We start from the raw sequence: 57,671 nt of genomic DNA on the forward strand, positions 1-57,671 counted from the left end.
ATTCAAGTATAAAAGAATGAGGGGTTTGCGTGTTTTTTATGCATTCTAAATAGTGTCTATACCCCAACAAATATTATAGAGCCATTATTATTGGGGTAATTTACACGATAAAAAAACCCTCTGCATTCACAGAGGGTTTAGTGTATTTTAACGTTTTCCTTTTATATAAGGACTACCTAATGCTTTAGGAGCATCTGCACGTCCAATGAATCCTGTTAATGCAATAATTGTCAATAAATACGGAAGGATTAACAAGTAAACAGCTGGGATATCTTTAAAGAATGGTAAGCTTGCCCCAACGATACTTAAACTTTGAGCCAGTCCGAAGAATAATGCAGCACCCATCGCACCTAGTGGATGCCATTTACCAAAGATCATAGCTGCTAAAGCCATGAAACCTTGACCATTAATAGTTGAGTGGCTGAAATCTAATGTTACAGTTGAAGCAAGAACTGCTCCACCAAGTCCAGCAAAAGCACCTGAAATCATAACTCCCATATATCTGATTCTCGTTACGTTTACACCCATTGTATCTGCTGCCATTGGGTGCTCACCAACAGAGCGAATACGTAAACCGAATGGTGTTTTATAAATGACAAACCAAACAACAAATGCAAGAACGATTGCAAGATATGATACATAATAGCCATTTGAGAAGAAAATTTTCCCGAGTACTGGAATCTTGCTTAATACAGGTAAGTCAATTTTCTCAAACAATTCTTGGATAGAATCCGTTTGACCTTTGTCGTAAATCAATTTAACCAAGAATAAGCTCAAACCAACAGCTAAGAAGTTAATTGCCACTCCACTTACCACTTGATCTGCTCGGAAAGTAATCGATGCTACAGCATGCATCAATGAAAAAATCATTGCTGCGATCATTGCCACTACAATTGACACCCAAGGAGTAATTGCTCCAAGTGTATCAGCAAATGTTAAGTTAAATATGATAGCCACGAAAGCTCCAATGACCATTAACCCTTCAAGTCCAATGTTTACAACACCGGATCTCTCGGAAAATACACCACCTAAAGCTGTATAAATAAGGGGAGCCGCCAAGGCAATCATTGAAGGTACGATTATCGATAATATGTGTAAGAAATCCAATTATTTCGCCCCCTTACTGCTTTTACGTTCAAGAATCCATCTAATAAAGTAGCTAGAAGCTACAAAGAAAATGATTAATGCAATAACAATGTCTACGAGCTCGTTCGGTACACCAGCTTCGAAAGGCATGTTCAAGGCACCGATTTTTAATCCCCCAAATAAGGCAGCAGCCAAGATGACTCCAATAGCTGCATTTCCTCCTAATAAGGCAACAGCAATTCCATCAAAACCAGTTCCAGTGAAACCACCTTTAATAGCAGCATACTCGAAAGTACCTAATCCTTCCATAGCCCCTGCAAGACCTGCAAATGCTCCAGAAATAACCATGGACAATACGATATTTTTATTAACGTTCATTCCTGCATATTGAGATGCATGTTGGTTGAACCCTACTGAACGCAACTCATATCCAACCGTCGTTTTTTCTAAGATAAACCACATTAAGAATGCACCAATTAATGCAACAATGATTCCCCAGTGCAATCTAGAATAGTCAGTCATGCCTTCAATGAATGGTGAACGTAATGATGCAGAAGCAGCTACTTTCGGAGTCTTATCTGCATTTTCAGTAATGATGTTATAAATAATATAGTTCGTTACATGAAGAGCAATATAGTTCATCATGATTGACACAATTACTTCGTGAACACGGAATCTTGCTTTTAAAATTCCAGGAACAGCCGCCCATAGAGCACCTGCCACTGCAGCAGCTAAAATTGCTAATGGTAAATGAATCATTTTAGGAAGGTCATCGAAGGAAATACCAACCCAAACTGCCGCTAACCATCCAACGATAAGCTGTCCTTCTACACCAATGTTAAATAGTCCAGTTCTATAGGCAAAGGCTACTGCTAAACCAGCTAAAATATATGGAATCATTTGACGGACAGTTTCTCCAATTGAATAGACCTCTCCGAAAATCCCGTTAAATAGTGCCGTATATCCATTTATTGGATTGTATCCACTGACAATCATGATGATTGCACCAACTAGCAATCCAAGGAATACAGAAATGAGCGGCACTAAAACATTTGTCATTCTTTTAGACATTTTTCGTTACCCCCGCTTCCTGCTTGCTACCAGCCATCAATAGTCCTAGCTCTTGCTCTGTTGTTTCTTTAGGATCACGTATCGCTACGATTTTCCCTTCATAAATAACGGCAATTTTATCACTTACGTTCATAATTTCATCAAGTTCAAATGATATTAAAAGTACGGCTTTACCATTGTCACGTTGTTCAATCAAGCGTCTATGAATAAATTCAATCGCACCAACATCCAAACCACGTGTCGGTTGTGCAGCAATCAATAAATCTGGATCGCGATCGATTTCTCGACCTATAATAGCTTTCTGTTGATTTCCTCCAGAAAGAGCACGTGCAGGAGTAAACTCACTTGGAGTACGAACATCAAATTCGCTAATAAGCTTTTTAGCTTTTTCATAGATATTCTTAAAACTTAACACTCCATTTGAAGAAAACGGTTTTTGATAATAAGTTTGAAGTACCATATTTTCCCCAATTGGGAAATCCAATACAAGACCATGTTTATGTCTGTCTTGTGGAATATGGCCTACTCCTTTTTCAGTTACTTTCCTTGGTGTTAAGTTTTGAATCTCTTTATCATTTAATTTAATCGTTCCAGAGTTTGTTTTTCTTAGCCCAGTAATCGCTTCAATCAATTCACTTTGACCGTTTCCATCAACCCCAGCGATGCCAACGATTTCCCCTGCTTTGATTGTAAGGTCTAATCCCCTTACTGCTTCAACACCTCGTGAATCATTGACACTTAAGCCTTGAATTTCGAGAACGTTATGTTTAGGCTTAGAAGCTGTTTTTTCAGTTTTAAAGACTACTTCACGGCCTACCATAAGATTTGCAAGATCTGTAGGATTGGTATCGCTTACATTGACTGTACCTATGCCTACTCCTTTTCGAATAACTGTAACACGGTCACACACTTCCATGATTTCTTTCAACTTGTGAGTAATCAAAATGATCGATTTGCCTTCAGCAATCAGCTTCTTCATAATACTGATTAATTCTTTAATTTCTTGAGGGGTTAATACTGCTGTTGGTTCATCAAAAATTAAGATTTCTGCCCCACGATATAACGTTTTTAAAATTTCAACACGCTGTTGCATCCCAACAGAGATATCGGATATTTTTGCATCAGGGTCTACGCTTAATCCGTATTGTTCGGACAGACGTCTTACCTCTTGGCTTGCATCTTTAATGTTTATCTTTCCACTTTTAGATGGTTCTTTACCTAAGATAATGTTTTCAGTAACTGTGAAGGTATCAACAAGCATAAAGTGTTGATGCACCATTCCAATACCAAGCTCATTTGCGATGTTTGGGTTGGTAATGTTGACTTTCTTTCCATGAACTTTAATTTCACCTTGCTCGGGTTGATAAAGTCCGAATAAAACATTCATCAAAGTAGATTTTCCTGCGCCATTTTCACCAAGTAAAGCGTGAATTTCACCTTTTTTTACTTGGAGGGTAATATTATCGTTTGCTACGATGCCGGGAAATTCTTTGCGAATGTTTAACATCTCAATTACATATTCCACGAGTATCCACTCCCTTTGTTTATCTACTTTCATTTTCCTTATTTTTTGAATAAATCTTGGTTGAAAGCGGTATAAAAATTTTCTTTGAAAAATCAAAGGAAAGATTATAAAAGTATTTAACAGAAAAACTGTAGTTTATAATCTTTCATTTAGTTTTTCTCTATTTTGCATATATTTCCTATTTTCTATCTAAAGGAATAGAAGGAATAGCTACCATAAGGTAGAATATTCCTTCTGTTTGTTTAAAGAATTAGAATTTCATTTCCTTTAACTCATCACGAGTTGAAGGAACTTTGATTTCTCCACCTTTAATTTTAGCAGTCCATTCTTCAACAGCTTTTAAAGCTTCAGGAGAAACATTATCTTGAGTAGGAGCAATAGACACACCATTTTCTTCAAGACCGAATTCAGTTACTTCTCCACCAGGGAATTCACCATTTTTAGTCTTTTCAGCAAGCTCTGCTACTGCGATATCTACACGTTTAACCATTGAAGTAAGAGTGATGTTAGCATCAGTTCCTGGTACTTTACCTTCTTCAGCTTGGTCACGGTCAACACCGATTACCCATACGTTTGCATTAGGATCTTTTTTCTTTAATTCAATCGCAGATGTGAATACACCTTTACCAGTTCCTCCAGAAGCATGATAAATGATGTCTGCGCCTTGAGAGTACATAGAGTTAGCGAATTCTTTTCCTTTATCTGGAGCATTGAAGTCACCAGCATATTGGATTTGAACTTCTGCATCTGGGTTAACTGATTTAACACCAGCTACGAAACCAACTTCGAATTTGTTGATAAGACTTCCGTCGATCCCACCGATGAATCCTACTTTGTTTGTTTTAGTAGTAAGACCAGCAATTACACCTACAAGGAATGAACCTTCATGCTCTTTGAATGTGATGCTTGCTACGTTATCTTTTTCTACAACAGAATCAACGATTGCGAATTTAGAATCTTTACGTTGGTCAGCAACTTCAGCTACTGGCTCAGCAAGTAAGTAACCGATTCCATAAATAAGGTCGAACTTATTTCTTACTAAAGTATTTAAGTTTGGTGTGTAATCAGCTTCATCTTTAGATTGAAGATAATCGATACCTTTACCTTTTTCAAGACCATTATCAGTACCGAATTTTGTTAGACCTTCCCAAGCGGATTGGTTGAAAGATTTGTCATCTACTCCACCAACGTCAGTTACCATAGCAACTTTGAAATCGTTTTCTTTTTCTTCTGAACCGCCTTGTTTTTCTTCACCTTTTCCACAAGCACCAAGAATTGTACCCGCAGCAAGTGCCAAGGACAGCGCTAAACCTAATTTACGCTTTTTCAAAGGTAAAACCTCCTAAATATGTTGTAATTAGTAGAAGCAAGAATTCTTAGTTTATACTCTTTTTCTCAATACATGAAAGCTAAATTTGTCTGCTTTGAAGTAATTGACGGAATATAAAATGGGACGATCCATTTCATCGTAATGCATTTGTTTTAGAACTAGCAGTGCTGTCTCAGGATCACACTCTAATATTGGGGAAATCTTCTCATGGTAGCCAATTGGTTCAATATGTGCCACCGCATATGTAATGTTAATGGAAGATTGGATTTCCAACTTTTCAAAAATGGACCCGTCATGATGTGAGAAACTCTCGGGCAAATTGCTTTGTAGGATTTTATCCAAGCAATAAACGACTGGTTCATCATTAGCGGTTCTTACACGTTCTAAAACAACCATATCCTCATTTTCATCGCAATTAAACTTTCTAATATCCTCTTCTGACGGTTGTTGGGTCGAAGAGCTGAGAAAAATGGTACCCGGTTTCATTCCAGCCTGTTTAATCATGCTGGTTACACTATTCAGTTGTTCAATGCCAGAAGTGAATAGTGGTCTTGCATTTACAAACGTACCAACACCATGCCTCCGTATGATAGCGTTTTCTTCTTCGAGAATCCTTAAAGCTTCCCTCAAAGTAGCACGGCTTACCCCAAGTTGTTTGGCAAGCTCGAATTCAGAAGGAAGTTTTTCTTTTTCCTTATAGATTCCTTCCGCGATGTCTTGCTTGATTTTATCAATCACTTGTAGGTATAGGTGACGATTGTCCTGCTTGATAGACATGATGAAACCCCCAAAGAAATTACTTTTTCAGTCATCAGACCTCTGATGTTGAATCTTTTCTACTAATCGACTTTACTTTATCATTTTTTTTACTAGAAATAAATAGTCTAATTAGAAATTTGTCGAATCAATGAATTGAATATACTATCAGTAAACTATTTCAGCGCGAAAAAAAAGTGAAAGTCCCATTTTTAAGGCTTTCACAAATTTAACCATGTTATCCAGATTTCTTCTTTAGGAACTTTGAATATCTTGATCAATTGTTTCTTTTCCAATCAATACATTCCTAGGTTTACTACCTTCATATTGGCCAACTACACCCCTTGCTTCCATTTCGTCAATCAATCTTGCAGCACGGGAATAGCCAATTCTGAATCTTCGTTGAAGCATAGAAACCGAAGCAGTCTGCATTTCAATAACTAGCTGAACAGCTTCGTCATAGAGGTCATCGTCCACTTCACCAATCGTCTCAGGAGTGTCTGCTGGAATCATTTCTTCTTGATATTGAGCCTTTTGTTGTCCAATGACGAAGTTGACTACTTCTTCGACTTCTTCATCTGAGAGGAATGCTCCTTGGACTCGAACAGGCTTTGATGCACCTACTGGTAAGAAAAGCATATCCCCTCTACCTAATAGCTTCTCAGCCCCCCCCATATCCAAAATGGTTCTTGAGTCGGTCATGGACGAAACACTAAATGCAATTCTAGAAGGAATATTTGCTTTAATAACCCCAGTAATAACGTCAACAGATGGACGTTGTGTTGCGATGATTAAATGTATACCGGCTGCACGAGCCATTTGTGCAAGACGCGTAATAGAGTCCTCCACATCCGATGATGCTACCATCATCAAGTCAGCAAGCTCATCTACTATCACTACAATGTAAGGCAGGAATGGTTGTTTGGCATCTTCCTCCAAGTTGTGCCTTCTGACGTGTTCGTTATACCCTTCAATATTTCTAGTGCCAGTATGAGAAAAAAGCTCATATCTTCTTTCCATTTCACTGACTACTTTCTTTAACGCTTGAGATGCTTTTTTCGCATCCGTCACAACAGGTGCCAATAGATGCGGTACACCGTTATAAACATTCAATTCAACCATTTTAGGATCAATCATCATGAGCTTGACTTCATGAGGCTTTGCCCTCATCAGAATGCTAGTAATAATTCCATTAATACAGACAGACTTTCCGCTACCAGTGGCACCAGCAACGAGTAAATGGGGCATTTTATTCAATTCTGCTAACACAGCTTCACCTGAAATGTCTCTACCGAGGGCAATTTGCAGTTTTGAATCAGCTTTAAAATGATCCTTTGATTCAAGGACTTCGCGTAATGAGACCATCGCTATTTCTGAATTTGGAACCTCAATTCCTATTGCTGACTTCCCAGGAATAGGCGCTTCGATTCGTATATCCTTTGCAGCCAATGCAAGAGCAAGGTCATCTGAAAGACTGACGATTTTACTTACTTTCACTCCTACATCCGGGTGTACTTCATACTTTGTCACTGCAGGACCCAAATGGACTTGCGTTACCTTTGCTTTCACACCAAAGCTTTGGAAAGTCTTTTCTAATTTCGCTGCATTCGTATGTATAAGCTCATATTCACCGCTTTGGTCGGCTTTTTTAGGCATTTTTAATAATGATAGTGGCGGGAGTTCATAATCGACATTTTCTAGTTCTGGAATAACCATTTCAACTGCAATGACTTCGTCTTCCACTTCATCAATCATTGGATCAGTTCGATGCTGTTGCTTAATTTCATGCTGTTTTGTGACAGCAGGTGTTTCATTAAATGCAGAGATAATGGTTGGTTGTCTTTCCTGCAGGGGGTCATTCACTGGGATGATAACCTCTTGATATGCCTCTTTTTCTTTTTCTATTTGTTTCGCCTGACGCTCTAATTCTTTTTCCTGTTCTTTCTTTTCTTTCTTTTCTGTTCTTTGTTTTTTCCACTCATCAAAGTCTTCTAAAAAAGCAATCCATTGGTTCTTCAAGAATGATCCAAAACCAATAAGGAATTTTCCAATAACATCTCCTATGGTTTTTCCCGTTAGTAACACGAAACCTATAACAATAAATAGAATTGCTGCAATTTTTGAACCTGCTGCATCAAAAAGAAAATAAGACAATGCAAATAATGTAGCTCCTATCATTCCACCACCTAAATCAGATGTAGAAGAACCACCTTTTACTTCCATCCAAAACAACTCCCATGTATTCGAGAGTACACTAGGTTTTTCAAATGGCCCACCTTTTTGAAGGAGAGTGAAAAGGGTGACATGGCTAAGGAGTAACATACTACCAATAATGAGATAGCAACCAATCAGTTGCCTTTTTAATAGAAACGGAACTCTTCTCTTCCACATTAGAAAAATACTTAAAAGAAGAAGAGAAATTAATAAAACGGTATACCATTCCCCCATAAAAAATCTGGAGATTAACACTAGTGATTTTCCAACTGCCCCTAGTTTAGCTAAAGCTATTGCCGAAATGCCAAAGAGGATTAATCCAATTAATTCAAACTTAAGTGTATGTTTAAGTGTTTCCGTTCTTTTACTAGATCTTTTTTTTCGTTTTGCCAAGCTCATCACCTTTTTAATCAATTGATGGTCCTTCCATAATGAAAGAAAGCAGCCCTACAGAAGGCTGCTGTATGCTATGGAAAACCATAGAAGTTATAGTACATTATAACATAATTCAATATAACTTAGACGATGCTTTAGAAGTTTTTATTGATTTGTGTAAGAAATGATAGAACCAGGCAATAAGGTGGTGTCAAGATAATGTTTAGGATCTGTACTTATTATCCGATTCACTAAAAATGTTTGATCCGAGTTTCTCTCACCGAAAACTGTAATCCCATTGTATTGGATCGATACATACTTCTCATATTCACTTTGCTCAATCGGGTACACATTCTCTAACGGCATTATGGTATAAAGTATCATTGCAGAATCGGCCCCTCCCCTTCTACAGAAGTAGGTCCTTTTTTCGTCTCAATTAAACCATTTAACTTTCTCATAGCCTGACCAATACCACCGACCTCATCTATCAATCCATATTTTACAGCATCACTGCCAACTACATTTGTACCGATGTCTCTTGTTAAATTGCCTTTTTCAAACATTAATTCCTTAAACAAATCTTCTGAGATATTAGAATGCTTCGTCACAAAATTAATAACCCGCTCTTGCATTTTATCCAAGTATTCAAACGTTTGAGGAACACTAATGACTAAGCCTGTTAAACGTATTGGATGAATAGTCATAGTAGCTGTTTCGGCTATGAAGGAATAATCACAGCTTACTGCAATAGGAACTCCAATAGAATGTCCTCCACCTAAAACAATTGAAACGGTAGGTTTAGATAGGGAAGCCAGCATTTCAGAGATGGCTAGACCTGCCTCCACATCTCCACCAACTGTATTTAATATTACTAATAGACCTTCAATGTTTGGATTTTGCTCAATTGCAACAATCTGTGGAATGACATGCTCATACTTTGTTGTCTTATTCTGTGGAGGCAATTGCATATGCCCTTCTATCTGACCGACTATTGTTAAGCAATGTATTTTAGAATCTGAAGACATTTGAGGTACGTTCGTTTGACCTAATTGCTGAATTTTTTCTATTAGACTTGAACCTTTATTCTCTTGTTTATCAGAATCATTTTGCTGAGATTTATTTGGTCCTTCCATTCTTAATCCCCCTTTAATCATCAATATGATTAGTATGGACATATAGGCTGAGTTCAATCCCATAAGAATGATAAGAATAGGCTCTTTTCGCCGAATATACTATAAACTGAGCAAAACATTCGATAACAAACAAAGAGCAGCCGAATTGGCTGCTCTAAACAAATTCTATACTTCCATGATTATCGGTAAGATCATTGGTCTTCTTTTTGTTTTCTCATAAAGATATGAGTTTAGAGAATCTCTAATATCTTGTTTAATCGTTGACCAATCAAAATCTGCACCAGAATTCTTTTGTACTGCTTCTTTTACAATCGTCACAGAGTCTTCCATTAATCTTTCCGATTCACGTACATAAACAAAACCACGTGATATGATTTCCGGACCAGCAACAATCGATTTATCCGATTTATGAAGAGTAACTACCACAATCAATATACCATCTTGTGAAAGTAGACGTCGGTCACGTAATACGATATTGCCTACATCTCCTACCCCACTTCCGTCAATAAGTGTGTTCCCTGCAGGTACTTTACTTGTAGGACGAATCTTCGAGGCTTTGATTTCAACTACTTCCCCTTTATCAGCTATACAAATTTGATCATTGCTAAAGCCTTGTTGAACTGCAAGCTTTGCATGTGCCTTTAGCATTCTATATTCGCCATGAATAGGCATGAAGTACTTTGGCTTCATTAAGTTGATCATCATTTTTAACTCTTCTTGACTTCCATGGCCAGGAACGAATACTGTTCGGTTTGTGACGACATGTGCTCCCGCTCTAAACAACAGATCTACTGTTTTATAAAGTGTCAATTCTCCACCCCTTACTGGTGAAGCTGCAATTATGACAGTATCTCCTTTAACTATATTAATTTGTTTATGCCCTTTTTTCGCCATTTTTTGAAGAGCAGCTATTGGTTCGCCCTGCCCACCTGTTACAAGGATGGCCACTTCATCTGCATGGTACTTTTCAATTTCAGATGCTTGAATTAAGATTTCATCATGTATTCTTAAATAACCTAATTTCAAAGCAATATCATAAACGGTTTTCAATCTTTTTCCAACAACTGCTACTTTTCGATTATTCTCATAGGCAGCATTAAAGACATGCTGGATATGATTAATGTTCGATGCAAAACATGCAACAATAACACGACCCGATGCACCATGGAAAACGTTAGAAATTTCACGAGAAACAACTGCCTCTGATGTTGTATATCCAGGTTTTTCTGCCCCTGTACTCTCTGATAGTAAGCAAAGTACTCCTCTTTCCCCTATAGCTGCCATTTTCCCTATATCTGCTTGGTAGAGTTCAGTAGCAGCTTGGTCAAATTTGAAGTCACCCGTATATACGATGCTTCCTTGAGAAGTATGTAAACAAATACCTACTGATCCTGGAATACTGTGATTCGTTTTAAAGAAACTAACTTCCGCTGATTCAAATTGTAAAACTGTATGGGATTCAATCTTATAAAAATCAACCTTATCTGTGAACTCGTCTTCTCTTAACTTTGCTTTTACGAGCTCAATAGTAAGGTCCGTTCCGTAAACAGTTGTTTTAATATTTTTTAAGATATATGTAAGTGCACCAATATGATCTTCATGACCATGGCTAAGAAAAATGCCTTTAATTGACTGTTTATTGTCTTTCAAATAAGTAATGTCAGGAATAACAATATCAATCCCTAGCATTTCTTCTTCTGGGAACATCAATCCTGCATCTAAGACAAATAAATCCCCATCTACATCTACTACGTACATATTCTTTCCGAGCTCTCCCTGTCCTCCCAAGGAAATGATCTTGATGTTCTCATTTTTAGCAATACTCACTTTGTGTTTCCTCCTATGTTCTTATGACCGTGCCATACAAATTATGTTTATTATACAGTATCGAATTTTTAACTGACAACCATTTATCGAATGAAAAAATCCTCTGATAGTATTTAGGAAATGGAAACGCACTTTCCTAGCTACTAAAAGAGGATTTTAAATTATTTAATGGCTTTCACGTAGATTGTTGTTTTTAAACTATAAGTTTCCCCATTGAATGCAACGAGAGGCACTTTGTTTTCTCTACAATCACTTATAGTTAAAAATAATTTTCATTTGAAAACAACAAAATTTACGAAAACATTTTAATTCATTAATTGTTGTAGTTTGCTTCTATCCTGTTCTGATAGTGGAACTAAAGGAAGTCTTACAGAACCTACATCGATGCCTTTCATTTGTAAAGCAGTCTTTACAGGAGATGGACTTGGTGCCATAAATAAACCTAGCATAAGTGGAGCTAGTTTTTGATGCTTTTTAGAAGCTTCTTGAAGCTTTCCTTCAAGGAATAGAGAAATCATTTCCTGCATTTCGTTTCCTATCACATGGGAAGCGACTGAAACAATCCCAGATGCACCAATTGCCATCGTAGGTAAAGCTAAGCTGTCATCGCCACTATACAAGACAAAGTCATCAGGAGTATTGGCTAATATCTCAGTAGCAGCATTTAAATCACCACTCGCCTCTTTGATTGCCACAATATTAGGAATTGCAGAAAGCTTAATGATTGTAGAAGGAAGCATATTAGCAACTGTTCTTCCAGGTACATTGTATAGCATAACTGGAAGGGAGGTGGATTCTGCAACTGTTTTGAAGTGTAGATATAAACCATCTTGGCTCGGCTTGTTATAATAAGGAACAACCAACATGATTGCATCCACACCGATTTGTTCAGCTTTTTTTGTCAGTTCAATGCTTGCATACGTGTTATTGCTACCCGTACCGGCAATGACAGGGACTCTCTTATCCACTACTTTCACTACATGCTTAAATAGTGCTATTTTTTCTTCAGTAGATAAAGTAGGAGACTCACCAGTTGTACCTGCAATTACGAGTGAATCAGAACCATTGTCTATTAAATAATTGATTAACTGAGTCGTTTTATTAAAATCGATGTTGCCTTTTTTATCAAAAGGCGTAACCATAGCTGTTGAAATTCTACCAAAAATCGTCATAGATTCACTCTACTTTCAATTGAAAGATAATTTTAAAATATCCAAGCTTAATCTAATGATATTTATTCCTTTATACCATATTCAATCATATCTTCATGTAATTGAAAAGCATCATGTAATGCATTGACTGCATCGACTAAGTCTTTTTCCTTCACAAGAACCCAAATAGTGGTATGACTGTCTGCGGATTGAAGAATCGATATACCCTTTTCTGATAATGCAGTTACTATTTTAGACGTGACACCAGGAACTCCAGTAATACCGGCACCTACAACAGAAACTTTTGCGCAACCCTCATTAATGTCCGGTTCATGCCCAATTTCCTTGAGAACTTGGATAGCACGATCAGTCATATCCTTTGTAACCGTATAAACGACTCCATTCGGGTAGATATTGATAAAGTCAACAGAAATAGATGCATTTGCCATTGCTTTAAAAACTTCTGCCTGAAGATCGTACTGACCATCTTTTGCACTTACCTTTATCTGAGTAATATTTGACACATGTGCTATTCCTGTTACTAGACGTTCTCTTATATCGCTACCTTTATTTTCACGGTTTATTGTAGTTACAAGAGTACCTAAACCATCAGAGTAGGTAGAACGGATACGAATCGGCACTTTAGCCTGCATTGCGATTTCAACTGCACGAGGATGGATGACTTTTGCACCTTGATACGCCATGTTACATACCTCTGTGTACGTTACTACAGAAAGTGGCCTAGCATTTTCTGCTATACGAGGATCAGCCGTCATAATACCTTCCACATCAGTGAAAATATCGACCCATTCAGCATTTAAGGCGGCCCCTAATGCCGCAGCAGAAGTATCACTTCCACCACGGCCTATTGTAGTGATGTCCCCGTTCCGTGCTGCTCCCTGGAAGCCTGCGACTACAACCACATCATAGTTTTCTAATTCCCTGATTAAACGATCACATTTCATTTCGATAATTTTCGCATTGGTGTGATCATTATTTGTACGGAAACCTGCTTGCGCTCCAGTATAAGCTGTAGATTTAATACCATTCTCATTTAGCATATTCGAAAATAATACCGCTGAAATTGTTTCACCTACAGAAAGTAACAAATCTTGTTCCCGTTTTGACACTTTCGTTTCTGAGGCATTAATCAAAGACAATAAAGTATCTGTAGCGTATGGCTCACCTTTTCTACCCATTGCAGATACTACAACAACTACCTTATATCCTTCTTTTAATGCATTAGAAATATGTCGTCTTGCATGTGCTCTACTTTCTTCGTTGCGAACGGATGTGCCTCCGAACTTTTGAACGACTACATTCATATTAACACCCCAAACGAACTCAGCCCTTCTTATGAATAATAGGAAAGGCTGAGCTCTGAATAGTAAACTATTTTAATGTTACCAATTCAAGTTTCACAAGGCTTTCTGCGATTTGGACTGAGTTCCAAGCAGCACCTTTCAATAGATTATCTGAAACAATCCACATATGGAAACCTTTATCTTCATCTAGGTCTTTACGGATCCGTCCCACAAAGACATCATTTAACCCTACACAATGAGCAGGCATAGGGTATACTTGTTGTTCTGGTTGGTCTTGAAGGACAATACCAGGAGCCTGTTTCAATAATTCTCTAATTTCAGTAACAGAAACGCCTTCTTTTTCAACCTCAATGTATACAGATTCAGAGTGACCAGTTACGACTGGTAAGCGCACACATGTCGCTGCAACTTTTAACTCTGGCATGTGCATGATTTTTTTCGTTTCATTCATCATTTTCATTTCTTCATAAGTGAAACCATTTTCTTGAAACTTATCAATTTGAGGAATTGCGTTAAATGCAATTTGATAATGCTTTTTGTCTGCCTTGACTGGGAGCATAGCCGGTGTAAAATCTTGACCATTCAAAATTGCTCTCGCTTGATTTTGAAGCTCTTCTATTGCAGCTGCTCCTGCGCCTGACACTGCTTGGTATGTTGATACTAGAACTTTATTTAAGCCATATGCTTGACGTAAAGGCTCCAAAGCCACGACCATTTGAATGGTCGAACAATTTGGATTTGCAATAATCCCATTATGATTTTTTAAATCATCTTCATTTACTTCTGGTACCACAAGTGGGACATTGGGATCCATTCTGAATGCACTAGTGTTATCTACAACGATCGCCCCTCGTTTTACCGCTTCAGGAGCCAATAATTGTGACACGCTTCCTCCTGCACTGAATAGAGCTATATCTACGCCTTCAAAACTATCAGGAGTCGCCTCTTGTACAATGATTTCTTCATTTTTATACATTACCTTTGAACCTGCAGAACGTGCAGAAGATAAAAGAGTTAGTTTTTTAATTGGTAAATTACGTTGTTCTAAAGTTTTAATCATTTGCTGCCCAACTGCGCCAGTTGCACCTACTACTGCTACATGAAGACCTTTTAATTCTTGCATTATTCATATCCCCTTTTCCATAAGACAATGGCTGTAACCTAGTCTTCGTAAATATGATTCATTTTAACATATTGACGCACGAATGTAAGATAGTAATTAAAGAAAAAACATAGTTTATTCAGGATCTCTAAATCTTTCAACGATTACTGGTTGAATTTGTCTTCCTTGAATGGCTTCAAGGATTGTTTCACGAATCATAGACATCCTTGCAACCATCGAGTTCGGCTTTTTATCTGGTGCATCTTGGCCATAAGGAATAAAGTAAAAATCCTTTGTAGCCATTAGTCTCATTAAGTTTACCCCATTTAAACCAAGCGCGTCATTAGTAGATATTCCTAATACAACTGGCCTATGATTTCTGATAGTAGCCTTTGCTGCCATTAGGACAGGGGAATCTGTTAATGCATTAGCTAACTTGCTCATAGAATTACCTGTAAGCGGGGCAATAACCATACAGTCCAAAGGTAATTTCGGTCCAAGGGGCTCTGCTTTAACTATAGAATCGATTACTTGATGTCCTGTTAGCTGTACAATGCGTTCAACCCAATCTTCACCTTTACCAAAACGCGTGTTGGTATTTTGAACAGTAAATGTCACGATTGGAATCACTTCTGCTCCTTCATTAACAAGCTTTTCAATTTCTGGAAATACAACATCATACGTACAATGGGAACCCGTTAGGCCAAAACCAATTCTTTTACCTTTCAAACTCATATGGTTTTCCCCTTTCTCTGTTTTAAGTCTTCCTGCAATAATTGGGAAAGGACATTCGCAAGGATTTTCCCTGCTGTTTTTGGTGCAACAATTCCTGGTAAACCTGGGGCTAACAATGCTTTGATTCCTCTTTTTTCAGCATAACGGAAATCAGTTCCTCCTGGTTTTGATGCCAAATCAATGATAAGTGTATGGGCAGGCATCTTAGCAATAACTGCTGCTGTAACGATTTGATATGGAATCGTATTAATACAAATATCCGTATCTTTTATCGATTCTGATAGATCATCAAGATGAAATGGCTCTAAACCCATTTCGGTAATCCTTGCTAAATGTTCGCTCTTCCTTGCACCTACCGTCACCTTAGCGCCTAATGCATGAAAAGTCCTAGCAACACTCATTCCAACCCTGCCTAATCCCAGCACAGAAACCTTTGATCCATGTATAGTAAAATCAGTGTGCTGGATTGCCATCATTATGGTACCTTCAACAGTCGGTATGGAATTATATATAGCTACGTCATCACGTTCGAATAATTGAACTAGTTTTCTATTTGTATTGGTAGTGATGGAATCCAAATATTTATTACTGATGCCAGAATAAACAGTACAATGGGCAGGCGTTGACGCCAAAATTTCTTCTGTAAGATACACATTTTCACCCGAAAAAATAGTTTCAACTTTTCCCTCTGTGTTGGTTCCAGGTACTGGTAAAATAATCCCATCAATCTCAGAGAAATCCACGTCTTCAATCTTTTCTTTGACTGCTCCAGAAAATGCATGATCTAATTGCTCAAAACCAATTAGCCACAGTTTTGCATCAAGCTCTGTCAGCTTCTTGACAACTTCAAGCTGTCTAGCATCCCCGCCAATCACAGCAATTTGTATGCCTGTAAGCATCTCAAACTTCACCTTCTTCTATGAAAAATAACCCTCGTTATTTCATGGCTCCTAATTTACCTTCACATAGTATGAATAAAGAGCCTGTTAGGTGATAATCCAAAAGAAATAACTATATAAAATAAAAAACCTCGTCGTTATGACAAGGTTTTTTGTTTCACATTATTATTCTTGATTATATTGGCTCTCAGGTATATCAATAATAATCATATCTGTGCCAATTTTCTTAATGTGTTTCCATGGGACACGTATTTCATTTCCATTCCGTTTAAATCCAAACCATTTAACACTTGGAATAATCAATGCAACTATCTGCCCTGTCTCACTGATTTCTAAATCCGTTTGTCCTAGTATCCCAAGGCGTTCTGCTCTTTTAACATCCACAATTTCTTTACCGCTTAATTCACTAAGTCGCATTAGCACATCACCTCTTTACGATATCTTTATTAATATACATATCGATTTAGAGGACAGGTTAGAAGTTAATTTACACTAATAAAGCAAATTTGCTATAAAAATTGCCGCTTCTAAGAACAGAAGCGGCTAGCGCCTTGGTCAGCTTCGACACGCATAAAAGAGCTTGCTAGAAGGTTGTTTTTACCTTCTTGACGGATTAGTTTATGAACTCGAGGTAGCCACGGCCTGTTGCAACGTCTGCATTAACACGTCCTTTGTGTCGTAGCTAGGCGTGGACATTTCACAATTGCTAAATTACCCACAGTTCTAGATGAATTATTTTCCAAAACAATAAAAAAAACTGTCAGAATTCTAAGTAGAATTCTGACAGTTCGCTATTACTCACTTTAACCCTTTCCAACCCTCAATAGGGCTTATCAAGGCAGTCGAGAAATTGTCTGTAAAGATATTATTTGTTAGAGTAAAGACACTTTCTTCAGTCACTTGATCAATTTGTTCTACAATTTCATCTAGTGAACGATGCTTTCCTAACATTAACTCATTTTTTCCATTACGACTCATACGACTATTCGTGCTCTCAAGACTCAGCATTAAACTCCCTTTAAGCTGCTCTTTACTATTTTTCAATTCCTTTGCAGTGATTCCTTCTTTTTTGAACTGAAACAACGTATTTTGAATAGTCTCATAAAGGACGTCCAATTGATTTGCTCCAGTACCACTGTAGATGGTTACCATGCCTCCATCTTGGTACGCAGAGTGATAGGAATATACAGAATACGCTAAACCACGCTGTTCACGTACTTCTTGGAATAATCGACTACTCATGCTGCCACCTAATACGTTATTCATGACAATCAGACTATATACGTCTTTATGTCCAATATGTAATCCTTCGAATCCTAGGCATAAATGAGCTTGTTCTGTTTCCTTCTTACGTGATAATTTATTTTGGTGGAAACTTGGTCTTCCCGTAGTTTCTCGGGCTTTATCGCTTCTTTGGTAGCTTCCAAATAATTTCTCAACTTCTTTTATGAACGATTCATCAACATTTCCTGCAATGGAAACGACTAATTTATCCGGAGTGTACATATCATGTACATATTGTTTTAATGTCTCGCTCGTAAAGGTAGAAAGTGTTTCTTCAGTCCCTAAGATAGGATAACCTAGAGGATGGTTTTCATAAACTGCACGACTTAATAAATCGTGAACGATGTCATCCGGAGTATCCTCATACATCTTAATTTCTTCATAAACTACATTTTTCTCTTTTTGAAGTTCTTCCTCAACGAATGTTGAATTGAAGAACATATCCGATAATACATCAAGTGCCATACTAGCATGATTATCTAGGACTTTTGCATAATAGCAAGTATACTCTTTTGATGTGAAGGCATTTACTTGGCCTCCGATACTATCAAACGATTCTGCAATCTCCCTTGCACCTCTCGTTGTAGTCCCCTTAAAGAACATATGCTCAAGGAAATGCGAAATCCCATTATTATCTGGTGTTTCATTGATTGATCCGGTCTTAATCCATAAACCAATCGCTACTGAACGAACTGTAGGGATTTTTTCTAGTACAATTCTTACACCATTTTGACACGTATATTTCTTAATCAATAACTTTTCCTCCCTCGTTCCTGCTGCAAGCACAGAGTAAATCACTTACAATATAGGTTTACTCTTCACAATGTACCTTATTTTAGCATAAGTTGAAAACATTATTCATTTTTTTCCACTCTTTCATGTAAAATTCTTTCTTCCTTTAGAGATTCCGTTACTGTAACAATCCGAAGATTACGTTTTTTTATTTCCACTATTAGTGTTTCAAGTGATTTAGAAGAGGCCTCAGTAGGGTGCATCAATACAAAAGCTCCAGGATGAATTTTAGACATCACTCGTTGAATCAATACTGGAGGGGTTGGCTTTTGCCAGTCAATCGTATCCACACTCCACATGATCGTACCCATTTGAAGTTGATCAGCTATTTGTACGGTACTGTCAGAATAACTACCGCTTGGGGGAGCAAACCATCGAACTTTTTTCCCTGTAACAGCCTCTATAATTTCATTTGTCTTCTTAAGTTCATTGATCGTCGCCTCGGGTCCTAAATTCTTCATATTTGGATGAGAATATGAATGATTCCCTATTTCATGTCCACCCTCAACAATCATTTTCGCCATATCCTGGTTATTTTTTGTCCATTTTCCCTCAAGGAAAAAAGTTGCCTTGACTTCATGTTTCTTTAAAACGGATAACATTTGTTGTAGGTATTCATTTCCCCAAGCAACATTGACTAGAAAACTTACAACCGGTTTATCCTGATGAGCTTTGTAAATAGGAGCAGGATTTAAATCTTCTAAATGAATAGTAGGTTTTATTTGGGTATAGATTAATTTCTTTTCATCATACTGTCCTGTTTCTTTCATTTTTTCATATGAAGCTTCTACGTTAACTTTAATCCCATTATAACCCGGTATTGTTTTCCAAACCGGATCAATTTTGGCGTTCTGGGCTGGAGTATCTAATTCTTTTGCCCTCATTCTAATTTCTTCTAATAAAGGATCTACACTGTTCACAACCGGAACAGCATCACCTCTCATAGTTAGAACATAATCTGAAACTGCAGGTAGTTGGAAATATACAATGGATATACTCAATGAAAGGGAGGCCACTATTACACTCTTCCATTTATTATTCAATACCTTCTCCTCCTTACTATCATGTGTTATTTTCTTAAGTTCATTTATAGACTTCCTAATTTCTTCAAAGGTTTATACCACTAAATTATGAAATTACAGGACAAGGTAGAACAATGGCGGTCTTATAGTAAAGTCTTTCTAATTCAAGACCATAAATAAAAAAAAATTCGACCCAATACTGGGTCGAATTGTAAGTTTTTATTGATTTTGAGATGCTGCAGCTTCTTTTTGTTCTTTAAGGACGACCTTGCGAGATAGATTCACACGTCCTTGTTTATCAATTTCAGTTACTTTTACTAGGATTTCATCTCCGATGGATACTACATCTTCGACTTTAGCAATGCGCTCTTCAGCTAGTTCAGAGATATGAACTAAACCATCTTTACCAGAGAAAATCTCTACGAAAGCACCAAATTTTTCAATTCGCTTAACTTTACCAAGATACAGTTTTCCAACTTCCACTTCACGAACGATATCTTCAATAATTTTCTTCGCTTTTTGATTATTCTCTTCATTAATTGATGAGATAAAGATTGTTCCATCTTGTTCGATGTCAATTTTAACTCCAGTTTCTTCAATGATTTTGTTAATTTGTTTTCCGCTTGGTCCAATAACATCACGGATTTTATCAGGATTAATGCTCATAGTAAGTATTTTTGGAGCATATTTAGATAGCTCTTCACGTGGAACATTGATAGTTGCTAACATTGATTCAAGAATATGCATTCTACCAAGTTTCGCTTGTTGAAGAGCTTCTTCTAAAATCTCACGAGATAATCCTTCAATTTTAATATCCATTTGTAATGCTGTTACACCTTTAGCAGTTCCAGCTACTTTAAAGTCCATATCGCCTAAGTGATCTTCCATGCCTTGGATGTCTGTCAAAATCGTATAGTGTTCATCTTTTTTAATTAGTCCCATCGCAATTCCTGCAACTGGAGCTGTTAATGGAACACCTGCATCCATCATAGCTAATGTACTTGCACAAATACTTGCTTGTGAAGTTGATCCATTGGATTCAAGAACCTCAGCAACTAGGCGAATTGTATATGGGAAATCCTTTTCAGATGGTAATACCGGTTCAAGTGCTCTTTCTCCTAAAGCACCATGTCCAATTTCACGACGGCCTGGCCCTCTCATGAAACCTGTTTCCCCAACACTGAAATGTGGGAAGTTATAATGATGCATGAAGCGTTTTGATTCTTCCACACCTAAACCATCAAGGATTTGAACGTCACCAAGAGCACCAAGTGTACAGATGGATAGAGCCTGCGTTTGACCTCTAGTGAACAGACCTGAACCATGGGTACGAGGTAGTAACCCTACTTCAGAAGAAAGCGGACGAATTTCATCAGGATTACGACCATCTGGACGAACTTTTTCTTCTGTAATTAAGCGGCGTACTTCTTTTTTCACTAGCATGCTTAAGATTTCTTTTACTTGCTTTATTGTATCGTCTTCAGTTTCTTTTTCCTCAAATTGAGCGATAACACGGTCTTTAACCTCTTTAATAGCCGCTTCACGTGCATGCTTCTCTTGGACTTGGACAGCTTTATTCATATCCACTTCACATAAAGAAGAAACTTCAGCCATTAATTCGGCATTAACTTCATATAAAGTAACTTCTGTTTTCTCCTTGCCAACTTCAGCGACAATTTGTTCTTGGAATGCAACTAGACGTTTAATTTCTTCATGTCCGAACATAATTGCTTCAAGCATTGCTTCCTCAGGAACTTCATTGGCACCAGCTTCAACCATGTTAATGGCATCTTTAGTACCTGCAACTGTTAGATTGATATCACTGCTTTCCATTTGTTCCACTGTAGGATTGATGATGAATTCACCGTTGATTCTTCCTACTGTAACACCCGCAATTGGCCCTTCAAAAGGAATATCCGATACAGACAATGCCAGTGAAGAACCGAACATTGCAGCAATTTCAGAGGAACAGTCTTGATCAACACTCATAACAATACTAACAACTTGTACTTCATTACGGAAGCCATCTGCAAATAATGGTCGGATAGGTCTATCGATTAATCGACTAGCCAAAATAGCTTTCTCACTTGGTCTACCTTCACGCTTAATAAATCCACCTGGGATTTTACCTACAGCATATAATCTTTCTTCGTAATTAACCGTCAGAGGAAAGAAATCCACGTTTTTAGCCTCTTTAGAAGCTGTCGCTGTGCTTAATACAGCAGTATCTCCATAACGAATGAGCGCAGCTCCGTTTGCTTGCTTAGCAAGTTGACCAATTTCAACTGTCAATTTACGTCCGGCCCAATCTATGGAAAAGATTTTTTTATTTTGGTCCATATTTGAAACCCCTCTCTTTATTTCATAAACAGTTAGGAATTATATTCCCTAACCACATATTTTGTATGTAAAAAAATTTTATGTATAAAAACACACTATTCTTATTATGCACTAAAGATTAAGACATTAACAGCATAATGATAAAAGGTTTAAAAAATTTTTAAAAATACTTTAGCAAGGAAACAAAACAAAAAAGCGGGATAGGTTCCCGCTTTCCGGCTATGAGAAGAAAATCTTCCCGTATATTAACGACGTAAGCCTAATTTGTTGATAAGTTCACGGTAACGAGCAACATCCTTGTTACGAAGGTATGTTAGCAAATTACGACGTTTACCAACCATTTTAAGAAGACCGCGACGAGAGTGGTGGTCTTTCTTGTGTGTACGTAAGTGATCGTTCAAAGTGTTGATTTCCTCTGTAAGGACAGCGATTTGAACTTCTGGAGATCCAGTATCGTTCTCATGTGTTTTGTACTCGTTAATGATTGCGTTTTTGCGCTCTTGAGTTAAAGCCATTTTAGTCACCTCATAATAATAGTTTTATAAAAAAATCCCCGAAAGCTGAGCCAGCGTTGGTGAATCGTCTAGCCAAGCAAAGGTTCATTTCATACAATTAATAGAATACAGGTTTTCACCCTAAAAAGCAAGTATTTCACATGTAATCTAGTTAATCTTGTGATAAAGACTGAAAATATTCAATAGCAGAATCTTTATCCTTTTGGATTTGAGCAACAAGTTGGTCTAATCCATCAAATTTCTTCTCACTTCTCAATCGTCGATGCCACTCAATAATTACTTGTTCTTCATAAATAGTAGAACTAAAGTCAAGTATATGCACTTCTATAGTGGGGTTTTCTGGTTTTTGATTATGGAATGTTGGTTTGTATCCTATATTGCATACGCCATAATACCATTTACTACAAACATTCACCCTTACTGCATAGACTCCAGTGGATGGTATGATATAGTCTTGATCCACAGCTACATTCGCAGTTGGAAACCCTAATTGTCTTCCTCTTTTTTCACCATGGATCACTTTTCCTTTGGATTGATAGAATCTACCTGCCAAAGTAAGGAAATCTTCCATCTTACCTTCCAGAAGAGATTGTCTAATTCGAGTAGAACTCACTTTTTGATCATCTTTAGACATTTTTTCAACAATCGTGGATGAGAATAACTCTCGAGAATGAAAAGGAAGGGATTCCATATTCCCTTTTCCAAGATGCCCATAGCTATAATCAAATCCAGCCACAACATGATTTGCATTTAGATTAATTAAATATTGGTCGACAAACTCTTGAGGATGTAGATTCGCAAAAGCTTCTGTAAAATGTACGATAAAAATGTAATCAACACCCAGTTCACCGATTCTCTTTATTTTTTCTTCAACTGGGGTTATATAATGGACTTTATCTTGTTTACGTAATACCGACAATGGATGAGGATCAAAAGTAATGACCGCGGATTTATAATTTTTATCTTTAGCAATCTCCATAGCCGTTTTGATAACCTTTTGATGCCCTAAATGAACCCCATCAAAAAAACCCAACGCAATAACTAACGGTGGAAAATCTTCTCTATGAAAACTATGTGGGTGATTTATATGAATAACTTTCACTGCTTTTCTCCTCTTTCTAAACCCCTCAACCTTTACGGTTCATGTGTAAATTACAATTCAATTCGAAGCACTTTTACAGGTTTAATGAATGAAGGTTTGTCTGGATGCACCTGATAAATAGCCAATGCATTATCTCCATAGAAAACCGCAAATGGTTCATTTGGAATTGATACGCCGCATTCTTCTTTATCTAATACCGCACCATTTTTCACTTTCTCTGCTACTTTATCATTAATCTTAATTTTCGGCAAATGACTGATACCTATCTCAAGCGGCAGCAAAGCATTATTAATTGTACCTTCCTCAGACATTCTTTCTAAATCCTCAAAGGTATAACAGTTGTCTATATGAAATGAGGCGGATTGTGTCCTAACTAAATGTGACATGTGAGCAGGATACCCTAAGGATTCACCAATCATCACGGCCAATGTTCTGATATATGTACCCTTTGAGCATTTTACGCGAAAACGAAATGAAATAGATTCACCTTCAAAATGATCTCGGTCATCAAGTAATTCCATTTCATAAATGGTTACTGTCCGAATTGGCCTTTCAACTTCAATTCCGGCCCTAGCATATTCATACAATTTTTTCCCATTTACTTTAATGGCAGAGTACATAGGAGGAATTTGTGTGATTTCACCTATATACTGATTTAAAGTTGATAAAATTTGTTGTCTAGAGAACACTTGATCGACAACTTTACTAGAAACTACTTCACCGTGTGCGTCCTCAGTTGTAGTTGCAGTACCAATTGTGACCTCACCGACATACTCTTTACCTGCATCGGTAATATATTCTGCTATCTTAGTAGCTCGACCAACACAAATGGGTAAAACCCCGGTCACTTCAGGGTCCAGCGTACCTGTATGACCCACTTTTTTTGTTCTTAAAATCTTCCTTAATTTGAATACACAATCATGGGATGTCATCCCTCTTGGCTTAAGTAGAGGTAATATACCTTCCACAAAACCGCCTCCTGTTCTATAACGAATACTTGATTAGTATACGATTGATGATTAATTAGATATGTAATATAAGGGATTGAAATTCACTTTTAAAAAATAGGCTCTTTTAAACTTACCTGTTGATTTCCGTTCCAGACGCTTGCTTTCCGGGGGCGTTCGCCGAGCCTCCTCGTCGCTAGCGCTCCTGCGGGGTCTCGCCTGTAACGCTAATCCCCCAGGAGTCTAGCGACTTCCACTCCAATCAACAAACCTAAAAATCAACATTGGACTTTTACATAACAAAAAAATAAAAGCTGACTTTTAAGAATCGTTTAAACATGACTGTTTAAGCGACTGCTTTAAAGTCAGCCCTAATTATTATTCGTTTTCAGTTTCTATTTCATCTTGATCTGAATCATCGGATTTCTCTGCATTCAATTGATGAATAATGGTATTGATACGGTTTCCGTAGTTAATGGATTCATCAAACTCGAACGTGATTTCTGGAGTTTTACGCAAACGAATACGTTGTCCAATTTCAGAGCGGATAAATCCTTTAGCCTTTGACAGACCAATTAATGAATTTTGCTTCTGAGTTTCACTGCCTAACACTGAAATATAAACCGTCGCTTGTTGAAGATCTCCGGTAACCCTAACATCAGTAACGGTAACGAAACCAATTCTTGGATCCTTTATCTTACGACCAATAATTTCAGTAAGCTCTTTTTTCATTTGTTCTCCGACACGATTTGCACGAAGGCTCATATCATCACCTCGTTATCTATAGCCATTCTATTTCTGTTCTCGTGCGTTCAATTTCAGGAAAGGAATCAACAAATCCTAAGGCATTTTGTAATTCCCTTTCTGAAGATACTTTAGAGGAGGTTACAGTAACAATAGCAATTTTACTTCTTTGCCAAGTATCCTGAAAGTCCACTTCAGCAACCGAAACATTGTACTTTTGTTTGAGCCGTGTCATGACACGTTGTAACACGGCTCGTTTATCTTTTAAAGAGTGTGAATCGAAAATGATACATTCAAATTCGACATAACCGATCATTTACGCTCGATTTCCTCCATGATATACGCTTCAATAATGTCTCCTTCTTTTAGGTCATTGTAGTTTTTAACCGTAATACCACATTCATAACCTTGAGAAACTTCTTTAGCGTCATCTTTGAATCGTTTAAGGGCATCAACTTCACCTTCATAGACTACAACGCCTTGACGGATGACGCGAACACCACTGTCACGAGTGATTTTTCCATCTGTAACATAAGATCCAGCAATCGTACCAACTTTAGATACTTTGAATGTAGTACGCACTTCAGCTTGACCAATAACTTTCTCTTGGAATTCTGGATCTAGCATACCTTTCATTGCTGATTCTATCTCTTCAATAACTTTGTAGATGATGCTGTGTAGACGGACGTCAACATTTTCAGAATCAGCTGTACGTTTAGCATTTACATCTGGTCGTACGTTGAAACCAATAACAATTGCATTGGAAGCAGTTGCTAACATGATGTCATGCTCGTTGATTGCACCAACACCACTATGGATGATTTTAACTTTTACACCTTCAACTTCAATTTTTTGAAGAGATGCAGCAAGTGCCTCTGCAGAACCTTGAACATCTGCTTTAAGAACGATGTTGATTTCTTTAACTTCACCTTGCTTCATTTGCTCAAACAGATTTTCAAGCGTTACACGTGAAGATTCTCTACGTTGAGATTGAATTTGTTCTTGTGAACGAGCTTCCCCAACTTGACGAGCTGTTTTTTCATCTTCAAAAACAACGAAGCGATCTCCTGCTTGAGGGACCCCATTCAATCCTGTAATTTCAACAGGAGTGGATGGACCAGCTTCCTTAACACGTCTTCCAAGGTCATTTACCATTGCACGAACACGTCCATATGCACTTCCAACTACGATTGGATCTCCAACTTTTAATGTACCGTTTTGGACAAGCAAGGTAGCAACAGACCCACGGCCTTTATCTAACTCAGCTTCGATTACTGTTCCAACTGCTTTACGATCTGGGTTTGCTTTATATTCTTCTACTTCACCTACGAGAAGAATCATTTCTAACAATTCGTCGATTCCCTCGCCTTTTTTAGCGGAAATCGGTACGAAAATCGTTTCTCCGCCCCAAGCTTCAGGAACCAATCCACGGTCACTTAATTCTTGCATTACGCGATCAGGGTTGGCAGATGGTTTATCCATTTTATTCACTGCAACGATAATTGGCACTTCCGCAGCTTTAGCATGGGCAATTGCTTCAACTGTTTGAGGCATTACTCCATCATCAGCAGCAACAACAAGGATTGTGATATCTGTAACTTTAGCTCCACGTGCACGCATTGTAGTGAAGGCTGCGTGACCAGGAGTGTCAAGGAACGTGATTTTCTTATCATTTACTTGAACTTGGTAAGCACCGATATGCTGAGTGATTCCACCAGCTTCTCCTTCAGTAACCTTAGTATTACGAATGCTATCAAGTAGCGTTGTTTTACCATGGTCTACGTGCCCCATAATTGTAACAACAGAAGGACGTTCAACAAGTTTAGAAGGATCGTCTTCAGTAACGATATGTGCTTCTAAATCGTTGATATCGATTTTGATTTCTTCTTCAACTTCCACACCGTATTCAGCTGCGATCAATTCAATTGCATCTTTTTCAAGAGATTGATTGATGGTTGCCATTACACCGAGAAGGAATAACTTTTTGATGATTTCTGAAGGTTCACGGTGTAACTTCTTTGCTAATTCTGCAACAGTTAGTGATTCTGAGAATACAATTTTACTCGGTAATTCTTTCTTTTTTGCTACAGGTTGCTGTTGCTGAGGTTGATAAGTCTGTCTACCTTTAGACGATTTATTTTTATTATTATTATTGTTATTGTTGTTTTTGCCTTTAAATGCTTTAGATTCAGTAGCTTGTTTATCTTGTACAAACTTCTTGTTACTCACGCCTGGCTTAGGAACAGGTTTTTTCTTAAGCTTTTGAGTGCTGACGCTATTATCATCCAATGCATCATCATACTTGCCTGCTTTTACATCATTATTTTCTTCAGTTGCTTGTGGTTGTTCTGTAGTGGAGCTTTGTGGTTGTTGATTTTCCTTAACTTCACCACTGTCCTTTTTTGTTTGGAAAGATCCATCTAATTTCTGTACAGTTGTATCATCGATTGCTGTCATATGATTGCTTACCTCAATATCCATTTCTTTAAGCTTATTTATAATAACTTTACTTGAAACATTGTGTTTCTTTGCATATTCATACACACGTATCTTCGTCATACGTTCACCCCCGTAATATTTAATCGAGCAACGTGCGAAGTTTTTTCGCGAAACCTTCATCCAACACTGCGATTACTACCCGTGCGTCTTTACCAATCGCATGACCTAGTTGGTTCCGGTCCTCCACTTTGACAACTGGGACATTGTAGTAGCTGCATTTATCTGTAATCTTCTTTTCAGTATTATTGGAAGCGTCATTTGACAAAACTACTAGCTTTGCCTTTCCGTTCCTAACTTCTTTGATGACCAATTCTTCCCCTGATATCAGCTTACGCGCCCGATTTGCCAATCCTAATAGAGACATCCATTGTGTTTGATTCATTTTGCAGAATGGTTCTCCTTTTCAACAAGTTGAAGTAATTCTTCGTAAAGAGAAGCATCGATTTCTGCTTGTAAATGTTTAGACAGAACATCTTTCTTTCTGGCATTTATGATGACTTCTTTATTTAGCGTCAAGTAGGCTCCACGACCTGATTTTTTCCCCGTCTGGTCGATTGAGACTTCTCCTTCTTTTGAACGCACAATTCGAATCATTTCTTTTTTGGGCTTCATTTCACCAGTAGCCACACATTTACGAAGAGGTATTTTCTTTTGGCCTGCCAACTTGTTCACCTCAATTACTCTTGATCGTCATCTTCAAAATCGTCGTACTCATCATTTGCAATGCTAGTACTGCTCAATAAAGGATCTAAATCTCTTGGGTAGATTCCTGCTTCACGAGCTTCACTTTCGCTCTTGATGTCGATTTTCCAGCCTGTCAATTTAGCTGCTAGTCTTGCGTTTTGTCCACGTTTTCCAATCGCCAATGATAATTGATAATCTGGTACCACAACCGTTGTACCTTTTTCATCTTCATGAACGATTACATCCAACACCTTTGATGGGCTTAATGCATTTGCAACAAACACAACCGGATCTTCAGACCATTTAACGATGTCGATTTTTTCACCTTTTAATTCGTTCACAATAAACTGTACACGTTGTCCTTTTTGCCCTACGCATGAACCAACTGGATCTACTTCTGGGTTATCGGAGTGGACGGAAATCTTTGAACGATCCCCAGCTTCACGCGCGACAGATTTAATTTCAACTGTACCATCAAAGATTTCCGGCACTTCGTTTTCAAATAATCGTTTTAAAAGACCTGGATGTGTTCTTGATACAAAGATTTGAGGACCTTTTGAAGTTTTTTCAACCTTTGTGATATACACCTTAATTCTATCATGAGGTTGGTATGTTTCATTAGGCATTTGCTCACTAACAGGTAAAAGAGCTTCAATTTTACCTAAACTGACATAAATGTAACGTGAGTCAATTCTTTGAACGATTCCATTCATGATATCTTCTTCGCGGTCGATGAATTCTGAGTAAATAATTCCTCGCTCTGCTTCCCTAACACGCTGAGTTACTACTTGTTTGGCCGTTTGAGCGGCAATGCGACCGAAATCTTTAGGTGTAACTTCCATTTCTACCACATCTTCTACTTGGTAGTTCGGGTTAATTTGTCTTGCATCTGCTACAGATATTTCCAAACGAGAATCGAATACCTCATCTACCACATCTTTACGAGCAAATACTCTCATTGATCCTTTTTCAAGGTTTAAATCAATTCGAACGTTCTGTGCTTGGTTGAAGTTTCTCTTATATGCAGAGACAAGGGCAGCCTCTATCGCTTCAATCAACACATCGCGAGAAATCCCTTTTTCTTTTTCCAAATGGATAAGAGCATCTAATAATTCACTGCTCATTTGTTAAAATCCCCCTTCGATCTTTCATAGCCATTCTCTTGTTATGAAAAGACAACAGCAAGTCTTGCTTTTGCCACCTTTTCGAATGGAATGACAACTTCCTTTTTACGAGTTTTAATTTTCACTTCAATCGTTAGGGACTTACCGTCATATGCTTTAAGGACCCCTTCGAATTCCTTACTATCAAAGATTGGTTCATATGTTTTTACATAAACATTTTTACCAATTGCCTTAACATAATCCTTTTCCTTTTTAAGTGGTCTTTCAGCTCCAGGAGAGGAAACCTCTAGAAAATAGTTATGTTCAATTGGATCAAGTTCATCAAGTTTTTCACTAAGCTTTTCACTGACGATTCCACATTCTTCAATATCGATTCCATCAGCCTTATCGATATATACGCGAAGGAACCAGCTTTTTCCTTCTTTCACATATTCGACATCTACCAATTCCAGCTGAAGACCTTCCAAGATTGGTACTAGAAGTTCCTCAACAATCTCGGTGACTTTTTTGCTCATATGGTCCCTCCTTACCAACGGCCATTTTGTATTTACAAGAAGTATCACTATATAGGATGATTAAAATCTTCATATACAATACAAAAGAGCGGGTTTCCCCACTCTCGTCTTTGCCTTATCTTAGTAATTCTTATGAAAATATACCATACTTGCTCTTTTTATGCAAATTAGAATAACGATAGCTGGTTTTGATCAGGTAGTGCTTCTAAGCATCCTTGGCTATCCAGGTATTCGATAATAGTTTTTGAAACCTTCCCACGTTTTTGAAGGTCTTCTTTAGAAAGAAATTCTCCTTCTGCTCGAGCATTAACAATATTGAAGGCAGCATTCGTACCAAGACCAGGGATGGAATTGAATGGTGGCAGCAAGGAATTGCCCTCAATAATGAATTCAGATGCACTAGATTTGTACAAATCAACCTTCTTGAATGAAAACCCTCTTTCACACATTTCCAAGGCTAGCTCTAAAACAGTCAATGTATTCTTCTCTTTTGGAGAGGCATCTAAGCCCTTGGCATTTATCTCATCTATTTTTGCACGAATTGCCTGTGAACCACGAGCCATAGCCTCAATATCAAAATCTTCAGCACGGACTGTGAAGTATGCCGCATAGTACAGAAGTGGTAAATGAACTTTAAAATATGCAATTCTAACTGCCATTAAGACATACGCAGCAGCATGGGCCTTCGGGAACATATACTTGATTTTCTTACAAGAGTCTATATACCATTCGGGAACATCATTTTTTCTCATCTCAGCTTCAAATTCATCGGAAAGCCCCTTCCCTTTACGGACTGATTCCATGATTTTAAATGCAAGAGAAGGTTCAAGTCCCTGGTAGATTAAATAAACCATAATATCGTCACGGCAACCAATTACTTCACTTAATGTACAAATGGAATTGTGAATTAGCTCTTGGGCATTGCCTAACCAAACGTCCGTACCATGTGAAAGACCGGAAATTTGGACTAATTCAGAAAAAGTCGTTGGCTTCGTATCTTCCAACATTTGACGAACGAATCTTGTCCCAAATTCTGGAATACCTAATGTTCCCGTCTTACACATGATTTGCTCTTCTGATACACCTAAAGATTCAGTACCACTAAAAATCTTCATGACTTCAGGATCATCTGTTGGGATGGTTTTAGGGTCGATTCCACTTAAATCTTGAAGCATCCTAATGACTGTTGGATCATCATGACCTAAAATATCTAGCTTTAACAAATTGTCATGAATGGAATGGAAGTCGAAATGTGTTGTTTTCCATTCTGAAGTTTGTGAATCAGCTGGAAATTGAATCGGTGTGAAATCATAAACTTCCATATAGTCAGGAACTACGATAATGCCGCCTGGATGCTGCCCAGTCGTTCTTTTCACTCCTACACACCCCGAGGATAATCGATCTACCTCAGCACCTCGTAAATGTAGATTATTTTCTTGAGCATACCCTTTTACATACCCATACGCCGTTTTATCTGCCACAGTACCAATCGTTCCCGCTCTGTATACATTATCTTCTCCGAACAGGACCTTTGTATAATTATGTGCATGAGGTTGATATTCACCTGAGAAGTTCAAGTCGATATCAGGTACTTTATCGCCTTTAAAACCAAGGAACGTTTCGAAAGGAATATCATGACCATCCTTTTTAAATTGTTCCCCGCATAGCGGACATTCTTTATTCGGCAAGTCAAATCCAGAACCTACTGATCCATCATTAAAGAATTCAGAATGTTTACAGCTTGGACATACATAATGAGGAGGTAATGGGTTGACCTCTGTAATCTCTGTCATAGTCGCAACAAAGGATGAACCAACAGAACCACGCGAACCCACTAGATATCCATCGTTCAACGATTTTTTAACAAGTTTATGTGAAATGAGATAAATAACTGCGAAACCATGACCTATGATGCTTTTCAGCTCTTTTTCAAGCCTAGCTTCAACAATTTCTGGGAGCTGCTCGCCATATATACTTCGAGCCATGCTATAGCTCATTTCCCTCATTTCCTCGTCTGCCCCTTCGATTTTAGGGGTATACAGGTCATCCTTAATTGGTTTAATTACCTCAATCATATCGGCAATTTTATTCGTATTCGTCACTACAATTTCTTTCGCATCTTCTTCGTTTAGGAATGAGAATTCCTTCAGCATTTCATCAGTCGTACGGAAATGGACATCAGGGAGCTTATGTCTGTTAAGTGGATTTGCACCACCTTGAGAATTGATTAAAATTTTACGATAGATTTTGTCGTTCGGATTCAAGTAATGTACATTCCCTGTAGCAACAACAGGTTTATTTAATTTTTTTCCAAGTTTAACTATGTTTGAAATGATACCTTCCAAAGACTTTTCATCTCTAATATATTCCATTTCAATTAAATGTGAGTAAACTGGCTTAGGATGTACTTCAAAATAATCATAGAAATCCGCAATATCCTCTACTTCTTCAATTGCTTTTTGCATCATTCCTTCAAATACTTCACCCTTGTCACAAGCAGAACCAACTAAAATACCTTCTCGGTGCTGTTGGAGGACAGATCTAGGAATTCTTGGTACACGGAAGAAATAATGCAAATGAGAAATTGATACAAGTTTAAAAAGGTTTTTCAATCCAACTTCATTTTGTGCGAGAAGAATAGCATGGTATGGACGTGAACGTTTAAAAGCATTTCCTTCACCCATATGCTCATTAAATTGATCGTGATATACAATTCCTTTTTCCAACGCATCCTTTAACATTTTGATCATAAGGTAACCGGTAGCTTCTGCATCATAAATGGCGCGGTGATGCTGGGTTAATTCAATATCGAATTTCTTTGCAAGCGTGTTGAGCCTATGATTTTTCATGTCAGGATAAAGGAAACGACCCAACTCAAGTGTATCAATAACAGGATTTGTAGCTTTGCCAAAACCAAGCTTTCGATACCCTACGTTTAGGAAGCCCATATCAAAGCTAGCATTATGTGCTACTAAAACAGAATCCCCTGTCCATTCTTTGAATTTAGTCAGTACTTCTGAGACTTCAGGGGCGTCCCTAACCATATCATCCGTAATCCCAGTTAAATCTATTGTGGTAGCAGAGAGTGGGTGATGTGGATTTGCGAAGGATTCAAATCTATCCACGATTTCCCCGCCTTTTATCTTTACTGCCGCAAGCTCGATAATAGTATCGTAAACAGCAGACAAGCCTGTTGTTTCCACATCAAAAACTACAAATGTATCATCTTCTAATAGTCGATGAACTGGATTGTAAGCGATTGGTACGCCATCATCAACTAAGTTGACTTCAACACCATAAAGAATTTTAATATCATTTTTCTTCCCAGCTCCGAAAGCTTCTGGGAAAGATTGAACAACTGCATGATCTGTTATAGCTATTGCTTTATGTCCCCACTTTTTTGCTTGGGACACTAAGCTACTTACCGAACTCACAGCATCCATCTGGCTCATTGGACTATGAAGATGCAATTCTACACGCTTTTCTCCATCTGGGGCTAAATCTTTTCTTCCTGGAGCTTTAATCTCATTGATATCACTGGCAATCATGACAAGATCACGTACGAATGTATCATTCTGGATGCTACCTTGAACCCGAAGCCACATTCCCTTTTTGACACGTGCGAGACTTGAAGCATCCTCTTTGTCACGAGAAAACATCTTTACAAGCAATGAACTTGTATAGTCTGTAATTTTAAACGTTAATAGAGTTCTACCACTACGTAGTTCCTTCGTTTCAGCATCAAAAACATACCCCTCGATGGCAACACGACGTTCTTCGTCCATGATTTCTTCCATTCTTCTAAAATCCGCATCGTCTTTAATCGTATAACCAATTTTAAGCGGACCTGTATCTTCGGGCTCTTCCTTTGTTTCCGAATCTTTTTTCATCATATCTAATAAGGCTGCCATGCCTTTTTCTTTATCTTCCTTTTCTTTTTCAGCTAAGAATTGTTCATATCCATCTTGATTGACTGTAACCTCAGCTTCCAATACTAAAGGAGGAAAACCATAGTTTTGATAGATATTTGAAAGTAAAGCAGAGTATTTTTTCTTTAATTGTCCTACTTCAGCTTCATTCCTTGCTTGGACAATCATTTTATGCCCAATCACCTTGGGCTGCTGTTCATTCAATAGAGATATTAATGCGGGAGATCCGCCGTCTAGCTCGCTTAAGCAACTGCTCCAATAATCCTTGATTTGATCTTCTGTAATATGCTGATTTTTCACATTTATAGTATAGGAAATATTAGCAATGTGAGAGAAAGTTTTCATTAATTGACTAGAAAATCTAGTATGGACACTGCATGGCAGTATATTTTCGAAATTAAATTGAAAATGCCACTTTCTCGCTTGTCTTTCTATATAAAGTTTTTCAATTTCAGCGTTTTGAAAGTAAGTGACAATTGCATCTTCTGTCAATTGGAGCTGCTGAAGAAGCATAGTAAACCTCTCTCGACGTTTATTCGATAGTTCCTGCATCTTCTCCCTCCTTCATTTTTAACAGTTTCTATCTTTTATCAGACGTTATTATACCATACACTTTTAAAAGCTATGTCTGAAAAAAACTTTACACAAAGCAAATTATAGCTAGCAAAAGGGTACCGGTATGCACGGTACCCTTTTGCTATTAAACCGTTAATAGGCTTTTTATGTTTTGCAATAATTCATCTTTATGGACTTCGAACGATTCACCAGTTTCACGAAGTTTAACCTCAACAATACCTTCAGAAGCTTTTTTACCTACAGTGACACGGATTGGTAACCCAATTAGATCAGAATCTGCAAATTTGACACCTGCACGTTCAGGACGGTCGTCAATCAGCACTTCAAAACCATCTTGTTTTAGAGTGGAATATAATTCTTCACCAAGATTAACTTGAGCCTCGTCCTTCACATTGACAGGGATTAAGTGAATTTGGAATGGAGAAATCGCAGCTGGCCATTTCAGTCCATTTTCATCATTATACTGTTCTGCCACCGCAGCAAGTGTTCTTGAAACTCCAATTCCATAGCAGCCCATAATCATAGGCTGAGTTCTACCATTTTCATCAAGGAATGTTGCATTCATCGCTTCGCTGTAACGAGTACCTAATTTGAATACATGTCCAACTTCAATCCCTTTAGCGAATAAAATGGTCCCATGTCCATCAGGTGATGGGTCTCCTTCTTTAATGAAACGTAAATCTGAATATTGGGAAACAGAGAAGTCTCTTCCTGGGTTAACATTCTTATAATGGTATCCAGCTTCGTTCGCTCCGCAAACACCGTTAACTACAGCTTCAACAGCATGGTCTGCAATCACTTTTACTTTCCCAGCATTAATTGGACCTAAAAACCCTATTTCACAACCTAATACTTGTTTCGTCTCTTCAGCAGTTGCGAGTTCGACAACAGATGCTTCTAGTAAGTTCTTTACTTTAATATCATTAACTTCATGGTCTCCACGAACAAGAATCAGCACATACTCATCGTCTACCTTAAATAGCATTGATTTAATGCATTCTTCATCTTTTATAGATAAAAATGAAGAAACATCTTCAATAGATTTTTGATCAGGAGTATGGACTTTTTCCAGTTCCATAGGGTTTTCTTCTGATTTACTATATTTTACTTCCACCGGTGCCATTTCGATATTCGCAGCATAGCTAGAAGTATCAGAATATGCAATAGTATCTTCACCGATTTCAGATAGAACCATAAACTCATGTGTATCCTTTCCACCCATTGCTCCAGAATCCGCGATTACAGCGCGAAAATTCAACCCGCAACGACTGAAAACATTTGAATAAGCATTAAATAAGCTTTCATATACCTCATCAAGACTCTCAGACTTTGAATGGAACGAATAAGCATCTTTCATTACAAATTCTCTTCCTCTTAACAGTCCAAATCGAGGGCGTTTTTCATCACGGAATTTGGTCTGAATTTGATACAAAGTTAGTGGTAATTTCTTATAAGATTTTACTTCGTCTCTCACTAGGCTCGTGATAACCTCTTCATGTGTAGCACCTAGAGCAAATTCACGATTATGACGATCGTTTAATCTCATTAATTCAGGTCCATATGTATACCATCTCCCGGACTCCTGCCAAAGTTCTGCTTGTTGAAGGGCAGGCATAAACAGCTCAACAGCTCCAGCTGCATCCATCTCTTCACGAACAATACTTTCAATTTTATTCATAACTTTCTTACCTAAAGGTAAAAAGCTATATACACCACTGGAAGTCTGACGAATGAAACCAGCTCTTAATAAAAGCTGATGGCTTTTAACCTCTGCATCAGCAGGAACTTCTCTTAGTGTTGGGATAAACATCATTGACTGCTTCATTATGTAGCACCTCATCTAACTATTTAATTCAGGCTTAAAATCATATTTATTAGTTTATAGGAATTGAAACAAAAAAGGAAGGATAGAAAAGTGAATTATCGCACTTTCCTACCTTCCCTTTAATTTAAGTTGCCTTTCTATAAAAAGAAACGTTGGATATCATTCCAAGTTACTACAAGCATTAATAGCATTAGTAGGGCGAATCCAATAAAATGGACCATTCCTTCCTTTTGACGGTCTACCGGTTTGCCTCTTACTGCTTCAACCGCGAAGAACATCAATCTTCCACCATCAAGAGCGGGAATAGGAAGTAAATTCATTATTCCTAAATTGATACTAAGGACAGCAGCCCATTTCATTAAGTAGAAGAACCCAGACTTTGCAACTTCCTCTGTGGATACGTAAATCCCTACTGGCCCTGAAAGCATATCAATAGAAAATTGACCTGTAATCAATTGACCAAGCATAACAATGATCTGTTTTGTCCAGAAATAGGTTTCCGTAACACCGTGAGTCAATACTTTTACTGGGGATTTCTCTACAGGAGGATAAACTCCAATAACACCTATTTGTTTACCTTCACGCTCGATTTCTTTTGGAATCACAGGGATATCAAGTGTTTCTCCATCCCTTTCAACGACAAACGAAATTTCTTCACCAGGATGCTTTTGAATGGACTGTTGAACATCCATCCAGGAAGAAACTTCTTCACCTTCGATTGATTGTACAACATCCCCTTTTTTCAATCCTGAAGAAAGTGCGGCTCCATCTGTGGTCAATTCACCTAAACGCGGTTCATCTACCACAACACCTTGAAAAGCAGCAATGATCATAAATAGGACGATAGCCAATAAAAAGTTCATCATAGGACCGGCAAAAATCGCCATTGTTCTTTGTCCTAAGGTCTTTGAAGCAAACTGGCGATGGTAAGGTGCGATTTGAGTACTAACGCCATCTTCAATAGTAACGGCATGTTCATCAATTCTAAAGGTTTGAAGTACTTCATCGTTGCCATCTTCATATCCTTTAATGAATAATTCACGCTCCATATCCGCATTCTCTACTTCAATAACCTTGCAGTCAGGATAGCGATCTTTATTATTTAAAATAATTTTATCAACTAGCCCTGCACTATTAAATTGAAGACCGACTCTATACCCTGGTTTCAATTCAACAGTTTCCGGATCTTCTCCTGCCATTCTTACAAAACCGCCTATTGGCAATAAACGAATTGTATAGACTGTTTCATTTTTCTTAAATGCCAATACTTTAGGTCCAAAGCCTATGGCGAATTCTCTACATAAAATACCTGCTCGTTTGGCAAAAACCAAATGGCCTAACTCGTGGAAAAAGACCAATGCGCCAAAAATAATTACGAAAGAAATTACTGTTTGCAAAGTTTGCACTTATCCAACCACCTTTATTTTACAAAAGATTGGGTAATACTTCTTGCCTCTTTATCCACTTCAAGAATGGTTTCTAAATCAGGTTGAAAAATGGTCTGATGAGATTCCATTGTTCTTTCAATCAATTCTTCTATTTCCAAGAATAAGATTTTCCCATTCAAAAAGTGCTCAACAGCCACTTCATTAGCTGCATTTAGGACTGTTGGTAACGTACCACCCGTTTTCCCCGCTTCATAAGCATAACGTAAACATGGGTATCGTTCAAAGTTCATGCTATTAAAATGAAGTTTAGCAATTTCTGACAAATCCAAACGTTTTGCTTCATGCGGTATCCTGTCTGGATATGACAAAGCATACTGAATTGGTACTCTCATATCAGGTGTACCTAATTGAGCCATTACACTTGAATCATGGAATTGTACCATAGAATGAATGATGCTTTCTTTATGTAATAGTACCTGTATTTTTTCATAAGGAATATTAAATAACCAATGCGCTTCAATCACTTCTAAGCCTTTATTCATCATAGTCGCTGAATCAATCGTTATTTTTGCCCCCATTGACCAATTAGGATGATTTAATGCTTGCTCTACGGTTACATCCTTTAGTTCCTCTCTCGTACGATCGCGGAAACTTCCACCAGAAGCGGTAATAATTAATGATTCTATATTCTTAGAGTTTTCTCCTTGCAAAGCTTGAAAAATCGCAGAATGCTCACTATCAACTGGCAATAATTTCACACCATGCTTATTAGCAGCTTCCATTACTAAGTGGCCAGCTGTCACTAAAGTTTCTTTATTAGCAAGAGCAATATCTTTTTTTGCTTCAATTGCCTTCAATGTGGGGTATAATCCCACACTACCGATTACAGCATTTACAAGTATGTCGCTGTCAGCAAAAACAGCTACTTCTACCAATCCATCCATACCATGGACAAACTTAGTCGGCAGATGTCCAAACTCAGTTTTTAATAATTCACAGTCATCTTTTGTTTGCACTGAAACTAACTCTGGCTTTAGGTCAAGTACCCACTGCTTGGCCAAATCTAAATTACGTCCCACTGCAAAAGCGGTAATTTTAAAGTGCTGTGGATGCTGCTTCACGACATCAACAGTCTGTCTGCCAATAGAACCCGTTGCACCTAATAAACTAATTTTCTTCAAACTTTTCATCTCCTACACCAAAGACAACACAAGTGCTTATCTTACTTATATTCGAGATTCGTCCACCACATCACATGAATATCATAAATATTATAATAAATGTAAGACGTGTAAAATTGGTAACACGAAAATAAGGCTATCTAATCGATCTAAAATCCCACCATGACCTGGCAGGAGGTTTCCTGAATCCTTTACACCGTAGTGGCGTTTGAAAGCAGATTGTACCAAATCTCCCATTTGACCAAAGATAGAAATAAGAGTAGCCATTATTAATAATTGGAATAATGTTGTATCAATATGTGATAGGAAAGCGAATAAAATAGCTACAATCCAAGCACAAATGATACCACCAATGGAACCTTCGATGGTCTTATTCGGACTAATTTCAGGCCAGAGCTTTCTTTTTCCCATTGATCGCCCAACAAAATAGGCTCCAGAATCAGTAGCCCAAATCGTGAACAATGCAAAGAATATATATATTAATCCTGTTTCTCTAGTAGTAAAAAAGTAATAGAAGCCAAATCCTACGTACAATATTGATATAATCGAAAAACCAACGTCATCAAAAGTGAATGTATTTTTCGATAGAACTGAGTAGGACAATAGTAAAATAACACCAATTAATACAAAATCAGATTTAGAATATCCATAAGATGTAAACCATTCCATTGCTGACGGTGGTAATAAGATTGACCACAATACTAAAAATGATACAGTAGTAGGAAATGAAGCCATTTTAAGCTTTTTCATTTTTATTAGTTCATACAAACCAATCGATGCCAGTAATAACACTAACATCAGAAATGGCCAATTCCCATAAACTACAATCGGTAAGAATACAGCAGCAGCAAGGACTCCTGTAATAATTCTTTGTTTCATATTAAATTATTTCCTCGCCTTCAGTTTTTAGGCAGTTTGTGTGGATTATACATAGAAACTATTTGAGTCCACCATACCTTCTAGATCTTTGCTGATAAGTGCGAATTGCATCGAGTAAATGTTCTTCATTAAAGTCTGGCCATAAAACATCCGTAAACCAAAATTCTGTGTATGCTAACTGCCATAGCATGAAATTACTTAATCGAATTTCTCCACTTGTTCTAATTAATAAATCTGGATCGGAAAGATGCTTCGTCATTAAATAGTCAGAAAAGACTTCTTCAGTAATTTCTTCTTTATTCAGTATACCATTATTTACATCTGCCAAAACCTTATGCACAGCATGAATCATTTCGGCACGACTACCATAATTCAATGCAAAATTCAGTACTAAGCCAGTGTTATCTCTAGTATCTATTTGTGCCTTTTCAAGAGCACGTTTTGTATGACTTGGCAGAAGATCTTTATCTCCCATCATTTCAACCTTTACATTTTCTTTTACTAATTCAGGAAGGAAGGTTCCTAAAAATTCCTCAGGAAGCTTCATTAGATAATCAACTTCTGTTTTAGGGCGCTTCCAATTTTCCGTTGAAAAAGCGTAAAGAGTAAGTGTTTTAACACCTAACTCACTTGCCTTTTTCGTAATTTTTCTAACTACCTTCATTCCCTCATGATGACCAGCTATTCTTGGCAGAGACCTTTTGCTCGCCCATCGCCCATTACCATCCATAATAATGGCAATATGAGCAGGAATATGTTCCATCTGAATATCATCAATATTAGTCTCTGAAGAGTCTTTTTTATTCGATAAACTTCTCCAAAGTTTTTTCATATGTAAGTCCCCCATTACGTACCTGCTTATGTTCTTTAATAAAAATCTTATATAATAAAATTAACCTTTTTATTGCTTTATAGCAATATACTTACATCATTTGTGGGAACGAATGGGATATTTTATGTGATTTTATCTTTTGCATCAAATTAAAAGAAAAGGCCCCTTATTATGGGACCAATATAAAAGAATATGAAGTTTACAGTTATTTAGCCTGATTATACTTCCATAATTTCTTTTTCTTTATCTTTTGCAACACCATCAACTTTAACAATATAGCTGTCAGTTAATTTTTGGATTTCTTCAGAATAGCCACGTAAGTCATCTTCTGTGATTTCGCCATTTTTCTCCAGCTTTTTCAAATCGTCATTTCCATCGCGTCGAATGTTACGTATTGCAACTTTTGCTTCCTCAGCTTCTTTTTTCACTTGTTTTGCTAATTCCTTACGACGTTCTTCTGTTAATGCAGGGATGGCAATACGGATGATAGATCCATCATTTGAAGGATTTAAACCTAAATCTGATTTTAAGATTGCTTTTTCAATATCACCCAAAACAGATTTGTCATAAGGTTGAATCACTAATAGTCTAGCTTCTGGAACCGATATTCCAGCCATTTGATTAACAGGTGTAGGAGCACCATAATAATCAATTGTAATTTTATCTAATAATGCAGCGCTTGCTCTTCCAGCACGGATGCTTGCTAGTTCTCTCGTAAGTGCTTGAACCGATTTTTCCATTTTATCTTTTGTTGCAGCTACTACTTGCTTCGGCATTTTATTTCCCCCTTACAATTGTTCCAATTGTTTCGCCCATTACAGCACGCTTAATGTTGCCTTTTTCCATGATTGAGAAAACGATTAACGGAATGTCGTTATCCATACAAAGTGAAGATGCTGTAGAATCCATAACTTCTAATCCCTCTTTTAATACATCTAGATAAGAGAGTTGGTCATATTTTACGGCATTTTCATCTTTCTTAGGATCGGCATTATAAACTCCATCAACATTATTCTTTGCCATGAGGATAACTTCTGCTTCAATTTCAGCAGCACGTAATGCTGCAGTTGTATCAGTTGAAAAATATGGATTTCCTGTACCAGCAGCAAAAATGACAACACGTTTCTTTTCAAGATGTCTGATAGCACGTCTACGAATATACGGCTCAGCAACTTGTCTCATCTCGATAGAAGTTTGGACCCTTGTTTCAATACCTAAATGTTCTAAACTATCTTGCAGAGCTAAGGAGTTCATAATCGTTGCTAACATTCCCATGTAATCAGCAGTTGCACGATCCATACCCATTTCACTGCCAATTTTCCCACGCCAGATGTTACCGCCACCAACTACTACTGCAACTTCTACATCTAATTCCGCGATTTCCTTTACTTGTTCAGCAATGGATTTAATTACAGAAGGGTTGATGCCAAAACCTTCAGCCCCTGCTAATGCTTCTCCACTTAGCTTCAATACCACTCTTTTATATTTTGCACTGCTCATTAGAACCTCCAGATATGTAAGACATTGTATCATTTCAAATATTAAAGGAAAACCGTTCTAATTCTAAAAAATAGGGAACACAATGTGTCCCCTATAGTTTATTGTAGTGGTTTTACAATCAATTAGTCTTTCTTAACTTGGCTCATTACTTCTTCAGCAAAGTTATCTTGACGTTTTTCAATTCCTTCGCCTACTTCGTAACGAACGAACTCTCTGATTGTTCCGCCTTTAGATTGAATGAATTGACCAACTTTTTGATCTGGGTTCTTAACGAATGATTGATCAACAACACAAATATCTTCGAAGAATTTGTTGATGCGGCCTTCAACCATTTTTGATACGATTGCTTCTGGCTTACCTTCGTTTAATGCTTGTTGAGTCAATACTTCACGCTCTCTCTCGATCTCAGCTTGCGTTACTTGGTCACGAGAAACATAAAGAGGTTTTAATGCAGCGATATGCATTGAAACATCCTTAGCAGCAGCCTCGTCAGTAGAACCTTCAACAACTGTTAATACAGCGATACGGCCTCCCATGTGTAGGTAACCGCCGAATGAGTCAGCGTCCGTTTTAGTTTTAATTTCGAATCTACGAAGAGATAATTTTTCTCCGATTTTTGCAATTGCAGCGTTAATGTGATCTGCAACAGTAACCCCATTGCTCATAGTTTGAGTTAGAGCATCTTCAACGTTTGCAGGTTTGTTGCTTAGTAAGTGTTCAGCAAGTTCTTTAACAAGTACTTGGAAACCTTCGTTACGAGCAACGAAATCTGTTTCTGAGTTCACTTCAAGGATTACAGCTTCATTTCCTTCAGTTAGGATATAAGTTGTACCTTCAGCAGCAATACGATCGCCTTTTTTAGCAGCTTTAGCGATACCTTTTTCACGAAGGTAATCGATTGCTTTCTCCATATCACCGTTCGTTTCAGTAAGTGCTTTTTTACAATCCATCATTCCAGCACCAGTTTTTTCACGTAGTTCTTTAACCATTTGAGCAGAAATTGCCATTAGGGTTGTCCTCCTTTAGGTATATGTACACTTATTAAAGTCTACTAGTTCATTTTCTAAAAGTTCCTTTTTCATTTTGCCAAAAAAGGAAGATAATTATCAACTATTTTATTCTCAAAAAAAGGTGATAAAAGGCCTTATCCTCTTATCACCTTTTCATAATTAATAATTAATAAAAATGCACGACTCTGTCAACTTTGCTACAAAGCCTAATCTTTATTAAGCAGTAGTTGTTTCAGTCACTTCTTCGCCTTGCTTCACTTCAATAATAGCATCAGCCATTTTTGCAGTTAGAAGCTTAACAGCGCGGATTGCATCATCATTTGCAGGAATTACATAATCGATTTCATCTGGATCACAGTTAGTATCAACGATACCAACAAGAGGGATGTTCAATTTGTGTGCTTCTGCAACAGCGATACGCTCTTTGCGTGGGTCGATGATGAAGATTGCATCAGGAAGACCCTTCATGTCTTTAATTCCGCCTAAGAATTTCTCTAAGCGCTCATGCTCTTTTTTAAGTTGGATAACTTCTTTCTTAGGAAGTACTTCGAATGTACCGTTTTCTTCCATTTTCTCAATCTCTTTAAGACGTGAAATACGCTTTTGGATTGTTTCGAAGTTAGTTAAAGTTCCACCCAACCAACGTTGGTTTACATAGTATTGACCAGAACGGATTGCTTCTTCTTTAACTGAATCTTGAGCTTGCTTTTTAGTACCAACGAAAAGGATTGTTCCACCGTTAGCAGCTACTTCTTTAACGAAGTTGTAAGCTTCTTCAACCTTTTTAACAGTTTTTTGAAGGTCGATGATATAAATACCGTTACGCTCTGTGAAGATATACTTCTTCATTTTTGGGTTCCAACGGCGAGTTTGGTGTCCGAAATGTACACCAGCTTCAAGCAATTGTTTCATTGAAATTACTGACATGTTTTGTTCCTCCTAGGTTTTTAATTTCCTCCGTCCCGATCATCTCCGGTCAGAAACTGTAATCAGCACCTACTGACCAAATCCTTGGACGTGTGTAATAACACCATGTAGTAATATAGCATAACAAAAATGGATATACAAGAGTTTTTATGAATTAACTCTTAAATTTTAATAATAATTCAATTTCAGTTTTACCTTTGTTTAATTTTTTTGCAATTTGTTCAAGACTCAATCCTTTTTCTAAAAGCTCATCGATTTGTTCTTGGATCGTTGAGTCCTTTTTTACATTATGCTTAGATAACTGTTGTTTGAAGGTATCCTTGAACTGAGATTCTGGCTTTTGATTTGAAGAATGAGGGGGAATGGTTATTTCAACTTTATCTTTTTGCGTGAAAATCTTTTCAGAAAAATCCATTACATCATCATCAAGTTCTTGCAAGGTACTTTGCTTATAACTATTTAAGACTAAATTCGGATTCTGATTTAATGAAATTGAACTTTTTTCATCTAAATGTGAAACTTTAGAGACAATTCCATTAGATATCTCTAAGGATGGATGAAGTGGATTTGAAGAAACTGGAGCTACCTTCATTTCAGTTGCTTTTTGAACCTGTGACATAAATTTTTCGTTATCATCCTTCATTTCAAGTAAGAAAGATTGTAAAATATCCTCTAACTCTTCAATTATCTTTCCTTGCTTACTTTCAGCTTGAACTAATCGGTTCTGCCTTTGATACAAAATAATTATGGCAAATATAGAAACTAGATTCAGAAGTATACTAATTGTGACTAGAAAAATCATGTTCAAACCTCTATCCTAAAAAATCAATACTATTTCCTTTTGTCGGATGCTTTTCATTTGATGTTGTTTTCTTCTTTGTTTTTCTCTTATTTTGGTAAGAGTCATTGTTTCTTGACTCTCCATCTCTTTTTAAATGGGTATTATTTGTAGGTTCTTTTTTAACGACCGCATTTCCCTTCCATTCTGTTTGATTTTGAAATTCTAGTGCCGCTTCGTCGTTAGCTAATTGACCTCTCTGTTGCAATTGTTGTTGGATTTTCCCTGCATCAAACGTCCTTGGAAGAGCTATTTGCAATTCTATGGCTTTAAGGGTCAAGAAAAGCACTCCTTTATCTTATAGCTAATGGCAAAATAGCAATTCTTTTTCTAATTGTTCTTTAGTTCCTACGCTATTGCCCTTATAGCAATGGTCCCTTTGGATGAAAATCTACTTGAACTTCAAAAAATTATAAAGGAATTGTACTGATTTCACCTTGTAGAAACTTAACCTTACTATTTGAACACTTATAATTTGTTAACTTCGAATATTTCCCAAAATGTATTTCTGTATTAGGATACATGGTACCTAAAACGGTTAATGACGCATCCATTTCTACAGACATAATGGCACGAAGTTGTTGTTCTTCTTCAGTTAAAGTTGATAGATCACTTTCCAATTTTCTCTGAGTCAATTTCTGCTTTTCTAGTAGTAAGCTTTCTTTTTGAGATAGCATTCCTTGTTGTTTCTCTATTAAATGAAGTTTTGATTTTAGCAAATTTAATTTATCTAAAGAACTTTTTAGGGAGAGTATACTCTTTTCAATTTCATTTATCTTACTAACCACCTGGTGCGGTTGGCCAATCCACACTTCTGTTTTAATATAATGGATACTTCCAATATCACGCACTTCAACTCCAGCAACAGAAGAAATTCTCCCACCTATCACTTGTCCATGTAATGCGATAATTCTTTCACCAGCCTCAATATTACTATGTAAAATGGAACCATCAACTGTTACCGTTTTACCGGCTACACAATTTGCTTGATTCAAATATTGACTATGAATATCTATACCAGCTCTTACGTAACCTTTGTGACCAGCGGTAATCCCACCGGACACAAGGATAGATCCGCCCGCTTCTAGTTCAGCCCCTTCAACTAGGCCAAAAATCTTTATGTCTCCACCAGCTTTTATTCTGAATCCGTTGGGAACGTTCCCTTTTACCACTACATTGCCAATAAAATCAATGTTTCCTGTTTTCATGTCTAGATCACCTGGTACTTCATAAACTGGAAAGACATTGACAGAATTCGTCATAAAACTGATTTGTCCATCAATAGTGGAGTAAACATTCCCCATATTGAAGATGATATTCTTTCCGGGCTTTAAACTAAAAGGCTTGCCATCTTTTGCTTTAACAGGATTACCATTCACATCTTTTCCGACAATACCTGGGGTTGGTGGAATAACTGAGGCAATTAGCTGTCCGCTTTTTACTGAAGGTATATTTAGAATGTCTTTAAAATTTACTAGCTTTGAAGCTTGGTGTTTATTGTTTGAGTTTGCAGATAACCGATTTATCAAATAACCGTCGTGACCATTTAAAGGTGGATGACCTTTAGCAATAATGAACGGAAAATGTACAGTATCGATTTCATAACATAGCCTATTTACAGCATTTTGATCTATACCAAACACTACATTTTTATCTGAGAGCCATTGAACTAGTTGGTCCGGAGAAAAAGAAGAAGTTGGAAAAGATTCTTGTTTAATGTCAATAGATACTTCCATCCTGTCATTTTTTATTAACAGGGAAAATAGACTATCCATCATCTTCCTCAACCTTTCCACTTTTACAAATGTTTTTTCATGATGTTCTTAATTTTATAGAGAGCCTTTGAATGAATTTGAGAAATCCTAGAGGTTGACAAATTTAGAACTTGTCCGATTTCAGTTAAGGTTAGCTCTTCTTTATAAAATAATTGTAATACCATCTGTTCGTTATTATTCAAAGTTGAAATAACCTTAGCCAATTCATTGTACAATTCGTTCTTGACCATTGATTCTTCAGGCAATATAGCCTTTTCATCTTTAATATGAAAACTAGCTCCTTCTTTCTCATCCAAATCTTGTGGATTATCATCTATCGATAAAACACTGGAAAAGAAACTTTCATTCATAGTCGAAATTACATCTGACTCAGTTAAATCTGTCGCGTTAGCAATTTCCTCAACTGTCACATTTCTCATAAATTTATGTTCTAACAATTCAATGGCAGCTTCTATTTTCTTAGCTTTTTCTCTAGTACTTCTTGGTAACCAATCTTCCTTCCGCAACCCATCAATGATTGCTCCCCTAATTCTAAATGAGGCGTATGTATCAAATTTTAAATCTCTATTTGGATCAAATCGTTCTAAAGCATCAAACAAGCCCATCAAACCTAGGCTTCTCAGTTCGTCTCGACTCACATTTTTAGGTAGATTGACCGAAATCCTTTGAACATGATAAGAGACTAGTGGCATATATCTCTTGACTAAAATGTCTCCTGCTTGAGGATCTCTGCAGTCAATCCACTTATTCCATTGTAACTGCTCTTCTCCATTAACCAGTTGAGACATTATTTTTCCTCCTAACAATTCCAAAACCAAATATATTTCTACAAAATTATTATATCAAATCAGTATTCTGAATAATATAAATGGTTGGATAAGATGTTACAATTTTTCATATTACAACGAAAATAAGTATTAAGCCCTAAGTACAAAATACCTAGATAAATTCAGGATAAAAAATAGTCAGCTTAGTAGAATACTAGGCTGACTTTACTCATTATTTATTAAATCTTTTATGTATTTAGAAACTTGCTCGATATCATCTTCAGAGAGAGGTTGATCATTTTCTTGAATAATTTCATCTTTAGCAGAAGTAAATTTCCTATCTGAAGGCACATTTCGAGTCTCTTCAGAAAAGGATTGCAATGATTTCCCAAATAAATAGCGTACCACATATCCACTAATCCAGAATAAAAGAGCAACTATCAATGAATGAATGAACGTTTCAAATGGATAGTATTTGCTATAAGAGAGTGAAAAATATAAGAGAAAACCGAAAATAGAAAACAAAAAATTCACTAAAAATGTGCCGGCCATTATATTTCGGCTACCCCTTTATTTACAGTCCTTATATTTAATAAAGTAGTATGAGGATTAAACTCTATAGTTCTACCATTATTTCCCCCTACATCTTCTGAGATAAGGGGAATGCGTAGTGTTTTTAGAGTATCTTTGACTGCTTCGACATTTCTTGGTCCAATACGCATCAAATCATTACCAGTGGAAAACTGAAACATTTGCGCACCGCCAGCAATTTTTGCCTTTAATGAAGTAGACCTAGCACCTTCTAGCATAAGTCTATTCACTAATTCTTTAACCCCTGTATCAGCATATTTTGCAACATTAATTTGGCCTTCCTTGCCCATTGTGGAATCAGGAAGCATGACATGTACCATTCCAGCAAGCTCTTTTGCGGTGTCATAAATTACAACACCTACACAAGACCCAAGACCAGCTGTACGTATTAGGTGTGGTGATTTCACAATATTCATATCTGCAATCCCCACCTTTACAACGTTAATTGTTGTATTCATCGATTGGTACTCCCAAAGAAGCAAAAATGGTTTCAAATGAAGCAGGATCAGGGATTAAGAAGAAATGACCGTCAAATGATTCATTTTTATCTTCTTCTTCAAAAATGGCAGTGTCAATTACTATTGCAAAATCGCTGACTTGTGATAGTTCTAATAATCCAAAACTGATGACGGCTCCCACCATGTCAATGGATAATTGAGGTACAGATGGATAAAGGTTTAGTTGTGTAAAATCAGACAGAGAGGATAGATAAGACCCTGATAGGATATTACCTAACTCCTGCAGAGCAGAAACAGCTAGTTCTGGATAGGTAGAATAATTATTGTATTTACAATCTAATCCCGTCATTAGTTTTATGAAATGCTCTGCCTGATTTAGAGATAAAACAAAGAACATACTCCCAGGCGCTTCGCCTTCAATTCTTAAAAAAACAGACGCAACTATATTTTCAGGACCACCGGCAAGATCCATCATTTCATCAAATGAAACAATTCTTACATCCGGAACCTTCATATCTACTTTCCTATCTAATAGGGTAGAAAGGGCCGTTGCTGCATGTCCAGCCCCAATATTACCAACCTCTTTTAATATATCTAAATGAATTGAATTGATTCTTTCAATGAAAGAAGGCATTACTTATTCATCTCCCCAAGCATTACTTTGCTCTAAGGGATGTAAAACTTTCTCTAGGTTAATCAAAATTAATAACCTTTTTTCTATTTTTGCAACACCGTTAATAAAATCGGCTTCAATGGTTCCAACGACTTCAGGTTGAGGCTCTATATTACTAAGGGGTATGTCAATTACATCGTTAGCTGCATCAACAATCAATCCAACATCCATATCCGTCAAGGATACTATAATAATCCTAGTGGATTCTGAATATGGTGCTTCCTCCATATCAAATCTTGACCGTAAATCGATGATTGGAGTTACTAAGCCTCGTAGATTAATAACTCCTTTAACGAAGTTCACTGTGCGTGGGACCCTAGTAATATGCTGTACTTTTTCAATTGAACGAACTTGACTAACAGGAATCGCATATTCCTTCCCATTGAGCTGAAAGACAATAACTTTACTCTCAGCTGTAACTGTTTGAGTCATAATTTAGCCTCCCATTTCCCCACATATTTAATTGCGCTTTATTTTATTAATGCATTACAATCTATAATTAGAGCGACCTGCCCATCACCCAATATGGTAGCACCTGAAATTGCAAATACAGAATTTAAATAGTTTCCAAGAGATTTTAATACGATTTCTTGTTGACCAATAAATGAATCTACTATTAATCCAGCCATCTTATCTCCTTTTCTTACAATTACAACTGAGTAGAATTCATCACCATCATCAAATAATGGAACCTCAAAAGTATCTTTCAAGTCAATTAATGGTACTACCCTTCCACGGAAATCAATGACTTGTTGATTATGGGCATTCATCACTTCACTTTTACGAACAATGGCCGTTTCAATAATAGAAGAAAGTGGAATAGCAAATTTTTCTTTTTGAATTTCAACAAGCATGACTGAAATGATTGATAGTGTTAATGGAAGCTGGATAGAAAATACAGACCCCTCACCCAACTTAGAGTCTATTGACACAGAACCTCCCAGCGACTCAATCGTACTTTTTACGACATCTAGTCCAACACCACGTCCAGAAACATCAGAAATCTTTTCCGCAGTTGAAAATCCAGATGCAAAGATTAATTCATAAACTTGACGATCAGTCATAGAAGTAGCACCTTGTTCTGAAACAATACCTTTTGAAATTGCTTTCTTAAGAACACGCTCTCTACTAATTCCGGCTCCATCATCTTCGATTTCAATGAACACGTGATTTCCACTATGATATGCTTTTAAAACAACTGTGCCTTCTTCATTCTTTCCGGCTTTAGTTCTCTCTTCTGGCATTTCGACACCGTGATCGATTGCGTTTCTAAGTAAATGTACTAAAGGATCACCAATTTCATCGATGACTGTTCTATCAAGCTCTGTTTCAGCACCAATAATTTCCAGGTTAATTTTTTTGTTTAAATCCCTAGCAAGCTGACGAACCATTCTCGGGAATCGGTTGAATACAGTTTCCACTTGAACCATCCTCATATTGAGAATAATATTCTGAAGATCACCCGTAACACGAGACATTCTCTCTACTGTTTCATGTAGTTCGGAATTATCTAAATCCCTTGAGATTTGTTCAAGTCGCCCACGATCGATGACTAGCTCTTCAAATAAATTCATCAATATATCTAATCGTTCAATATTTACACGAATGGTTTTATTAGAAATTTGATTATTTTTTTTATTATTCGACTTCTCAGAATGGACTTCCGCTTGCTTTTCAGGAACTTCTGTAACCTGTGTTTCTAGTTTTGTCTCTTCAATTACCTCTTGCTCTGTATGTATTATATTTTTCAGTTCTTCCAGGTGTAATAACCTAATATTTACTTGTTGAACTTCAGAAACTTTCATAACCTTTTTCTGAATATCCACTGCTGCTTCTTTCGAAACAATCGTCACAGTAAACTCGGAATCAAACTGCTCTTCTTCTAATTGGTCCGTAGACGGATTAGATTTTATAACTTCCCCTATTTTTTCAAGGACTTCAAAAACCATAAATACTCTTGCTGCTTTTAGTAAACAATCTTCTCGAAGATTTACTGTTATTTCAAAAGTATCAAAACCTTGCTCTTTAGATTGTTCAATCACAGTTAACTCAAATTCATCATAAAGACTTTTCACTGTCACTTGATGGTCAGCTGTCACTGCTGTAGCTGACACTTGAGCTTGTGAAGAGACCGCTTTTAAAGGAGATTCTCCATTCTCTATCATTTTAAGCTTTTCAACTGTTTCTGAAACATCTCGCTTTCCATCACCACCTGTTGCAATGGACATGACCATTTCCTCAAGGTGGTCTGTAGCTTCAAATACAACGTCTAATATTTGTGAATTCACTAGAATTTTTTGATTCCTAATACCATCCAGCACGTTCTCCATCATGTGTGTCAAACGTGCCAAATCTTCATATCCCATAGTTGCAGACATTCCCTTAAGAGTGTGTGCTGATCGAAAAATCTCATTTACAATTGTTAGGTTTTCAGGGTTTTTTTCAAGTTCTAAAAGCTGCTCATTACATGTTTGAAGGTGTTCTTTACTTTCTTCAATAAAGACTTCTAAGTACTGATTCATATCCATAATTTTCACACCTCTCGAGATTTAACAATATTTCACAATACAATCTGCAATGCTCTCAACATGTTCTATCTCATCAACAAGATTAGTAGCAATCGCTGCTTTTGGCATCCCAAATACAATTGAACTTTCTTGCGACTCTGCAATAGATTTAACATTCAAGTTTTTCTTTAATTCTATTAATCCCTGTGAACCATCGGAACCCATTCCCGTCATGACGACCGAAATAGCGGAATAATCAGATAATAGACTGATAGATTCGAACATAACATCAACTGAGGGACGATGACCGTTTCTTTGTGCTGAATTGTCTAGCTGGACAGCAAGGCTATTCCCTATTTTTCTAACTTTCAAATGAAACCCTCCAGGGGCGATATAGGCAGTGCCATTTTGAACGATTTCACCATCTTCCGCTTCTTTAACCTTAATTTGTGAAAGCGAATCTAATCGTGTTGCAAGAGACTTGGTAAAACCTGGTGGCATATGCTGGACAATAAAAATGGGTGCATTTAATTCTTTTGGCAGATTAGTAAGGACATGCTGAAGTGCCCTTGGGCCCCCAGTAGAGGTGCCTATGCACACTACTTTTTTCCCAGTAGGTATCCATGAATTTTTATAAGTAGTAAATTTCTTTAGTTCTATTCTACTATAATCTTTTGTTTCTGACAGTGATGTTTTTGGAGAAAATGCGTTTTTTTGTAATCTTGATAGGTTCGCTTCACTAGCTTGTAACACTTTTTGGATAAGTTCTTCCTTTATTTTGTGTAAGTCTAATGAAATTGCGCCAGATGGTTTTGTAATAAAGTCAAATGCACCATACTGCATAGCTATCAACGTGTTTTCAGCACCTTTTGCTGTGGTGCTGGATAACATAATTACTGGAGTTGGACATTCTTCCATAATTCTTTTTAATGCCTCAATACCGTTCATAATTGGCATTTCAACGTCCATTGTAACAACATCGGGGTTTAGTTTTTTAATCTTTGTTATTGCATCTTCCCCGTTTCTCGCAGTTCCTAATACTTCGATTCTATTATCCTCAGATAAAAAATCTGTAATTAGTTTTCTCATGAAAGCAGAATCTTCCACTATTAAAATTTTTATTTTTTTCATAGTCAAATCCCTACTTCCCACTGAAAAAATGTGTTAATCTTCCTATAAAATTATTCTTCCTAATATTGATGGATTCGTTTAATGCCTGCCTAGAATAGCGATCTGCCATTTGCTTAATCCCGATGGATATATCTGAATTAGGATACATCATCAGGAATGGGACTTGCCTTGAAACCGCTTTTGATACAGTCCTATCGTCTGGAAGGTACCCAAGAGGGATAATCTCAGTATTTAAGAATTTCTTGACTGCATTCTGTAATCTAGAAATCGTTTCTTTTCCTTCTTTTTGATTATGTACCCTATTGCATACGAGATAAATAGGGGTCTCGCTAATGTGAGAATGAAGATATTTTAATATAGAATAACCATCCATCACAGAGGTAGGCTCTGGTGTAGTTATGGTAATAAGCTCATCTACACATTGGACAAATTGAGAGGATTCCTTCGATATTCCCGCTCCCATGTCAAAGATAATATAATCATATTGCTCTAGGACTGACTGTAATTGTTGACTAAATCGATTAAACTGAGATTCATCCATCGAAAATACATACGAGAGTCCAGTTCCTCCACTAATAAACGAAATGTTCTCTGGACCTTTTGTAATAACTTCTTGAAGAGAAAGATTCCTACTAAAAAAATCAGTAATGTTTTTCTCTGAGGAAATTCCTAAAAGAATATCTATGTTACCCATTCCTATATCCATATCGAAAAGGAGAACGCGATAACCCAATTGTGACAATGATATTGAAAAATTTAACGAGAAATTGGATTTACCAACTCCACCCTTCCCACTAATCACTGCAATTGCTTTCGCTATTTTCACTTCGGTATTTCCATTTCTAAAGCGATTTCGTAATCCCTCAGCTTGATCTCTCATGTTTGTCTGCTCCAAAAATGTTGTTCAAAATAAATTCGGGATCCGCCTTTATTATATCTTCTGGAACATTTTGTCCATTTGTAATATAGGCTGTCGTAAAATGATAATTCAAAATCATATTGTACATTGCCCCAAAAGATTGCGTTTCATCCATTTTAGTGAAGATGACTTGATGAATTGGAATCAATGAAAACTGATGATAAATGTCCTCCATATCCTTTTGTTTGGAAGTTAGCGAAAGAACTAGATATGTTTCCATATCGTTTTCAAAATCAATAAGCTTTTTTAAATCCTTTACATATTCTTGATTCCTAAAATTCCTACCTGCAGTATCTATGAATACTAAGTCATAATGGTTAAAACGCTCTGTGGCCTTCTTAAAATCCTCAAGATTATAGGCGACTTCTACAGGCACGTTTAATATTTTTGCGTATGTTTGCAGTTGATCTATGGCTGCAATTCTATAAGTATCAGTAGTTATAAATGCAACCTTCTTTTGATGTTTTATTACTTGCTCTGCAGCCAATTTGGCTAGTGTAGTCGTTTTGCCTACTCCTGTAGGACCTACAACATTAATAAATTTTTTAATAAATAACGGTTTTTCTGTCATAACTGATTGTAAGTTCACTAACATTCTGGTCTTAGCTTTTTCTTTAGCAATATCATTTGTCCACTCTTCCTTCGATGATGACCAATCCGTCAATAGTTCTTCCATCAAATCTGTTCTAATTTGATTCGATATTTCTTGTTCAATTAACATCGTATTGATTTGTTCAAGGATTTCTGGATATATTGCTTGATTAGCTTTTTGATTAAGCTGCTTTACAATCTGTTTTAATTCATTAATTTCCTTTAATATTTCACCTTGAGGCTCTTGGAAATTATTTTTGACGTCCGAAGTATCTATTAATGGCTTGCTGCTAGTATTTATTTCAAGATTAATTTTCTTGTTTTTTTCTTTTACTTTTGGTATTTGGTGTTCTTGTTGGTTGGAGTCAACACCAGCAATAACCTCAATGTTTCTTTTCTTAAACAATCCTAAGAAACCACCTGAATATACTACTTTTGAATTGAGTATAACTGCATCGTTACCCAATTCATACCGGACAAGCTTCATTGCTTCACCCATTGAAGGAGCAACGTATTTTTTTACCTTCATTCCACATTCACCACCCCAACACTTTGTACTTCAACAGCTGATTCTAATTCATTGTAAGATAGTATAGGCAATTGTGGAAAATACCTTTCTGTAAGTTGCCTTACATACATTCTTACAGCAGGAGAGCAAAGAATAATTGGAGTTTGATCAATTATTGTTAAATCTTCCAATTTATTAGCAATAGATTGGAGAATCGCCTGTGAATCTGCAGGATCTATTGAAAGATAATTTCCGTGCTCTGTTTGTTGGACTCCATCGGCAATCAATTTTTCCACTCTGCCTGAAACCGTAATGACCTTAAGTTGGTCTTGGTTTCCTAAATATTGATTCGTGATTTGTCTCGCTAAATTTTGGCGTACATATTCAGTGAGTAAATCTGTATCAGAAGAGAGCTTACCATAATCTGCTAATGTTTCAAAAATGATGGGCAGATTGCGAATGGAAACTTTCTCTTTTAAAAGCTTCGCTAACACCTTCTGGATTTCACCAATTGAAAGTGGGTTTGGCGTTACTTCTTCTACTAATATTGGTGAACTCTCTGCTAAATGATCAATCAACTGCTTAGTTTCTTGTCTTCCAATTAATATATGTGCATTTGCTTTAATGACTTCAGTAATATGGGTGGATACAACACTAGGAGGATCCACTACGGTATAACCCATGATTTCAGCCTGTTCTTTCATGTCTTCCCCTATCCATTTCGCAGGCAGACCAAAAGATGGTTCGATAGTGTCTATCCCATCAATTGAATCATCCTCCATACCAGGGCTCATAGCTAAGTAATGATCTAACAGCAGCTCTCCCCTAGCCATTTCATTTCCTTTAATTTTCAATCTATATTCATTTGGATTCAATTGTATATTATCACGAATTCTTACCACTGGAATTACAAGTCCAAGTTCAATTGCTAGTTGTCTCCTAATCATGACCACTCGATCCAATAAATCGCCACCTTGATTGGCATCTGCAAGTGGAATCAGTCCATAACCAAATTCAAATTCAATCGGATCCACACTAAGGAGATTTACAACACTTTCAGGACTCTTCATCTCATCTGTTTCAATCTCTTGCTCAAGCTCATGAATTTCATCCTGGTCAGGTACTGGAGTTCTACTAATCAAATATCCTCCTCCAATTAAAAGACCAGCTAGTGGAATCGTGTATAAATCACTTATCGGAGTAAATAGACCTAGTAAAAAGATAGTTCCTCCTGTAACATACAGCATTTTAGGATAAGCAAATAATTGCCTTGTAATATCTTCACCAAGGTTCCCATTTGAAGCCGCTCTTGTAACGATAATACCCGTGGCAGTTGAAATCAACAATGCAGGTACTTGACTGACTATACCATCTCCTACCGTCAAGAGAGTAAATCTTACAGCAGCTTCTGGAAAACTTAATTCGAGCTGCATTACACCGATGACCATACCTACAATTAAATTGATTAATACAATTATGATACCGGCAATTGCGTCACCTTTTACGAACTTACTCGCACCATCCATTGATCCGTAGAAATCGGCTTCACGTCCGATTTTTTCACGACGTTCACGTGCTTCTTTTTCAGATATCATGCCTGCATTTAAATCTGCATCAATACTCATTTGCTTTCCAGGCATTGCGTCTAAGGTAAATCTTGCTGCAACCTCTGAAACACGCTCCGCACCTTTTGTAATAACTATAAATTGAATGATTACTAGAATGATGAAGATTACTAACCCTACAATTACTTTACCACCAACAACGAATGTCCCGAACACTTCAACAACCCCACCCGCTTCACCGTGGCTAAGGATAGAACGTGTAGTGGAAACGTTTAGACCAAGTCTGAATAATGTAAGTAAGAGTAAAAGTGAAGGGAAAATGGAAAGTTCCAAAGGTTCTTTCATATTCATTGCTGTTAATAACACTAACAAAGCAAGAGAAATATTTAATAATATTAATATACTAAGCAACCAAGTAGGTAATGGAATAATCAACATGGCAACGATCATTATTACACTTATTAAAACTGTTAAATCTCTTGCTGACATACATTTCCTCTCCCTACCAACAAACTATTAGAAAACTTGGCTAGCGCCAAGCTTAAGCGCTGGCGATTGCCTAGTTGCACTTATACTTTAATCCCAAAATTGGCACTAAGTCGACGTACTTCTTTGCTGCCAATTTATATTTCCTTAAAGTATAAAACTTACACTTTTCCTTTTGTTTTATAGACAAAAGCAAGTATCTCTGCGATTGCTTTAAAGAATTCCTCAGGAATAGCTTGACCAATATCTGTCTGATCATATAAGGCCCTAGCTAAAGGCCTATTTTCAACCATAACCACATCATTCTCTTTTGCAACGAATTTGATTTTTTGAGCAACGTAGTCTAGACCTTTTGCAACGACTATAGGTGCATCAGCTTGTTTTTCATCATATTTTATAGCGATTGCATAGTGAGTGGGATTGGTAATGACAACATCCGCTTTCGGGACTTCTTGCATCATCCTTTGCATCGCCATCTCTCTTTGCTTTTGCTTAATTTTCGATTTTATTAGAGGATCACCCTCGATATTTTTATACTCATCTTTTATATCTTGTTTAGACATCCTGATACTTTTTTCAAAATCATATTTTTGGTAAAGATAATCCAACAAAGATAAAAATAATAATGCAACAGAAGCAAACAATCCTACTTTTATTGTAATATCGGCCAAGGTGATCAATGAAGCACCCACTGATTTTTGAGATAAGAGTAAAATTT

Annotated in this window: 52 protein-coding genes (1 of these 52 running past the window's edge); all 52 read right to left on the minus strand. The window is 37.1% G+C overall.

The window, feature by feature from the left end; genetic code table 11:
- Positions 1-147 precede the first annotated feature (147 nt).
- Positions 148-1,068, minus strand: a complete 921-nt coding sequence (locus DBX25_RS04700) for an ABC transporter permease (RefSeq protein ID WP_108669880.1) — start codon at positions 1,066-1,068, stop codon at positions 148-150.
- A gap of 39 nt (positions 1,069-1,107) precedes the next feature.
- Positions 1,108-2,157: an ABC transporter permease gene (locus tag DBX25_RS04705; RefSeq protein ID WP_108669632.1), complete on the minus strand. Its 1,050-nt coding sequence runs from the start codon at positions 2,155-2,157 to the stop codon at positions 1,108-1,110.
- Positions 2,150-3,682, minus strand: coding sequence for an ABC transporter ATP-binding protein (locus DBX25_RS04710; RefSeq protein WP_108669633.1), 1,533 nt, complete (start codon positions 3,680-3,682; stop codon positions 2,150-2,152). Before DBX25_RS04710 ends, DBX25_RS04705 begins: the two co-directional genes overlap by 8 nt.
- Before the next feature lie 250 nt (positions 3,683-3,932).
- Positions 3,933-5,012 carry a BMP family lipoprotein gene (locus tag DBX25_RS04715; RefSeq protein ID WP_108669634.1) on the minus strand — a complete coding sequence of 360 codons (1,080 nt, stop codon included), beginning with the start codon at positions 5,010-5,012 and terminating at the stop codon, positions 3,933-3,935.
- Between the two features lie 51 nt (positions 5,013-5,063).
- On the minus strand, positions 5,064-5,789 hold the full coding sequence (locus DBX25_RS04720; protein ID WP_108669635.1) for a GntR family transcriptional regulator: 726 nt from the start codon (positions 5,787-5,789) through the stop codon (positions 5,064-5,066).
- Between the two features lie 234 nt (positions 5,790-6,023).
- Entirely contained in the window at positions 6,024-8,375 is a 2,352-nt protein-coding gene (locus DBX25_RS04725; protein WP_108669881.1) for a DNA translocase FtsK, read from the minus strand.
- Between the two features lie 147 nt (positions 8,376-8,522).
- Positions 8,523-8,741, minus strand: a complete 219-nt coding sequence (locus tag DBX25_RS04730; RefSeq protein ID WP_108669636.1) for a YlzJ-like family protein — start codon at positions 8,739-8,741, stop codon at positions 8,523-8,525.
- Complete coding sequence (locus tag DBX25_RS04735; protein ID WP_108669637.1) at positions 8,738-9,490, minus strand: ClpP family protease; 753 nt, start codon at positions 9,488-9,490, stop codon at positions 8,738-8,740. Before DBX25_RS04735 ends, DBX25_RS04730 begins: the two co-directional genes overlap by 4 nt.
- Positions 9,491-9,655: 165 nt before the next feature.
- Complete coding sequence (locus tag DBX25_RS04740) at positions 9,656-11,317, minus strand: ribonuclease J (protein WP_108669638.1); 1,662 nt, start codon at positions 11,315-11,317, stop codon at positions 9,656-9,658.
- A gap of 305 nt (positions 11,318-11,622) precedes the next feature.
- A complete protein-coding gene (dapA, locus tag DBX25_RS04745; protein WP_108669639.1) occupies positions 11,623-12,489 on the minus strand; it encodes a 4-hydroxy-tetrahydrodipicolinate synthase in 867 nt (288 codons plus the stop codon).
- 62 nt (positions 12,490-12,551) lie between these two features.
- A complete protein-coding gene (gene dapG, locus DBX25_RS04750) occupies positions 12,552-13,793 on the minus strand; it encodes an aspartate kinase (protein WP_108669640.1) in 1,242 nt (413 codons plus the stop codon).
- 67 nt (positions 13,794-13,860) lie between these two features.
- Positions 13,861-14,916 carry an aspartate-semialdehyde dehydrogenase gene (asd, locus tag DBX25_RS04755; protein WP_108669641.1) on the minus strand — a complete coding sequence of 352 codons (1,056 nt, stop codon included), beginning with the start codon at positions 14,914-14,916 and terminating at the stop codon, positions 13,861-13,863.
- 114 nt (positions 14,917-15,030) lie between these two features.
- Complete coding sequence (locus tag DBX25_RS04760) at positions 15,031-15,630, minus strand: dipicolinate synthase subunit B (protein WP_108669642.1); 600 nt, start codon at positions 15,628-15,630, stop codon at positions 15,031-15,033.
- Entirely contained in the window at positions 15,627-16,529 is a 903-nt protein-coding gene (gene dpaA, locus DBX25_RS04765; protein WP_108669643.1) for a dipicolinic acid synthetase subunit A, read from the minus strand. Before dpaA ends, DBX25_RS04760 begins: the two co-directional genes overlap by 4 nt.
- A gap of 165 nt (positions 16,530-16,694) precedes the next feature.
- Complete coding sequence (locus DBX25_RS04770) at positions 16,695-16,946, minus strand: YlmC/YmxH family sporulation protein (protein ID WP_108669644.1); 252 nt, start codon at positions 16,944-16,946, stop codon at positions 16,695-16,697.
- Positions 16,947-17,327: 381 nt separating this feature from the next.
- A complete protein-coding gene (locus DBX25_RS04775) occupies positions 17,328-18,566 on the minus strand; it encodes a M16 family metallopeptidase (RefSeq protein ID WP_108669645.1) in 1,239 nt (412 codons plus the stop codon).
- Between the two features lie 101 nt (positions 18,567-18,667).
- A complete protein-coding gene (locus tag DBX25_RS04780; protein WP_420812914.1) occupies positions 18,668-19,648 on the minus strand; it encodes a polysaccharide deacetylase family protein in 981 nt (326 codons plus the stop codon).
- A 198-nt stretch (positions 19,649-19,846) separates the two neighbouring features.
- On the minus strand, positions 19,847-21,967 hold the full coding sequence (pnp, locus tag DBX25_RS04785; protein ID WP_108669646.1) for a polyribonucleotide nucleotidyltransferase: 2,121 nt from the start codon (positions 21,965-21,967) through the stop codon (positions 19,847-19,849).
- Between the two features lie 245 nt (positions 21,968-22,212).
- Positions 22,213-22,482: a 30S ribosomal protein S15 gene (gene rpsO / locus DBX25_RS04790; protein WP_108669647.1), complete on the minus strand. Its 270-nt coding sequence runs from the start codon at positions 22,480-22,482 to the stop codon at positions 22,213-22,215.
- A gap of 151 nt (positions 22,483-22,633) precedes the next feature.
- Positions 22,634-23,584 (minus strand): bifunctional riboflavin kinase/FAD synthetase, encoded by a 951-nt coding sequence (gene ribF / locus DBX25_RS04795; RefSeq protein WP_108669648.1) that lies wholly within the window; start codon positions 23,582-23,584, stop codon positions 22,634-22,636.
- 50 nt (positions 23,585-23,634) lie between these two features.
- Positions 23,635-24,552, minus strand: a complete 918-nt coding sequence (gene truB, locus DBX25_RS04800; RefSeq protein ID WP_108669649.1) for a tRNA pseudouridine(55) synthase TruB — start codon at positions 24,550-24,552, stop codon at positions 23,635-23,637.
- Positions 24,553-24,909: 357 nt separating this feature from the next.
- Positions 24,910-25,296: a 30S ribosome-binding factor RbfA gene (gene rbfA / locus DBX25_RS04805; protein ID WP_108669650.1), complete on the minus strand. Its 387-nt coding sequence runs from the start codon at positions 25,294-25,296 to the stop codon at positions 24,910-24,912.
- A gap of 16 nt (positions 25,297-25,312) precedes the next feature.
- On the minus strand, positions 25,313-25,591 hold the full coding sequence (locus DBX25_RS04810; RefSeq protein WP_108669651.1) for a DUF503 domain-containing protein: 279 nt from the start codon (positions 25,589-25,591) through the stop codon (positions 25,313-25,315).
- The gene (gene infB / locus DBX25_RS04815; RefSeq protein ID WP_108669652.1) at positions 25,588-27,834 is read right to left on the minus strand and encodes a translation initiation factor IF-2; all 2,247 of its coding nucleotides are present in this window, start codon (positions 27,832-27,834) and stop codon (positions 25,588-25,590) included. The genes DBX25_RS04810 and infB overlap by 4 nt, the downstream gene beginning before the upstream one ends.
- Before the next feature lie 19 nt (positions 27,835-27,853).
- Positions 27,854-28,156: a YlxQ family RNA-binding protein gene (locus DBX25_RS04820; protein ID WP_108669653.1), complete on the minus strand. Its 303-nt coding sequence runs from the start codon at positions 28,154-28,156 to the stop codon at positions 27,854-27,856.
- Positions 28,153-28,437, minus strand: a complete 285-nt coding sequence (gene rnpM / locus DBX25_RS04825) for an RNase P modulator RnpM (RefSeq protein WP_108669654.1) — start codon at positions 28,435-28,437, stop codon at positions 28,153-28,155. Before rnpM ends, DBX25_RS04820 begins: the two co-directional genes overlap by 4 nt.
- Positions 28,438-28,451: 14 nt before the next feature.
- On the minus strand, positions 28,452-29,582 hold the full coding sequence (gene nusA, locus DBX25_RS04830) for a transcription termination factor NusA (protein ID WP_108669655.1): 1,131 nt from the start codon (positions 29,580-29,582) through the stop codon (positions 28,452-28,454).
- 41 nt (positions 29,583-29,623) lie between these two features.
- Positions 29,624-30,097, minus strand: coding sequence for a ribosome maturation factor RimP (rimP, locus tag DBX25_RS04835; RefSeq protein ID WP_108669656.1), 474 nt, complete (start codon positions 30,095-30,097; stop codon positions 29,624-29,626).
- A 167-nt stretch (positions 30,098-30,264) separates the two neighbouring features.
- Complete coding sequence (locus DBX25_RS04840) at positions 30,265-34,578, minus strand: PolC-type DNA polymerase III (protein WP_108669657.1); 4,314 nt, start codon at positions 34,576-34,578, stop codon at positions 30,265-30,267.
- Positions 34,579-34,726: 148 nt separating this feature from the next.
- Complete coding sequence (locus DBX25_RS04845; RefSeq protein WP_108669658.1) at positions 34,727-36,427, minus strand: proline--tRNA ligase; 1,701 nt, start codon at positions 36,425-36,427, stop codon at positions 34,727-34,729.
- 137 nt (positions 36,428-36,564) lie between these two features.
- Positions 36,565-37,824, minus strand: a complete 1,260-nt coding sequence (rseP, locus tag DBX25_RS04850) for an RIP metalloprotease RseP (RefSeq protein WP_108669883.1) — start codon at positions 37,822-37,824, stop codon at positions 36,565-36,567.
- 23 nt (positions 37,825-37,847) lie between these two features.
- On the minus strand, positions 37,848-38,996 hold the full coding sequence (locus tag DBX25_RS04855; RefSeq protein WP_108669659.1) for a 1-deoxy-D-xylulose-5-phosphate reductoisomerase: 1,149 nt from the start codon (positions 38,994-38,996) through the stop codon (positions 37,848-37,850).
- A gap of 90 nt (positions 38,997-39,086) precedes the next feature.
- Positions 39,087-39,875 carry a phosphatidate cytidylyltransferase gene (locus DBX25_RS04860; RefSeq protein WP_108669660.1) on the minus strand — a complete coding sequence of 263 codons (789 nt, stop codon included), beginning with the start codon at positions 39,873-39,875 and terminating at the stop codon, positions 39,087-39,089.
- 58 nt (positions 39,876-39,933) lie between these two features.
- On the minus strand, positions 39,934-40,707 hold the full coding sequence (locus tag DBX25_RS04865) for an isoprenyl transferase (RefSeq protein WP_108669661.1): 774 nt from the start codon (positions 40,705-40,707) through the stop codon (positions 39,934-39,936).
- Between the two features lie 218 nt (positions 40,708-40,925).
- Positions 40,926-41,483: a ribosome recycling factor gene (gene frr, locus DBX25_RS04870; RefSeq protein ID WP_108669662.1), complete on the minus strand. Its 558-nt coding sequence runs from the start codon at positions 41,481-41,483 to the stop codon at positions 40,926-40,928.
- Between the two features lies 1 nt (position 41,484).
- The gene (gene pyrH / locus DBX25_RS04875) at positions 41,485-42,207 is read right to left on the minus strand and encodes a UMP kinase (RefSeq protein WP_108669663.1); all 723 of its coding nucleotides are present in this window, start codon (positions 42,205-42,207) and stop codon (positions 41,485-41,487) included.
- Positions 42,208-42,329: 122 nt separating this feature from the next.
- On the minus strand, positions 42,330-43,214 hold the full coding sequence (gene tsf, locus DBX25_RS04880; RefSeq protein WP_108669664.1) for a translation elongation factor Ts: 885 nt from the start codon (positions 43,212-43,214) through the stop codon (positions 42,330-42,332).
- Positions 43,215-43,433: 219 nt separating this feature from the next.
- Positions 43,434-44,144 (minus strand): 30S ribosomal protein S2, encoded by a 711-nt coding sequence (rpsB, locus tag DBX25_RS04885; protein WP_108669665.1) that lies wholly within the window; start codon positions 44,142-44,144, stop codon positions 43,434-43,436.
- A 154-nt stretch (positions 44,145-44,298) separates the two neighbouring features.
- Complete coding sequence (locus DBX25_RS04890; protein WP_108669666.1) at positions 44,299-44,946, minus strand: hypothetical protein; 648 nt, start codon at positions 44,944-44,946, stop codon at positions 44,299-44,301.
- Positions 44,947-44,956: 10 nt separating this feature from the next.
- Positions 44,957-45,262, minus strand: coding sequence for a hypothetical protein (locus DBX25_RS04895; RefSeq protein WP_108669667.1), 306 nt, complete (start codon positions 45,260-45,262; stop codon positions 44,957-44,959).
- A gap of 130 nt (positions 45,263-45,392) precedes the next feature.
- Positions 45,393-46,760 carry a DUF342 domain-containing protein gene (locus DBX25_RS04900; RefSeq protein ID WP_108669668.1) on the minus strand — a complete coding sequence of 456 codons (1,368 nt, stop codon included), beginning with the start codon at positions 46,758-46,760 and terminating at the stop codon, positions 45,393-45,395.
- A 20-nt stretch (positions 46,761-46,780) separates the two neighbouring features.
- On the minus strand, positions 46,781-47,545 hold the full coding sequence (locus tag DBX25_RS04905; protein ID WP_108669669.1) for a FliA/WhiG family RNA polymerase sigma factor: 765 nt from the start codon (positions 47,543-47,545) through the stop codon (positions 46,781-46,783).
- Positions 47,546-47,749: 204 nt separating this feature from the next.
- Complete coding sequence (locus DBX25_RS04910; RefSeq protein WP_108669670.1) at positions 47,750-48,076, minus strand: hypothetical protein; 327 nt, start codon at positions 48,074-48,076, stop codon at positions 47,750-47,752.
- On the minus strand, positions 48,076-48,573 hold the full coding sequence (locus DBX25_RS04915; protein ID WP_108669671.1) for a chemotaxis protein CheD: 498 nt from the start codon (positions 48,571-48,573) through the stop codon (positions 48,076-48,078). The genes DBX25_RS04910 and DBX25_RS04915 overlap by 1 nt, the downstream gene beginning before the upstream one ends.
- Positions 48,557-49,207 (minus strand): chemotaxis protein CheC, encoded by a 651-nt coding sequence (locus DBX25_RS04920; protein WP_108669672.1) that lies wholly within the window; start codon positions 49,205-49,207, stop codon positions 48,557-48,559. Before DBX25_RS04920 ends, DBX25_RS04915 begins: the two co-directional genes overlap by 17 nt.
- 3 nt (positions 49,208-49,210) lie before the next feature.
- Positions 49,211-49,678 (minus strand): chemotaxis protein CheW, encoded by a 468-nt coding sequence (locus DBX25_RS04925; RefSeq protein WP_108669673.1) that lies wholly within the window; start codon positions 49,676-49,678, stop codon positions 49,211-49,213.
- 38 nt (positions 49,679-49,716) lie between these two features.
- The gene (locus DBX25_RS04930; RefSeq protein WP_108669674.1) at positions 49,717-51,774 is read right to left on the minus strand and encodes a chemotaxis protein CheA; all 2,058 of its coding nucleotides are present in this window, start codon (positions 51,772-51,774) and stop codon (positions 49,717-49,719) included.
- A 21-nt stretch (positions 51,775-51,795) separates the two neighbouring features.
- A complete protein-coding gene (locus DBX25_RS04935) occupies positions 51,796-52,884 on the minus strand; it encodes a protein-glutamate methylesterase/protein-glutamine glutaminase (RefSeq protein ID WP_108669884.1) in 1,089 nt (362 codons plus the stop codon).
- Between the two features lie 10 nt (positions 52,885-52,894).
- Positions 52,895-53,764: a MinD/ParA family protein gene (locus DBX25_RS04940; protein WP_108669675.1), complete on the minus strand. Its 870-nt coding sequence runs from the start codon at positions 53,762-53,764 to the stop codon at positions 52,895-52,897.
- The gene (flhF, locus tag DBX25_RS04945) at positions 53,748-54,923 is read right to left on the minus strand and encodes a flagellar biosynthesis GTPase FlhF (RefSeq protein ID WP_108669676.1); all 1,176 of its coding nucleotides are present in this window, start codon (positions 54,921-54,923) and stop codon (positions 53,748-53,750) included. Before flhF ends, DBX25_RS04940 begins: the two co-directional genes overlap by 17 nt.
- Positions 54,920-56,956, minus strand: a complete 2,037-nt coding sequence (gene flhA, locus DBX25_RS04950) for a flagellar biosynthesis protein FlhA (protein ID WP_108669677.1) — start codon at positions 56,954-56,956, stop codon at positions 54,920-54,922. The genes flhF and flhA overlap by 4 nt, the downstream gene beginning before the upstream one ends.
- Before the next feature lie 158 nt (positions 56,957-57,114).
- Positions 57,115-57,671: the 3' portion of a flagellar biosynthesis protein FlhB gene (gene flhB, locus DBX25_RS04955; protein WP_108669678.1), read on the minus strand. It continues 523 nt past the right edge of the window; the window shows 557 of its 1,080 coding nt (coding positions 524-1,080); its start codon lies beyond the right edge, outside the window; the stop codon is at positions 57,115-57,117.

Origin of the sequence: Peribacillus acanthi (assembly GCF_003073175.1) — a bacterium.
GTDB classification, from domain to species: Bacteria; Bacillota; Bacilli; order Bacillales; family DSM-1321; genus Bacillus_BN; species Bacillus_BN acanthi.

What these genes read in the sequence shown, in the direction of transcription:
- rimP (WP_108669656.1), bottom strand. Translation starts at nt 30,097, where the DNA reads ATGAGCAAAAAAGTCACCGAGATTGTTGAGGAACTTCTAGTACCAATC.
- nusA (WP_108669655.1), bottom strand. Translation starts at nt 29,582, where the DNA reads ATGAGCAGTGAATTATTAGATGCTCTTATCCATTTGGAAAAAGAAAAA.
- DBX25_RS04735 (WP_108669637.1), bottom strand. Translation starts at nt 9,490, where the DNA reads ATGGAAGGACCAAATAAATCTCAGCAAAATGATTCTGATAAACAAGAG.
- DBX25_RS04940 (WP_108669675.1), bottom strand. Translation starts at nt 53,764, where the DNA reads ATGAGAGATCAAGCTGAGGGATTACGAAATCGCTTTAGAAATGGAAAT.
- DBX25_RS04720 (WP_108669635.1), bottom strand. Translation starts at nt 5,789, where the DNA reads ATGTCTATCAAGCAGGACAATCGTCACCTATACCTACAAGTGATTGAT.
- rbfA (WP_108669650.1), bottom strand. Translation starts at nt 25,296, where the DNA reads ATGAGCCTTCGTGCAAATCGTGTCGGAGAACAAATGAAAAAAGAGCTT.
- infB (WP_108669652.1), bottom strand. Translation starts at nt 27,834, where the DNA reads ATGACGAAGATACGTGTGTATGAATATGCAAAGAAACACAATGTTTCA.
- frr (WP_108669662.1), bottom strand. Translation starts at nt 41,483, where the DNA reads ATGCCGAAGCAAGTAGTAGCTGCAACAAAAGATAAAATGGAAAAATCG.
- rpsO (WP_108669647.1), bottom strand. Translation starts at nt 22,482, where the DNA reads ATGGCTTTAACTCAAGAGCGCAAAAACGCAATCATTAACGAGTACAAA.
- pnp (WP_108669646.1), bottom strand. Translation starts at nt 21,967, where the DNA reads ATGGACCAAAATAAAAAAATCTTTTCCATAGATTGGGCCGGACGTAAA.
- DBX25_RS04930 (WP_108669674.1), bottom strand. Translation starts at nt 51,774, where the DNA reads ATGGATATGAATCAGTACTTAGAAGTCTTTATTGAAGAAAGTAAAGAA.
- dpaA (WP_108669643.1), bottom strand. Translation starts at nt 16,529, where the DNA reads ATGCTTACAGGCATACAAATTGCTGTGATTGGCGGGGATGCTAGACAG.
- DBX25_RS04730 (WP_108669636.1), bottom strand. Translation starts at nt 8,741, where the DNA reads ATGATACTTTATACCATAATGCCGTTAGAGAATGTGTACCCGATTGAG.
- DBX25_RS04760 (WP_108669642.1), bottom strand. Translation starts at nt 15,630, where the DNA reads ATGAGTTTGAAAGGTAAAAGAATTGGTTTTGGCCTAACGGGTTCCCAT.
- dapA (WP_108669639.1), bottom strand. Translation starts at nt 12,489, where the DNA reads ATGACGATTTTTGGTAGAATTTCAACAGCTATGGTTACGCCTTTTGAT.
- DBX25_RS04935 (WP_108669884.1), bottom strand. Translation starts at nt 52,884, where the DNA reads ATGAAAAAAATAAAAATTTTAATAGTGGAAGATTCTGCTTTCATGAGA.
- DBX25_RS04865 (WP_108669661.1), bottom strand. Translation starts at nt 40,707, where the DNA reads ATGAAAAAACTTTGGAGAAGTTTATCGAATAAAAAAGACTCTTCAGAG.
- DBX25_RS04905 (WP_108669669.1), bottom strand. Translation starts at nt 47,545, where the DNA reads ATGTCTCAACTGGTTAATGGAGAAGAGCAGTTACAATGGAATAAGTGG.
- DBX25_RS04915 (WP_108669671.1), bottom strand. Translation starts at nt 48,573, where the DNA reads ATGAATACAACAATTAACGTTGTAAAGGTGGGGATTGCAGATATGAAT.
- DBX25_RS04705 (WP_108669632.1), bottom strand. Translation starts at nt 2,157, where the DNA reads ATGTCTAAAAGAATGACAAATGTTTTAGTGCCGCTCATTTCTGTATTC.
- DBX25_RS04925 (WP_108669673.1), bottom strand. Translation starts at nt 49,678, where the DNA reads ATGACTCAAACAGTTACAGCTGAGAGTAAAGTTATTGTCTTTCAGCTC.
- DBX25_RS04890 (WP_108669666.1), bottom strand. Translation starts at nt 44,946, where the DNA reads ATGATTTTTCTAGTCACAATTAGTATACTTCTGAATCTAGTTTCTATA.
- DBX25_RS04700 (WP_108669880.1), bottom strand. Translation starts at nt 1,068, where the DNA reads ATGATTGCCTTGGCGGCTCCCCTTATTTATACAGCTTTAGGTGGTGTA.
- dapG (WP_108669640.1), bottom strand. Translation starts at nt 13,793, where the DNA reads ATGAATGTAGTCGTTCAAAAGTTCGGAGGCACATCCGTTCGCAACGAA.
- DBX25_RS04920 (WP_108669672.1), bottom strand. Translation starts at nt 49,207, where the DNA reads ATGCCTTCTTTCATTGAAAGAATCAATTCAATTCATTTAGATATATTA.
- rpsB (WP_108669665.1), bottom strand. Translation starts at nt 44,144, where the DNA reads ATGTCAGTAATTTCAATGAAACAATTGCTTGAAGCTGGTGTACATTTC.
- DBX25_RS04860 (WP_108669660.1), bottom strand. Translation starts at nt 39,875, where the DNA reads ATGAAACAAAGAATTATTACAGGAGTCCTTGCTGCTGCTGTATTCTTA.
- asd (WP_108669641.1), bottom strand. Translation starts at nt 14,916, where the DNA reads ATGCAAGAATTAAAAGGTCTTCATGTAGCAGTAGTAGGTGCAACTGGC.
- DBX25_RS04910 (WP_108669670.1), bottom strand. Translation starts at nt 48,076, where the DNA reads ATGGCCGGCACATTTTTAGTGAATTTTTTGTTTTCTATTTTCGGTTTT.
- flhA (WP_108669677.1), bottom strand. Translation starts at nt 56,956, where the DNA reads ATGTCAGCAAGAGATTTAACAGTTTTAATAAGTGTAATAATGATCGTT.
- tsf (WP_108669664.1), bottom strand. Translation starts at nt 43,214, where the DNA reads ATGGCAATTTCTGCTCAAATGGTTAAAGAACTACGTGAAAAAACTGGT.
- flhF (WP_108669676.1), bottom strand. Translation starts at nt 54,923, where the DNA reads ATGAAGGTAAAAAAATACGTTGCTCCTTCAATGGGTGAAGCAATGAAG.
- DBX25_RS04900 (WP_108669668.1), bottom strand. Translation starts at nt 46,760, where the DNA reads ATGATGGATAGTCTATTTTCCCTGTTAATAAAAAATGACAGGATGGAA.
- DBX25_RS04810 (WP_108669651.1), bottom strand. Translation starts at nt 25,591, where the DNA reads ATGATCGGTTATGTCGAATTTGAATGTATCATTTTCGATTCACACTCT.
- DBX25_RS04845 (WP_108669658.1), bottom strand. Translation starts at nt 36,427, where the DNA reads ATGAAGCAGTCAATGATGTTTATCCCAACACTAAGAGAAGTTCCTGCT.
- DBX25_RS04840 (WP_108669657.1), bottom strand. Translation starts at nt 34,578, where the DNA reads ATGCAGGAACTATCGAATAAACGTCGAGAGAGGTTTACTATGCTTCTT.
- DBX25_RS04770 (WP_108669644.1), bottom strand. Translation starts at nt 16,946, where the DNA reads ATGCGACTTAGTGAATTAAGCGGTAAAGAAATTGTGGATGTTAAAAGA.
- DBX25_RS04820 (WP_108669653.1), bottom strand. Translation starts at nt 28,156, where the DNA reads ATGAATCAAACACAATGGATGTCTCTATTAGGATTGGCAAATCGGGCG.
- pyrH (WP_108669663.1), bottom strand. Translation starts at nt 42,207, where the DNA reads ATGAGCAGTGCAAAATATAAAAGAGTGGTATTGAAGCTAAGTGGAGAA.